The organism is Streptomyces endocoffeicus (assembly GCF_016741935.1).
GTDB lineage: Bacteria > Actinomycetota > Actinomycetes > Streptomycetales > Streptomycetaceae > Streptomyces > Streptomyces endocoffeicus.
In genome coordinates this window covers 343,558-400,120 of sequence record NZ_JAERRG010000003.1, presented here as the reverse complement: position 1 = coordinate 400,120, position 56,563 = coordinate 343,558, and the positions used below count along the sequence as shown (strand labels likewise).

The 56,563-nt window shown below is 71.3% G+C and carries 51 protein-coding genes, 2 pseudogenes and 1 riboswitch (1 of these 54 cut by a window edge); of the genes and pseudogenes, 31 read left to right on the top strand and 22 right to left on the bottom strand.

Annotated features, from left to right (window positions below):
* Positions 1-90: 90 nt before the first annotated feature.
* Together JK364_RS57530 and JK364_RS11910 are read right to left on the bottom strand one after the other, a co-directional pair.
* Positions 91-864 carry an IclR family transcriptional regulator gene (locus JK364_RS57530; RefSeq protein ID WP_201850469.1) on the bottom strand — a complete coding sequence of 258 codons (774 nt, stop codon included), beginning with the start codon at positions 862-864 and terminating at the stop codon, positions 91-93.
* Between the two features lie 65 nt (positions 865-929).
* Complete coding sequence (locus JK364_RS11910) at positions 930-1,571, bottom strand: TetR/AcrR family transcriptional regulator (RefSeq protein ID WP_201850468.1); 642 nt, start codon at positions 1,569-1,571, stop codon at positions 930-932.
* Between the two features lie 250 nt (positions 1,572-1,821).
* Here JK364_RS11910 and JK364_RS11905 point away from each other — a divergent pair, with 250 nt between their 5' ends.
* On the top strand, positions 1,822-2,592 hold the full coding sequence (locus tag JK364_RS11905; RefSeq protein WP_201850466.1) for an NADPH-dependent F420 reductase: 771 nt from the start codon (positions 1,822-1,824) through the stop codon (positions 2,590-2,592).
* A gap of 53 nt (positions 2,593-2,645) precedes the next feature.
* Here JK364_RS11905 and JK364_RS11900 read toward each other — a convergent pair whose 3' ends face one another.
* Entirely contained in the window at positions 2,646-3,437 is a 792-nt protein-coding gene (locus JK364_RS11900; protein WP_201850464.1) for a 2-keto-4-pentenoate hydratase, read from the bottom strand.
* 43 nt (positions 3,438-3,480) lie between these two features.
* A complete protein-coding gene (locus tag JK364_RS11895; protein ID WP_201850461.1) occupies positions 3,481-4,587 on the bottom strand; it encodes a zinc-binding dehydrogenase in 1,107 nt (368 codons plus the stop codon).
* Positions 4,588-4,765: 178 nt separating this feature from the next.
* Here JK364_RS11895 and JK364_RS11890 point away from each other — a divergent pair, with 178 nt between their 5' ends.
* Positions 4,766-6,202 carry an aldehyde dehydrogenase (NADP(+)) gene (locus tag JK364_RS11890; RefSeq protein WP_201850460.1) on the top strand — a complete coding sequence of 479 codons (1,437 nt, stop codon included), beginning with the start codon at positions 4,766-4,768 and terminating at the stop codon, positions 6,200-6,202.
* Between the two features lie 111 nt (positions 6,203-6,313).
* Here the strand turns inward: JK364_RS11890 and JK364_RS11885 are convergent, their stop codons facing one another.
* A complete protein-coding gene (locus JK364_RS11885) occupies positions 6,314-7,537 on the bottom strand; it encodes an alpha-hydroxy acid oxidase (protein ID WP_307841236.1) in 1,224 nt (407 codons plus the stop codon).
* Between the two features lie 253 nt (positions 7,538-7,790).
* On the opposite strand from JK364_RS11885, the gene JK364_RS11880 reads away from it, so the two are divergent.
* The 5 genes from JK364_RS11880 (at position 7,791) to JK364_RS11860 (ending at position 12,693) form a co-directional block, all read left to right on the top strand.
* Complete coding sequence (locus tag JK364_RS11880; RefSeq protein WP_201850459.1) at positions 7,791-8,564, top strand: SDR family oxidoreductase; 774 nt, start codon at positions 7,791-7,793, stop codon at positions 8,562-8,564.
* A gap of 51 nt (positions 8,565-8,615) precedes the next feature.
* Entirely contained in the window at positions 8,616-9,989 is a 1,374-nt protein-coding gene (locus JK364_RS11875; RefSeq protein WP_201850458.1) for an MFS transporter, read from the top strand.
* 58 nt (positions 9,990-10,047) lie between these two features.
* Entirely contained in the window at positions 10,048-10,875 is an 828-nt protein-coding gene (locus tag JK364_RS11870; RefSeq protein WP_201850456.1) for an N-acyl homoserine lactonase family protein, read from the top strand.
* Between the two features lie 78 nt (positions 10,876-10,953).
* Positions 10,954-12,243 carry a hydroxyacid-oxoacid transhydrogenase gene (locus tag JK364_RS11865; protein ID WP_201850454.1) on the top strand — a complete coding sequence of 430 codons (1,290 nt, stop codon included), beginning with the start codon at positions 10,954-10,956 and terminating at the stop codon, positions 12,241-12,243.
* Between the two features lie 9 nt (positions 12,244-12,252).
* A complete protein-coding gene (locus JK364_RS11860) occupies positions 12,253-12,693 on the top strand; it encodes an FmdB family zinc ribbon protein (protein ID WP_201850452.1) in 441 nt (146 codons plus the stop codon).
* Positions 12,694-12,696: 3 nt separating this feature from the next.
* On the opposite strand, the gene JK364_RS11855 is transcribed toward JK364_RS11860, so the two are convergent.
* The 3 genes from JK364_RS11855 to JK364_RS11845 all read right to left on the bottom strand — a co-directional run bounded on the left by JK364_RS11855 (position 12,697) and on the right by JK364_RS11845 (position 16,585).
* The gene (locus tag JK364_RS11855; RefSeq protein WP_201850450.1) at positions 12,697-13,716 is read right to left on the bottom strand and encodes an LLM class flavin-dependent oxidoreductase; all 1,020 of its coding nucleotides are present in this window, start codon (positions 13,714-13,716) and stop codon (positions 12,697-12,699) included.
* Between the two features lie 67 nt (positions 13,717-13,783).
* Positions 13,784-14,920, bottom strand: coding sequence for an LLM class flavin-dependent oxidoreductase (locus tag JK364_RS11850; RefSeq protein ID WP_201850448.1), 1,137 nt, complete (start codon positions 14,918-14,920; stop codon positions 13,784-13,786).
* A 360-nt stretch (positions 14,921-15,280) separates the two neighbouring features.
* Positions 15,281-16,585 carry a flavin monoamine oxidase family protein gene (locus tag JK364_RS11845; protein WP_201850446.1) on the bottom strand — a complete coding sequence of 435 codons (1,305 nt, stop codon included), beginning with the start codon at positions 16,583-16,585 and terminating at the stop codon, positions 15,281-15,283.
* Positions 16,586-16,827: 242 nt separating this feature from the next.
* Between JK364_RS11845 and JK364_RS11840 the strand changes: the two genes are divergently transcribed.
* The 7 genes and pseudogenes from JK364_RS11840 to JK364_RS58030 all read left to right on the top strand — a co-directional run.
* Positions 16,828-17,622, top strand: a complete 795-nt coding sequence (locus JK364_RS11840) for an IclR family transcriptional regulator (protein ID WP_201850444.1) — start codon at positions 16,828-16,830, stop codon at positions 17,620-17,622.
* Positions 17,623-18,101: 479 nt separating this feature from the next.
* A complete protein-coding gene (locus JK364_RS11835) occupies positions 18,102-19,523 on the top strand; it encodes an LLM class flavin-dependent oxidoreductase (protein ID WP_201850442.1) in 1,422 nt (473 codons plus the stop codon).
* Positions 19,524-19,654: 131 nt separating this feature from the next.
* Positions 19,655-20,176: a flavin reductase family protein gene (locus JK364_RS11830; RefSeq protein ID WP_201850440.1), complete on the top strand. Its 522-nt coding sequence runs from the start codon at positions 19,655-19,657 to the stop codon at positions 20,174-20,176.
* Between the two features lie 69 nt (positions 20,177-20,245).
* Positions 20,246-21,067, top strand: a complete 822-nt coding sequence (locus JK364_RS11825; protein ID WP_201850438.1) for an SDR family NAD(P)-dependent oxidoreductase — start codon at positions 20,246-20,248, stop codon at positions 21,065-21,067.
* A 98-nt stretch (positions 21,068-21,165) separates the two neighbouring features.
* Entirely contained in the window at positions 21,166-22,017 is an 852-nt protein-coding gene (locus JK364_RS11820; protein WP_201850436.1) for an oxidoreductase, read from the top strand.
* A gap of 104 nt (positions 22,018-22,121) precedes the next feature.
* Complete coding sequence (locus JK364_RS11815; protein WP_201850434.1) at positions 22,122-22,718, top strand: TetR/AcrR family transcriptional regulator; 597 nt, start codon at positions 22,122-22,124, stop codon at positions 22,716-22,718.
* A 5-nt stretch (positions 22,719-22,723) separates the two neighbouring features.
* A pseudogene (locus JK364_RS58030) lies at positions 22,724-22,819 on the top strand (DUF5133 domain-containing protein); the annotation flags it as partial.
* Between the two features lie 84 nt (positions 22,820-22,903).
* Here the strand turns inward: JK364_RS58030 and JK364_RS11810 are convergent.
* Positions 22,904-24,061, bottom strand: a complete 1,158-nt coding sequence (locus JK364_RS11810; protein ID WP_230991773.1) for an Lrp/AsnC family transcriptional regulator — start codon at positions 24,059-24,061, stop codon at positions 22,904-22,906.
* Between the two features lie 52 nt (positions 24,062-24,113).
* On the opposite strand from JK364_RS11810, the gene JK364_RS11805 reads away from it, so the two are divergent.
* The 3 genes from JK364_RS11805 to JK364_RS11795 all read left to right on the top strand — a co-directional run bounded on the left by JK364_RS11805 (position 24,114) and on the right by JK364_RS11795 (position 28,664).
* Positions 24,114-25,433, top strand: a complete 1,320-nt coding sequence (locus JK364_RS11805; protein ID WP_201850430.1) for a metal-dependent hydrolase family protein — start codon at positions 24,114-24,116, stop codon at positions 25,431-25,433.
* Positions 25,433-27,028 (top strand): AbgT family transporter, encoded by a 1,596-nt coding sequence (locus JK364_RS11800; protein WP_201850428.1) that lies wholly within the window; start codon positions 25,433-25,435, stop codon positions 27,026-27,028. The genes JK364_RS11805 and JK364_RS11800 overlap by 1 nt, the downstream gene beginning before the upstream one ends.
* A 196-nt stretch (positions 27,029-27,224) precedes the next feature.
* Positions 27,225-28,664, top strand: a complete 1,440-nt coding sequence (locus tag JK364_RS11795) for an amidase (RefSeq protein ID WP_201850426.1) — start codon at positions 27,225-27,227, stop codon at positions 28,662-28,664.
* A gap of 19 nt (positions 28,665-28,683) precedes the next feature.
* Here the strand turns inward: JK364_RS11795 and JK364_RS11790 are convergent, their stop codons facing one another.
* Together JK364_RS11790 and JK364_RS11785 are read right to left on the bottom strand one after the other, a co-directional pair.
* Entirely contained in the window at positions 28,684-29,685 is a 1,002-nt protein-coding gene (locus JK364_RS11790) for a threonine ammonia-lyase (RefSeq protein WP_230991772.1), read from the bottom strand.
* A 61-nt stretch (positions 29,686-29,746) separates the two neighbouring features.
* Positions 29,747-30,631 (bottom strand): alpha/beta fold hydrolase, encoded by an 885-nt coding sequence (locus JK364_RS11785; protein ID WP_201850424.1) that lies wholly within the window; start codon positions 30,629-30,631, stop codon positions 29,747-29,749.
* 168 nt (positions 30,632-30,799) lie between these two features.
* Between JK364_RS11785 and JK364_RS11780 the strand changes: the two genes are divergently transcribed.
* Entirely contained in the window at positions 30,800-31,765 is a 966-nt protein-coding gene (locus JK364_RS11780) for a GlxA family transcriptional regulator (RefSeq protein WP_201850422.1), read from the top strand.
* On the opposite strand, the gene JK364_RS11775 is transcribed toward JK364_RS11780, so the two are convergent.
* Positions 31,750-32,433 (bottom strand): helix-turn-helix transcriptional regulator, encoded by a 684-nt coding sequence (locus JK364_RS11775; RefSeq protein ID WP_230991838.1) that lies wholly within the window; start codon positions 32,431-32,433, stop codon positions 31,750-31,752. The genes JK364_RS11780 and JK364_RS11775 overlap by 16 nt on opposite strands.
* Before the next feature lie 119 nt (positions 32,434-32,552).
* Between JK364_RS11775 and JK364_RS11770 the strand changes: the two genes are divergently transcribed.
* Positions 32,553-33,437, top strand: coding sequence for an NAD(P)H-binding protein (locus tag JK364_RS11770; RefSeq protein ID WP_201850418.1), 885 nt, complete (start codon positions 32,553-32,555; stop codon positions 33,435-33,437).
* Between the two features lie 25 nt (positions 33,438-33,462).
* Here JK364_RS11770 and JK364_RS11765 read toward each other — a convergent pair whose 3' ends face one another.
* Entirely contained in the window at positions 33,463-33,861 is a 399-nt protein-coding gene (locus JK364_RS11765; protein ID WP_201850416.1) for a RidA family protein, read from the bottom strand.
* Between the two features lie 235 nt (positions 33,862-34,096).
* Here JK364_RS11765 and JK364_RS11760 point away from each other — a divergent pair, with 235 nt between their 5' ends.
* The 4 genes and pseudogenes from JK364_RS11760 (at position 34,097) to JK364_RS11740 (ending at position 39,482) form a co-directional block, all read left to right on the top strand.
* A complete protein-coding gene (locus tag JK364_RS11760) occupies positions 34,097-35,602 on the top strand; it encodes an MFS transporter (protein ID WP_230991771.1) in 1,506 nt (501 codons plus the stop codon).
* Positions 35,602-36,510: pseudogene (locus JK364_RS11755) on the top strand (ABC transporter ATP-binding protein); the annotation flags it as partial. The gene JK364_RS11760 and the pseudogene JK364_RS11755, both read left to right, overlap by 1 nt.
* Before the next feature lie 726 nt (positions 36,511-37,236).
* Positions 37,237-37,941 (top strand): response regulator transcription factor, encoded by a 705-nt coding sequence (locus JK364_RS11745; RefSeq protein WP_201850414.1) that lies wholly within the window; start codon positions 37,237-37,239, stop codon positions 37,939-37,941.
* A 113-nt stretch (positions 37,942-38,054) separates the two neighbouring features.
* Positions 38,055-39,482, top strand: a complete 1,428-nt coding sequence (locus JK364_RS11740; RefSeq protein WP_201850735.1) for a sensor histidine kinase — start codon at positions 38,055-38,057, stop codon at positions 39,480-39,482.
* 32 nt (positions 39,483-39,514) lie between these two features.
* On the opposite strand, the gene JK364_RS11735 is transcribed toward JK364_RS11740, so the two are convergent.
* Positions 39,515-41,008 carry an FAD-dependent monooxygenase gene (locus JK364_RS11735; protein WP_372461941.1) on the bottom strand — a complete coding sequence of 498 codons (1,494 nt, stop codon included), beginning with the start codon at positions 41,006-41,008 and terminating at the stop codon, positions 39,515-39,517.
* Between the two features lie 129 nt (positions 41,009-41,137).
* On the opposite strand from JK364_RS11735, the gene JK364_RS11730 reads away from it, so the two are divergent.
* The gene (locus JK364_RS11730; RefSeq protein WP_201850412.1) at positions 41,138-41,779 is read left to right on the top strand and encodes a TetR/AcrR family transcriptional regulator; all 642 of its coding nucleotides are present in this window, start codon (positions 41,138-41,140) and stop codon (positions 41,777-41,779) included.
* 100 nt (positions 41,780-41,879) lie between these two features.
* Here the strand turns inward: JK364_RS11730 and JK364_RS11725 are convergent, their stop codons facing one another.
* From JK364_RS11725 to JK364_RS11715, 3 genes are all read right to left on the bottom strand, one after another.
* Positions 41,880-42,641: a CbtA family protein gene (locus JK364_RS11725; protein WP_201850410.1), complete on the bottom strand. Its 762-nt coding sequence runs from the start codon at positions 42,639-42,641 to the stop codon at positions 41,880-41,882.
* Between the two features lie 21 nt (positions 42,642-42,662).
* Positions 42,663-42,884 (bottom strand): CbtB domain-containing protein, encoded by a 222-nt coding sequence (locus JK364_RS11720; protein WP_201850408.1) that lies wholly within the window; start codon positions 42,882-42,884, stop codon positions 42,663-42,665.
* Between the two features lie 58 nt (positions 42,885-42,942).
* Positions 42,943-43,077: riboswitch (cobalamin riboswitch) on the bottom strand.
* 44 nt (positions 43,078-43,121) lie between these two features.
* A complete protein-coding gene (locus tag JK364_RS11715; protein WP_201850406.1) occupies positions 43,122-44,021 on the bottom strand; it encodes a MurR/RpiR family transcriptional regulator in 900 nt (299 codons plus the stop codon).
* A 93-nt stretch (positions 44,022-44,114) separates the two neighbouring features.
* Here JK364_RS11715 and JK364_RS11710 point away from each other — a divergent pair, with 93 nt between their 5' ends.
* Positions 44,115-45,002, top strand: coding sequence for a polysaccharide deacetylase family protein (locus tag JK364_RS11710; RefSeq protein WP_201850404.1), 888 nt, complete (start codon positions 44,115-44,117; stop codon positions 45,000-45,002).
* Positions 45,003-45,032: 30 nt separating this feature from the next.
* Positions 45,033-45,968, top strand: coding sequence for a polysaccharide deacetylase family protein (locus JK364_RS11705; protein ID WP_201850402.1), 936 nt, complete (start codon positions 45,033-45,035; stop codon positions 45,966-45,968).
* A 68-nt stretch (positions 45,969-46,036) separates the two neighbouring features.
* Here JK364_RS11705 and JK364_RS11700 read toward each other — a convergent pair whose 3' ends face one another.
* The 5 genes from JK364_RS11700 to JK364_RS11680 form a co-directional block, all read right to left on the bottom strand.
* The gene (locus JK364_RS11700; protein WP_201850400.1) at positions 46,037-47,323 is read right to left on the bottom strand and encodes an alpha-L-fucosidase; all 1,287 of its coding nucleotides are present in this window, start codon (positions 47,321-47,323) and stop codon (positions 46,037-46,039) included.
* 42 nt (positions 47,324-47,365) lie between these two features.
* Complete coding sequence (locus JK364_RS11695; protein ID WP_201850398.1) at positions 47,366-48,223, bottom strand: carbohydrate ABC transporter permease; 858 nt, start codon at positions 48,221-48,223, stop codon at positions 47,366-47,368.
* A gap of 7 nt (positions 48,224-48,230) precedes the next feature.
* Entirely contained in the window at positions 48,231-49,220 is a 990-nt protein-coding gene (locus JK364_RS11690) for a carbohydrate ABC transporter permease (RefSeq protein ID WP_307841235.1), read from the bottom strand.
* Entirely contained in the window at positions 49,217-50,449 is a 1,233-nt protein-coding gene (locus JK364_RS11685; RefSeq protein WP_201850396.1) for an ABC transporter substrate-binding protein, read from the bottom strand. Before JK364_RS11685 ends, JK364_RS11690 begins: the two co-directional genes overlap by 4 nt.
* A 546-nt stretch (positions 50,450-50,995) precedes the next feature.
* Positions 50,996-51,772: a DeoR/GlpR family DNA-binding transcription regulator gene (locus tag JK364_RS11680; RefSeq protein ID WP_201850394.1), complete on the bottom strand. Its 777-nt coding sequence runs from the start codon at positions 51,770-51,772 to the stop codon at positions 50,996-50,998.
* Positions 51,773-52,086: 314 nt separating this feature from the next.
* Here JK364_RS11680 and JK364_RS11675 point away from each other — a divergent pair, with 314 nt between their 5' ends.
* From JK364_RS11675 to JK364_RS11655, 5 genes are all read left to right on the top strand, one after another.
* Positions 52,087-53,703: an FGGY-family carbohydrate kinase gene (locus tag JK364_RS11675; protein WP_201850392.1), complete on the top strand. Its 1,617-nt coding sequence runs from the start codon at positions 52,087-52,089 to the stop codon at positions 53,701-53,703.
* Entirely contained in the window at positions 53,696-55,183 is a 1,488-nt protein-coding gene (locus JK364_RS11670; protein ID WP_201850390.1) for an FGGY-family carbohydrate kinase, read from the top strand. Before JK364_RS11675 ends, JK364_RS11670 begins: the two co-directional genes overlap by 8 nt.
* On the top strand, positions 55,180-55,794 hold the full coding sequence (locus JK364_RS11665; protein WP_201850388.1) for a histidine phosphatase family protein: 615 nt from the start codon (positions 55,180-55,182) through the stop codon (positions 55,792-55,794). The genes JK364_RS11670 and JK364_RS11665 overlap by 4 nt, the downstream gene beginning before the upstream one ends.
* Before the next feature lie 57 nt (positions 55,795-55,851).
* Positions 55,852-56,169, top strand: coding sequence for a hypothetical protein (locus JK364_RS55255; protein ID WP_230991770.1), 318 nt, complete (start codon positions 55,852-55,854; stop codon positions 56,167-56,169).
* Between the two features lie 66 nt (positions 56,170-56,235).
* A protein-coding gene (locus tag JK364_RS11655; RefSeq protein WP_201850386.1) for a GntR family transcriptional regulator crosses the window boundary here: on the top strand, positions 56,236-56,563 show its beginning. It continues 392 nt past the right edge of the window; 328 of the gene's 720 nt are visible here — the first part of the coding sequence; its start codon is at positions 56,236-56,238; its stop codon lies beyond the right edge, outside the window.

Below are 56,563 nucleotides of genomic sequence, written 5' to 3'. Positions count from 1 at the left end.
AAGCAGGCCCGTACGACGGGAGGATGGCTCGTGCGACGGGAGGATGGCCCGTACGACCGGAGGATGCCCCGTCGCGCGGGCCTCATCCGCCTACGACGGCACGCTCGCCCCCAGGCGTCGCGCCATGGCCTTCGCGCCGCCCTGGACCAGCTCGACGTAGTGCTCCTTTTCCGCGTCGCCCCACCGCGGGGTGGGCACCGAGATGCTCATGGCCGCCACGCAGTTGCCGAGGCGGTCGTGTACCGGGGCGGCGACGCAGGCCGCGTGGTCGTTGGACTCGCAGAACTCCTCGGTCCAGCCGCGCTCACGGGCCGTTTCGATTTCGGACAGCAGCCGCTCGCGTGTGGAGATGCTGTTGGAGGTCATCTGCCGCAGCGCCTCGTCGTTCGGGAACAGCTCATCGAGTTCCCGCGCCGAGAGGGCGCTCAGCAGGGCCTTTCCGCCCGCGGTGCAGGAGGCGGGCAGACGGCTTCCCACCTGGGACACCAGCCGGACCGAGTACTTGCTGTCGATGCGCACGACGAACACCGCGAACCCGCCGTCCCGCACGACGACCTGGACCGTTTCGCCGCATGCCCGTGCCACCTCGCCGGCGCACTCCCGGCCCACGGTGGCGAGGTCGAGCCCGCGTTCGTAGCCGGCGCCGAGACGCAGGGCGCTGAGCCCTATCGCGACGCGTCCGGTCTCCTTGGCGATCGTCACATAGCCGCGGTCGGCCAGCGTGTTGACGAGTTCGTGCGTGGTGGCACGGGGCAGGCCGAGGTGTTGGGTGATCTCCGGAACCCGTAGCCCCTCGTCCTGGTCGATGAGCAGCTCCAGGATGTCCAGACCCCGGCGAAGGGCCGGAGCGGTGAGACGCGCCACGATGGCCTCCCAGCACACGTTTCAGCGGAACACGTTTCCGCGGACGATGTCCAAAATATCAGACACTATGCTCCGGTGTCCGCGTGGGGCGCCGGCTCGGGCAGTGGCTCGGTGTTGCGGCTGCCGAGCCCGTCGAGGGAGATGCGCAGGAGGCGGCGCCACTGACCGGGGTGACTGTCGTCGGTCGCCTGGACGGCCTGGCTCAGGGAGGTGCTGAGCAGGACGAGATCGGCGGTGGTGACGCCGTCGCGCAGAAGTCCGGCGTCCGCGCAGCGGGTGCGCAGTTCGTCGATGAAGGCGTCGCGGTACCGGGCGCATACGCGCGAGGGGGCGCCGGTGGCGGTGTAGCTCTCGACGAGGGCGCGATTGCGGGCCTGGTTGGTGAGGGTCTGTTCGAAGAAGCCGGTCAGGGCCTCCCAGGGGTCCTCGGTCGCGGCCGCCGCCTCATGGGCGGCGGTGAGCCAGGAGGTGAATTCCAGCTCCAGGACGGTGACGAGCAGATCGTCCTTGGCCGGGAAGTGGCGGTAGAGCGTGCCCATGCCGACGCCGCTGCGCCGGGCGATCTCGCGGACATCGACGGCGCAGCCCTGTTCGGCGAAGACCACACCGGCCGCCTCGATGATCGCGGCGCGGTTTCGCTCGGCGTCCGCCCGGCGGGCGCGCCTGGCGGGGGGCTGCGTGGGCGTGGACTGGTCGGCGCTGGTCACGGCATTCAGCGTACAGGCGGCTTTACGGAGCACTCGCTCCGGATGTTGCGGAGCACGTGCTCCGGTTGTGTTACCTTCAACGGGAGCATCCGCTCCGGTTTCGGTGGTTCGCGAGGCCCCGGCCGCCGCGCACCCGTTCTCGCCCGGGCCCGGGCCCGGCTCCGAGACCTGAGCCCTGAGACCCGAAACCCGAAACCCGATACAGAAGCGCCCGCGGACCACAGGTCCGTCAGATGAGGAGACCTCTTTCATGGCAACGCTTGGCTTCATCGGCAGCGGCAACATCGGCACGAAACTGGCCCGGCTCGCGATCGCGGCGGGCATCGACGTCGTCCTGTCCAATTCCCGCGGTCCCGAGACCCTGGCCCAGACGGTCGCCGAGCTCGGGGAGCGCGCCCGCGCCGGGACACCCGAGGAGGCGGCCCGGGCGGGCGAGTGGGTGGTGGTGAGCATCCCGTTGGCGGCCTACCGCCGGCTCCCGGCCGCCGCACTGGCGGGCAAGGTCGTGCTCGACACGATCAACTACTACCCGTTCCGCGACGGGGACTTCGAGGAGCTCGACTCGGGCAAGACCACCACGAGCGAGCTCGTCCAGCGACATCTGACCGGCGCGAAGCTCGTCAAGGCGTTCAACAACATCAACGACGGCCACATCCCGGCGCTCGCCCGTCCCACCGGAGCCGCCGACCGCAGCGCCCTGCCGATCGCCGGTGACGACCCGGAGGCGAGGGCGAGCGCCGCCGCCCTGATCGACCGGCTGGGCTTCGACACCGTCGACGCGGGCCCCCTGGCCGAGAGCTGGCGCTTCGAGCCGGACACCGCCGCCTACGTGGTGCCCTACTTCGCCGACATCGACGCGCTGAACGCCGCCAAGGCCAAGATGGCCGAGGAGATCAGGTCCGGCGGCACGTTCCGGACCCGGCCCCCCGCGGACCCGGGCGCCCCGCTGTCCGTGGACCGGCTGCGTACCCTGCTGGCCGAGACGCCCCGTGTTCTCACCGCGGACCGTGCGCTGCGCTGACGCACCCACACACCGACTGGGGCCGCATACGTCCTGGCCCCAGCCCCTGGTGGTCAGTTGACGTCGAGGGCGATCCGGCCCAGCTCACCGAGGTCGGCCACCAGGTGGTCGCCCGCGCTGATCGCCGTCGGTGCGCACAGGGTGCCGCTCAGGACGATGTCCCCGGCTTCCAGTCGCCTTCCACCGCGCAGCAGATGCCGGGCGAGCCATGCCACCGCCTCGGCGGGGTCGCCCATGACGGCGGCCGCGCTCCCCGGCACCGTGCGGGAGCCGATCGTCAGCGTGGCGGCGATCTTCGACAGGTCCAGGGCCGCCGACGGCGCGACCGCGGGGCCCACCATCGCGCGAGCGGCGTTGGTGTTGTCGGCGACGAGCATGGGGAGCGTTCGCGCGCCGCCGCGCCACCGGCTGTCGACGATCTCGAAGGCCGGTGCCACGGCGGCGGTGGCATCGCGGACGTCCCCAGCGGTCACCCGCGGACCGGGCAGCGCCTCGCCGAGGGTGAAGGCCACCTCCACTTCCGCCAGCGGGGCGAAAAGACCGGCCGTGGAGAGGGGCTCACCGTCCTCGAGCAGCCTGCTCGCGAGCAGGTAGCCGGCGGCGGGCTCATCGGCACCGAAGGTCTCCCGCGCGGGCTGCGCCGTGAGGCCGACCTTGTAGCCGATCGCCCGCTCACCGGCCGCGATCGCCAGGTCGTGGGTGGCGCCCTGGACGGCATAGGCCAACTCGATGCCATCGAGCCGATCGGCCACGGCCGAGTCCACCCCCGTCGATTCGACCGCGGCGGCTCCGCCACTCGCCTGCCACAACCGTCGGCCCAGTTCCGCGACCAGTTCCTTGTTCATCGTTCTCCCCTGCCACCGAGTCCGTTCGCGGGCCGGTCCGCACTCACAGCTTAGGACCGGGAACGATCACCGCACGGCCGGTGGCCCCCCGCGCCAGCGCCTCGTACGCCTCGTTGACCGCCGACAGCTCGTACCGTTCGCCCAGCAGCTTGTCGAGCGGCAGCCGGCCGGTCTTGAAGAGCTCGACGAGCTTGGGGATGTCGACCGGTGTGTTGGCCGAGCCGTAGAGGCTGCCGATCAGCCGCTTCTCCTGCTGCACCAGGGGGTTGACGGGCACGGCCGCGGTGGCGCCCACCTTGCCGAGGCCGACGGCGACGGCGGTCCCGCCGGTGCCCACGACCTCGACCGCCTGGGCGAGTGTCTCGGGCCTGCCGACCGCGTCCAGCGACCAGGCCATCGGACGCGGCGAGATCCTGGTGAGCTCTTCGGCGAGGCTGTGCGTGCGGACGTTGACCGCATGGGTGGCGCCCAGCTCACGTGCCTTCTCCAGCTTGGCGTCCACCGTGTCGACGGCGACGATCGGATCGGCGCCGACGAGGCGCAGCCCCATCACCGCGCTCAGCCCGACGCCACCGGCACCGATGACCACGACGCCCTCTCCGGTGGCGTCCTTCATGACGTTCAGCGCGGCGCCGGCCCCGGTCACCACGGCACATCCGGTGATCGCCGCGATCTCCGGCGGAACGTCCGGATCGATCGTGAGGACCGACCGTTCGGACACGACGCATCGCTCGGCGAAGCAGGAGACCCCCATGAGGTGGTGCAGCTTCTCGCCGTTCAGGTTCAGCCGTGACGTGCCGTCGAGCAGACCGCCGGAGGCCGCCTGCACCCGGCCCAGCGCGCACAGGGCGGGGCGGCCGGTGGTGCAGAACTCGCAGTCACCGCACCGCGGGCGCCACAACGTGATGACGGTGTCGCCGGGGCGGACCCGGGTCACCCCCTCCCCCACCCGCTCCACGACGCCCGTCCCCTCGTGCCCGAGCACCGCGGGCAGGCGGACGTTGAGGTCGCCGTTCATGTAGTGCAGATCGCTGTGGCACACCCCGGCGGCGAGCACACGGAGGGTGACCTCGCCCGGTCCGGGGGCGTCGAGCTCGACGTCCTCGACGGTCAACGGCGCACCGGGCCGGTGCAGTACTGCTGCCTTCATGGAGCCACGCCTCACTCTGTCCACCGTGTACGAAACTTCAGACGTTGTCTTACGGGTTGAGTATGTGAGCCCGTCTCGGCGGCCGTCAAGCGCGTTGACGGAGGGGCCGACGCATGTAACTGTGTCTTGAGAGTGAGATTACGTCTCATATATAAGACATGATGAGGGAGCACGCCTGATGACCGATGCGACCAACGCGCTGGAGCTGGTGCGGAAACTCGATGCCGCCACCGGCGCGTTCGAGCAGTGGAGCCGTCTCGAGCCGGCCGACCGCGCCCCGTTCCTCGAAGCCATCGCGTCCGCGCTCGAGGAGGCCGCACCGAAGCTGGTGGCCATCGCGGACGAGGAGACGTCCCTCGGGGAGACCCGGCTGCGCAACGAGATGGTCCGTACGGTGTTCCAGCTCCGGCTCTTCGCCGAGGCGGTGACGCGGGGCGAGTACCTCGGGGCGACGATCGACCGCGCCGACCCCGCGTGGCCGATGGGCCCGCGGCCCGATCTGCGCCGGGTGCTCGAACCGCTCGGCCCGGTCGTCGTCTTCTCCGCGAGCAACTTCCCGTTCGCGTTCAGCGTGGCGGGCGGTGACACCGCCTCGGCGCTCGCGGCGGGCTGCCCGGTCGTGGTCAAGGCCCACTCCGGCCACCCCAGGCTCTCGGCCGCCACGGCGGAGGTCGTGCAGCGGGCGCTGCGGTCCAGCGGCGCGCCCGAGGGGCTCTTCGACGTGGTCTTCGGAACGGAGGCGGGCCGAAAGGCGATCGTGGATCCGCGGGTGAAGGCGGGCGCGTTCACCGGATCGACCGAGGCGGGCCGGGCGCTCTTCGACCTCGCGGGCGGCCGTCCGGAGCCCATCCCGTTCTTCGGTGAGCTCGGCAGCGTCAACCCGGTCTTCGTGACGGAGGCCGCCGCCGAGCGGCGCGGGGCCACGATCGTCTCCGAGTTCGTCGGGTCGTTCACCCTCGGCGCCGGGCAGTTCTGCACCAAGCCCGGCATCCTGCTGGTCCCGGCGTCGGCCAGGCTGGTGGACGAGCTGCCCGGCGCGGTCCCGGACACGCCGCTCACCTTGCTCAACGAGCGCATCCGGACCTCCTACGCGAGTGTGCTGCGGGAGTTGCGCGACACGGCCGGGGTGCGCGTCCTGGTGAGTGGCGACCACGACGGCGCCGATCCGTCCCCGACGGTGCTGTGCACGACCTCGGCCGACCTGCTCCGCGACCCGGAGACGCTCATCCGGGAGGTGTTCGGGCCGACCGCGCTGGTCGTGGAGTACGCGGAGGAGAGCGAACTGCTCGAGGTGGCGAAGGCCATCGACGGACAGCTCACCGCGTCCATCCAGGGCGAGGACGACGACACCGTCGCCGCGGAGTTGATCAGGCTGCTGGCCGCCAAGGCCGGACGTGTGCTGTGGAACCAGTGGCCCACGGGCGTGTCGGTCACCTACGCCCAGCAGCACGGCGGCCCCTACCCGGCCACCACGGCACCGGCCACGACCTCGGTCGGCACCGAGGCCATCCACCGGTTCCTGCGGCCGGTCGCGTATCAGGGTGTGCCGCAGCACCTGCTGCCGCCCGCACTGCGCGACGCGAACCCGCTGGGCGTTCCCCAGCGGGTCTCCTGAGCCGAGATCGGAGCAGAGGGCCCGCCTCCCCCGGCGGGCCCGCTGCCGTTCCCACACCGCTCACGGCATGCGGCCACTCACCTCATACGGCCGCGCACCTCATACGGCCGCTCACGGCATCCGCACGTGATGCCGCGCGATGGCGTCGCTCGCCTTCAGCCCGAGCAGTTGCAGGCTGCGTGAGTACTCCTCGCGCAGGATCGTGACGGCGCGCTCCACGCCCCGCTCGCCACCGGCCATCAGGCCGTACAGATAGGCGCGGCCGATCATGACCGCGTCCGCCCCGAGTGCCCGCGCGGCGAGGATGTCCTGGCCATGGGTGACGCCGCTGTCGAGGATCACCGTGGCGTCGGGGCCGAGCTCCTCGCGGATCTCGGGCAGCACCGTGAGGGTGGCCGGGGTGCGGTCGAGCTGCCGTCCGCCGTGGTTGGACACGACCACACCGTCCGCGCCCGTCTCGATGGCGCGGCGCGCGGCGCGCGGGCTGAGGACGCCCTTGACCAGCAGCCGATGCGGCCAGTTGGCGCGCAGCCACGCCAGATGGTCGTAGTTCAGCGTCGGTTCGAAGACCACGTCGGCCACCCGTACGGCGTCGATCACATCCGTCTCGCCGGTCATGCTGCGCAGCGACGCGAACGTGATCGGGGCCGTGGTCAGCTTGTTGAGCACCCAGGACGGGTAGCGGGCCATGCCGAACAGCGTCCGCAGGGTGAGCGACGGCGGGATCGTGAGGCCGTTGCGCATGTCCTTGGGGTGGCGGCCCGCCACGGGTGTGTCCACGGTGAGGACCACGGTGGTGAATCCGGCCGCGAGCGCGCGGTCGAGGAGTTCCGCGTTGAGGCGCTCGTCGCGGGTCAGATAGAGCTGGAACCAGTGTTCGCCGCCGGGGGCCGCCGCGGCGACGTCCTCGACGGTCGAGGTGCCCACGGTGGACAGCGTGTACGGCAGGCCGTGGCCGGCGGCCACGCGCGCGACCGCCGCCTCGCCCTCGTGGTGCATCATCCGGGTGTATCCGGTCGGCGCGAAGATCAGCGGCATCGCGATCTCCCGGTCGAACACCCGGGTGGACAGGTCCGGATGGTCGACCGGCGACAGATACTCCGGTACGAGTTCGACCGCCGCGAAGGCCGCCCTGTTCCGCCGCGCGGTCAGCTCCGCGTCGGCCGCGCCGTCCACGTAGTCGAACACCGCGCGCGGTGTCGTACGCACCGCCACCTTACGGAGATCGCGGATGCTCAGCGCGGCCCCGAGCCGCCGCTCGACCGGGTTGAGGGTCGGCCGGCGGACTTGCAGAACCTCGCGGAGCTCGGACCACCGGGGTCGCTGCCGCGCCACACGAGGCCGTTTCGGGGCTGCGGACGGCACTGGGGGCTGGGTGACGGTCACGGTCATGCCTCTCGATGTGCGGGTGTCAATGGCCGTTCGACCAGTGACGAGATATTGGATGGTGTCCGAGAAATCGGAGTCTGACTCTCGACTTCGACATGCGTCAAGCCTTGACGCGGCACTCCCCCATGGGCACCATCTGGTTTGCATATAAGACAGCGTCTAATATTTAAGACGGTGCGAGCCGAAAAGGAAAGGTGCCATGCAACTCGGTCTGGCAGGCAAAACCGCTCTCATCTGCGCATCCACGTCCGGTCTCGGCCGGGCGACCGCCCGGGCCCTGGCGGAAGAAGGGGTCAACGTCGTGATCACCGGCCGGTCGGCCGAGCGCGCCAAGGAGGTGGCGGGCGAGCTGCCGCGCGCGGTCGGCGTGGGCTGTGACCTGGTCGCGGACGGCGGCGCCGAGCGGCTCCTCACGGCCGCCCGCGAGGCCGTCGGCGACCTCGACATCCTCGTACTGAACGGGCCGGGCCCCGCGCCGGGACCGGCCCGCGCCACCGACTCCGCCGGGGTCGCACAGGCCATCGCCACGCTGGTCACCCCCCAGGAGATCCTGGTGCGGGGCACCCTGCCGGCCATGGTCGAGAAGGGCTGGGGCCGCATCCTGAGCATCAGCTCGACGAGCGTCCAGGCGCCCCTGCCGAACCTCTCGCTGTCCAACCTCGGACGCGCGGCGCTCGCCGGATACCTCAAAACCCTCGCCGCCGAGGTGGCCGCACAGGGCGTGACGGTCAACTCCCTGCTCCCCGGGCGCATCGCCACCCCGCGGGCCCGGCAGATCGACGAGGCCGCCGCCCAGCGCACCGGACAGCCGCTGGACGAGATCGAGGCCGCGTCCAAGGCCACGATCCCGGCCGGCCGCTACGGCGAACCCGATGAGTTCGGCGCCGCCGCCGCGTTTCTGTGCAGCGCCCAGGCCGCGTACATCACGGGCACCGCCCTCCGGTGTGACGGCGGCCTGGTGCCAACCCTCTGACCCCACCAGAGGGTTCACCCGACTCCCCAAGACGAGAGCAGCGCACCCGCAATGAGCCATATCCCCGTCGCCGACGCGGCACCCGACACCAGAGTCGAAGGACATCACCAGGCATCCCAGGCGGCCATCCGCAGAACGGCCCTGGCCGGAATGATCGGCACCACCATCGAGTGGTACGACTTCTACATCTACGGCCTCGCTGCGGCGCTGGTCTTCGGCACGGAGTTCTTTCCCGACTTCTCGCCGACGGCCGGCACCCTGGCCGCGTTCGGCACCTTCGCGGTCGGCTTCATCGCCCGCCCGCTCGGCGGAGTGATCTTCGGTCACTTCGGGGACCGCGTAGGGCGCAAGAACGCGCTCATGCTCACGCTGTTCCTGATGGGCGCGGCGACCGTCGTCGTCGGCCTGCTGCCGGGCTACCAGACCATCGGCCTCTGGGCGCCCGTCCTGCTGGTCACGCTGCGCTTCCTCCAGGGGTTCGCCGTCGGTGGCGAGTGGGGCGGCGCGGTGACGATGGTCGTGGAGTCCTCGCCACGCGACCGGCGGGGGTTCTACGGGAGCCTGCCGCAGATGGGGGTGCCGCTGGGGCTGGTGCTGTCGTCGACCGTGTTCGCGGTGGTCTCCACGCTGCCCGATGACGACCTCCTCGCCTGGGGCTGGCGCATCCCCTTCCTGCTCAGCGTCGTGCTGATCGCGGTCGGGCTGTTCCTCCGCTCGCGCATCACCGAGACCCAGACGTTCGCCCAGGTGAAGGCGTCGGGGCAGGCGCGCAAGATGCCGGCCATGGAGGCGTTCCGCCACCACTGGAAGGCGATCGCCCTCACCATCGGCATGTACATCTCGGCCGGTGTCCCCTTCTACATCGTCTCGGTCTTCGTGCTGTCCTACGGCTCCTCGCAGCTCGATCTGTCGCGGGGTGTGCTGCTGACCGGGATGCTCATCGCGGCGGTGGCCGAGGGGCTGGCGGTGCCCTGCTTCGGCGCGCTGTCGGACCGCTGGGGGCGGCGCCCGGTGTTCCTGGGCGCCGCCGGATTCGCGGCCGTGCTCGCCTTCCCGTTCTTCTGGCTGCTGGCCGCCGGGCAGACCGGGCTCACCTGGCTGGCCATGCTGCTCGCGCTCGCCGTGGCACACGCGGGGATGTACGCGCCCACGGCGGCGATGTACGCGGAGCTCTTCCCCGCGGACGTCCGCTACACCGGTACCTCGATCGGCTATCAACTCGGCGGTGTGGTGGCCGGGTTCGTGCCGCTCGTCGCGGGCGCCCTGGTCGGCGCGGCCGACGGCGCCTCCTGGCCGATCGCCTCCATCTGGGCGGGCGCGGCGCTCGTCGGGCTGGTGTGCGCGCTCGTCGTCCGCGAATCCCGGGGGTGCGACCTCCAGCCGGAACACGCCCCCGATCACACCAAGTCCGTCCAGACCCCTTGATCCATGACCGCCGCCCGGCGCCCTCGGGCGGCGGCCGTCCCACCGGAGGTGAAGCACTATGACCGCGAAGACCGCGAAGACCGCGAACAAGGTCCACGTCCTGAGCTGCGGAGCGATGAGCTGCGATCTGACGTGGCTGCTGCTCAAGGCGGGCCGTACGATGCGGACGCGCACCGAGCACGAGCGGCCCCCGGAGTGGTACTCCTGCACCACCCACTGCGTACTGGTGGAGACCCCCGAGGGGACGCTGCTGTGGGACACCAGCTGCCCCCGCGACTGGGAGACCCGCTGGGCCCCGACCGGCCTGCAGGAGTACTTCCCCTACGACCAGGTGAGCGAGGAGGAGTACCTCGACGCACGGCTCGGCCAGCTCGGTGTCCAGCCACAGGACATCGACTATCTGGTCCTGTCCCATCTGCACTTCGACCACGCCGGGAACATCGGCATGTTCACCGGCACCGGCGCGCGGCTGGTGTGCCACGAGAAGGAGAAGGAGTTCGCCTTCGGCTTCGAGGGCGCCTTCAACGGTGCCCACCTCAAGACGGACTACGCGGCGGCCGACTTCGACACCGTCAGCGGCGACACCGAGATCCTGCCCGGTGTCACCCTCATCGAGGCCCCCGGGCACACCCCCGGCACCATGTCGATGAAGGTGGACCTGGAGGAGACCGGGACGATGCTGTTCACCTCGGACGCCGTCTACATGGGTGACTCCTACGGCCCGCCGGCCACCCCCGCCGCCATCGTCAACGACCTGACCGCCTGGTACGCCTCGGTGGAGAAGATCCGCGGCATCGCCGAGCGGTCGGACGCCACCGTCGTCTTCGGCCACGACGCCGAGCAGCTGCGCTCGATGCGGCTCGCCCCCGATGGCTTCTACGCTTGATCGTCCGGACCCGGCCGGCGCTCCGAGCCCGGCTCGCCGCGCCGCCGGGACCTATCCCGATCCCCAGGAGGGACGCGTATGAGCAGCACCGTTCCGGCCCGACCCGAGTCCGTGTTCACCTACGGCGCCCCGGCGCTGAAGTTCGGGCCGGGAGCATCCGACGAGATCGGCTTCGACCTCTCCCAGCACGGGGTCCGCCGGGTCCTCGTGATCACCGACGCCGGGGTGGCCGCCACCGGCGCGCCCCACCGCATCGCCGAACGGATGACCGCGTTCGGCATCGAGGCCCATGTCTTCGACGGCGTGCACGTGGAGCCCACCGATATCAGTCTGCGGGAGGCGGTCGACCACGCGCGGGCGTCGGGCCCGTGGGACGCCTTCGTCGCGGTGGGCGGCGGCTCCAGCATCGACACCGCCAAGGCCGTCAACCTGCTCAGCACCAACCCCGGCACGCTGATGGACTACATCAACGCGCCCGTGGGCAGGGCGCTGGCGCCCGAGCACCCGCTCAAACCGCTGGTCGCGGTCCCCACCACCACCGGAACCGGCTCGGAGTCCACCACCATCTGCGTGCTCGACGTGCTGGAGCTGAAGGTGAAGACCGGCATCAGCCACGCCCGGCTGCGGCCCACGCTCGCGGTCATCGACCCGGACCTGACCTTCACCCTGCCCGCCGGGGTGACCGCCGCCAGCGGTATGGACATCCTGTGCCACGCGCTGGAGAGCTACACGGCCCGCCCGTACGACACCTACCCGCGCAAACACCCCGAGCAGCGGGTGCCGTACTGCGGCGCCAACCCCATCTCCGACGCGTGGTCGGAGCGGGCGCTGCACCTGCTCGCGCGGTCCTTCCGTACCGCGGTCCGCGACGGGGACGATCCCGAGGCGCGCTCCGAGATGGCCCTGGCGGCCACCTTCGCCGGTCTCGGCTTCGGCAACGCGGGTGTGCACATCCCGCACGCCAACGCCTACCCGATCGCCGGGCGGGTGAAGGACTTCCACCCGGCCGGCTACCCCGCACACGAGCCGATGGTGCCGCACGGGATGGCCGTCTCGCTCACCGCGCCGGAGGCGTTCCGCTTCACCTTCAGCGCCCAGCCCGAACGGCATCTGCGGGCGGCGGAACTCCTCGCCCCGGGGATGGAACGGCCCGCCGACGCGGCCGAGTATCTGCCCACCGCGATCCAGCGGTTGATGCGTGACATCGGCATGCCCGACGGCATCGGCGGTGTCGGCTACGACAGGGGCGACATCCCCGCACTGGTGGACGGCGCCATGAAGCAGCAGCGGCTGCTGGCCACCGCCCCGCGCGAGGTCACCGAGGACGACCTCGCCGGGATCTTCGACCGCTCGCTGTCGCTCTGGTGAGGAGGACCGATGGCCATCTATGAACTCGCCTGCGAGGCCGGGCACCGCTTCGAGGTGATCCAGTCGTTCACGGCCCCGCTGCCGAACTGCCCGGAGTGCGGGACCGCGACCCGCAAGATCCCCAGCAGCTTCGCCCTCGGCGGCACCGCCGCCGTGCCACCGCCGCCGGAGCGGATGCCGCAGACCTGGAAGGGGACCTACCGCGGCGACCGCGACTACGTCACCGCCATGCGGCGCACCGCCGAGTCCCGGCAGAAGCTGGAGGAGAGGTACCCCGAACTCGCGGGCGACCGGCGGCCGATCGTCGCCCACGAGGGCAGATACGAGGCGGCGCCGTTGCGCGCCGGGGACCCGTTGCCCGCGCCGTCCGAGGGAGCCGGACATGGCCACGGGCACGCGCATGGCCACGGGCACGGACACTCACACCAGCACGGCCACTCTCACACATAACCGCTACGGGGCCGGTCGCCAGCCCAGTGCCGGGGCCAGCTCGGTGGCGATGTCGGTGAGGATCTGGACGTAGTCCTCGTGGTCGAAGGTGAAGGGCAGCGCGAACGCCACCTCCTCGACCTCCCGGAACGCGGCGTGCGAGGTGAGCCGTTCGGCGATGTCCTCGGAGGTGCCGACGAGATCGGGCGCGAACATCATCCGCGCCGGCCCCTGGGGCGTGGCGGTACGCGGCAGCCGCTGCTGGGCGTACCGCTCGTACTTCGCGCGCTGCTCCGGTGAGGCGGTGTCGGTGGGGACGACGACGAGCCCCTGGGAGACACGGGCACGGTCGCCGTCGGGGTGGTGGGCGCGGAAGGTCCGGATGTGCGAAAGCTGGATCTCGGCGAAGTCCTCCGACTCCTCCGCCTTCACCACACTGCTGGTGAGCAGGTTCATTCCATGCTCACCGGCCCACTGGGCCGACCGCAGGCTGCCGCCGCCGTACCACATGCGGCGGCCGAGCCCCGGGGCGTGCGGCTGGACGCGGTCGGAGAACACCTCGAAGCCCTCGACACCCCTGAAGTCGGTGACCCGTTCGCCGCGTACGCAGTCCAGCAGCCGTCGCACCCGCTCGTGGCCGAACTCCTCGGCGTCGGCGGTGTCGGGGTGGAGCGCGCCCTTGACCTGGTCGTAGTGGTTCGGCGGACCGGCGCTGACCCCCGGGTTGAGGCGGCCCCCGGACAGGATGTCGACCGTCGCCAGGTCCTCGGCCAGCCGCAGCGGATTCTCCCATCCCATGGGGATGACGGCCGTGCCCAGTTCGATGCGGCTGGTGCGCTGCGAAACCGCCGCCAGAACGGCCGTCGGAGAGGAGATGCCGTATTGCAGATGGCGGTGGCGCACCCAGGCGCTGTCGAAACCCAGCCGTTCGCCCAGTTCGATGATCTCGAGCGTCGACTCATGGCCCCGGCGGGGGTCGGCCTCGTCGAACAGCCCAATGGTCAAGAAGCCCAGCTTGCGCAGGGGTTTCGAGGTCAGCGGCACAGGATTCCTCCAGCGTCCGCGGCGTACTCCGCCGCACACCATTGCCGTTCCATTGTCGCGGAGCGTTTCACCCGGACAGGGCGGCCGGGGTGGTGGCGGCGCGGTGGGCGAGTTCCTGGCGTACGAGGGGGATCAGGTGGCGGCCGTAGTCGATGGCGTCGTCGAGCGGGTCGTAGCCACGGATGAGCAGGGTGGTGGCGCCGATGTCCACATAGTCCAGCAGCGCCCGGGCGACCGTCTCCGGGGTGCCGACGAGGGCGGTGGTGTTGCCGCCCGCGCCGGTCGCGGTGGCGGTGGGGGTCCACAGCGCCCGGTCGTGGCGGTCGGCCCTGGCGGCGGCCGCGAGGAGCCGCTGTGATCCGGCGTTCTGGGGTGCGCGCTCGCCGTTCCGCTGGTGGAAGAACGGGCGTCCGGTCCCGGTCCTGATGGTGTCCAGGACGCGGTGGGCCCGTTCCCAGGCCAGCTCCTCGGTGGCCGCCAGGATCGGGCGGAAGGACACGCTGATCCCGGGCGCCTCGGCACGTCCGGCGGCCGCCGCGGCGGCGCGTACGGAGGCGATCTGCTCGGCGGTCTCCGCGAGCGGTTCGCCCCACAGCGCGAAGGTGTCGGCGTGTTTGCCACCCACCCGGTAGGCGGCCTCGGAGGAGCCGCCGAAGTACAGCGGGATGCCGGTGGCCCGGTGCGGCAGGACCTGGGAGGAGTAGTCCTCCAACCGGTAGTGGCGGCCCTCGTGGCTGAACGGCTCGGCGGAGGACCAGGCACGCCGCAGGATGCCCAGGTACTCGTCGGTGCGCTCGTAGCGCTCCTCCTTGCCCAGGAAGTCGCCGTCCTTGCGCTGCTCCGCGTCGTTGCCACCGGTGATGGTGTGCACGGCCACGCGTCCGCCGGTGAACTGGTCGAGGGTGGCGAAGCCCCGCGCGGCGAGGGTCGGGGCGACGAAACCGGGGCGGTGGGCGATGAGCAGGCCGATCCGCTCGGTGCGGGCCGCCACATGTGCGGCCACCTGGGTTCCGTCGGGCCGACGGGAGCTGTAGCCGATGAGGATCCGGTCGAAGCCCGCGTCCTCGTGGGCGCGGGCGAAGCGGGTGGTGTACTCCGGGTCGATCGCCGGACCGGTGGCGGGCCGGGTCTCGGAGACCTCCTGGGTCTCGATCATGCCGATGAACTCGACCGACGACGCGAGCGATGGAGCGGATGCGGGCATGGGTCAATTGCCTTTCGGGGCAGGCGAGTTGTACGCGCAGGGAGCGGCGGACACACGCGCACACGGAACGCACGGTGCCGAGGGAGAGAGGTATTCCGGGCCGGGCCGGTGGCAGGAGGTGATCAGCTACGGGTGCCGGGCCTCCGGGGGCGGTGCGACCGCCCGGTCAGCGACAGAGGGCGCTGGAGGTGCGCAGATAGTCCACGTAGCGGCAGAGCACGCCCGGATGCGTTGAATGCATATCCCATATGGTCGTGACCACGAGAGCCGCTGTCAATGGACACCTTTTGGTGTCTCATCCTGCGGAGCTGGACCCGCGTGAGCGGGTGCGCCGCCTTTACTCCGCCTGATGACGGTGGTTCAGGTCGCGGTCCGCCGGAGGTCCACCTGGACCTGGCGGGCCACTCGGGTGCCGCTTTCGATGGCGCCGTCGATGAAACCGGCCCAGATGTTCGCGTAGTCGCTGCTGGCGAAGTGCAGGACTCCGGTGTTCTCCTGCTGGGCGCGGTGGTAGCGGGTGAGCTGGTGGGGCTGCTGGATCAGCCAGGTCTCCTGGGAGTAGGGGTCGGCCATCCAGTCGTGGCCGCCGGCCTCGAGCACCTCGAGGTCGTCGCGCCAGACCTTGAGTGCCGCGTCGATGGCCTGTGGGTCGTTGACGTCGATCCGGGTCGAGTCCGGGCCGAAGGCGACCAGCACGGCGTCGTCCTCCCCGATGAACTCGGTGCGTACGACGGCGAGGGGGTGGGCTTGGGAGGAGTAGGCGAAGAAGGGCTTGATGGGGCCGCGGACCCGGATCCATGCCTTGGCGCCACGGGAGGCGGTCCCCTCCAGGCTGGGGCGGAGCTTGCCGTCCGGCAGCGCGGGGGTGATGTCGAGCTGGTGCAGGACGTTCCGCGGCACGGTGATCACCACACGCCGGGCGGTGATGGTGTCTCCGTCTCCGTAGGTGATCTCGGCGCCGTGGGCGTCGTGGGTGAGGGAACGCACCGGTGCGGACAGGCGGATGTCGGCTTCCGCGTCGGCGGCGATGGCCTCCACCAGGCTCCGGGTGCCACCGGTGAGCCGGAAGATCGCGGATGCCTCGTGCATGAGGTGCCAGGACCCGGCGGTGGCGGCGGTCCAGCGCAGGGCGCTGGTGTAGGCGCACTGGTCGAGCGGGGCGTTGAAGTGGCCGACCCACGCGGCCTCGTTGGCGTTCCGCTCGTCGATGGACAGCTCGAGGTCGTCGAGCATCTCCTGGAGGTTGAACTGGTCGACGTCGGCCAGCCGTGGGACGGTCAGCGGCGCGTTCGGGCGGGGGATCCACTTCATGGTGTCTTCCAGCAGCCGGGTCATGCCCGGGTCGATGAGCCGCATGAAGTCGTCCAGGGTCCCCCGGCGCACCTGGTCCCCGGCGAGCCAGTAGGTCTCCTCCGAGCGGGGGCCACGGGTGATCTCCAGGCCATAGCGGGTGATCTCCGCCCAGACGTGCGGCTGGACCCAGTGCACCCAGGTGCCGCCCATCTCCAGGTCCCGCCCCAGCCGGTGATCGGTCCAGGTCCGGCCGCCGATCCGGTCGCGGGCCTCGAGGACGACGACCCGCGCTCCCTTCCGGCCGAGTTCGCGAGCGGTGATCAGGCCGGCGACTCCGGCCCCGATGACGACGACGTCTGCCTGCCCGGGCAAGTGAGTCCTCCTTCTTAGAGTCCCGACTCCGAGGCGCGTCCACGAAGTGAACGCGACGTTCAGCTCAGCGCGTACGGATAGTGGGCCGCATGCGCCACCCCGCTGTCAAGACCTCGCGCGGCCGCGGCTCCCGGCTCCCCCCGGTGACGGCGTTCACTCCCCGAACAGCCCGACGGTACGGTGGAGGGAAAGGTCGCACGCGGAGCGACTCCGCATGACGATCCGCACGACGAAAGGGCCCCATGAGCGACGCGTCCGGACCGGCGGACATGACCAACAAGTCCGTGACCAAAGGCGTCCGGCTGCTCCGCGAGTTGGCGGCCCAGCCCCGGTCCGGAGCCACCGTCACCACCCTCGCCAAGGCGGCGGGGATCTCGCGGCCCACCGCCTTCCGCCTGCTGTACAGCCTGGAGCAGAGCGGGCTCGTCGACCGCGTCGACAACAACTACATCCTGGGCTGGGAGCTGGCCCGGCTCGGCCGCTACGCGGACCCCCACGCGGGCCTCGCCGCCCGCGCCCAGCCCCTGCTGCAGGAACTGGCGGACCGGTTCAATGAGTCGGTGACCCTGTCGGTGCCGGACCTCAGGGGCGGGGTCGAGCTGATCGCCGAGGCCGCGGGCTCCCATGTGGTCAGCATCGTGCCGCGGAACATGGTCGGCGAGCACTACCCCCTGCACGCCAGCTCCACCGGCAAGGTCCTGCTCGCCGAGATGCCCGTGGAGCAGGTGCTCGCGCTCCTGCCGGAGCGGCTGGAGCCCTACGCCTCGCGCACCATCACCGATCGCGCGACCCTGCTCAAGGATCTGGAGCAGGTCCGCGAGCAGGGCTTCGGCGTCATCGACAACGAACTCGAGGAAGAGCTGCTGTCCCTGGCGCGCCCGATCCGCGACTCGTCCGGGACCCTGGTGGCGATCCTGGCCCTCGACGGGCCCCGGTACCGGTTCGGCCGGGACCGGATCCCCGAGGCCCTCGAGGAGATGCGATCCGTCGTCGACCGCCTGACCGAGGCGTTCTGGCAGGACCCGCCGTCCGCCTAGGGGTCTCCGACGGATCGTGACGCCCGCGGCGGGCCGCTCCTCTCCCCGCCCCTTCCCGCCCCTTCCCGCGGCATCGATATGCGGCTCCGCCGCGTGGTGGGGCTCCGCCCCAGACCTCGGGGTCCAGGGGCTTCGCCCCTGGTAGCGGGAAGGGGCGGGGAGGGGAAAGCATCGGGTCCGCCGGACACCCCGTAGATCCGGACGCCCCGCCCCCGGGGCCGGCGGCCCCGGCATGCCCTCCCGGGCTCCCGGACTCCCGGACTCCCGGGCCCCCGTAGACGATTTATCGACTCCGCCCCGCCGTGGGCACATGCCGCGTCGGGCCCACCTGTTGACACCGGCCCTCGCGAGACTCCAGCATGCTGAATATGGACGCCGCGTTCGCATACTGAACGTCGGAGGCTCCTACTCTCCCCACCTCAGGTGCTCTGCGGAACTCCCACCGCAGGAAGGCCCCGCCTCTCGCCCTGGAGCGCAGCATGAGCAGTCAGCCGCTGAAGTTCTTCGCCTTCGACGTCGCCGCTCCCGCCCATCTGACCGCGGGTTCCTGGCGTCACCCGGAGGACGAGGGCCGGCGCTACACCGACGTGGACTACTGGACCGACACGGCTCGGATGCTGGAGGACGCCTGCTTCGACGGCATCTTCTTCGCCGACACCGTCGGATATCACGATGTCTACGGCGGGTCCCCCGACGCCGCGATGCGCGACGCCGCCCAGTTCCCGATCAACGACCCGGCTCTGATCGTCTCGGCGATGGCTTCGGTCACCCGCCACCTGGGCTTCGGCGTCACCGCGTCCCTGACGTACGAGCAGCCGTACGCGCTGGCCCGCAAGTTCAGCACGCTGGACCATCTGACGGCGGGCCGGGTCGGCTGGAACATCGTCACCTCCTACAGCGAATCGGCCGCGCGCAACCTCGGGCTCGGTACGCAGATCCCGCACGACAAGCGCTACGACATGGCCGACGAGTACCTGGAGGTCTGCTACAAGCTGTGGGAGAGCTCCTGGCAGGACGACGCGGTCATCCGCGACGCGGAGGCCGGCGCCTATCTCGATCCGCGGCGCATCCACCCCATCGGCCACAAGGGCACCTACTTCGAGGTCCCCGGCGTCCACCTGTGCCAGCCGTCGCCGCAGCGGACCCCCATGCTCTTCCAGGCCGGCGCCTCCTCGCGCGGCCTGCTCTTCGCCGCGCGGAACGCCGAAGCGGTCTTCGTGAACACGATGACGCCCGAGCTCACCCGGCACAGCGTCGACCGGATCCGGACCGCGGTCGCACAGGCGGGCCGCGACCCCAGGAGCGTGAAGATCCTCGCCCTGATCACCGTGATCGTCGCGCCCACCGACGCACAGGCGCGGGAGAAGTACGAGCGGCACCTGGCGAACGTGAGCTACGAGGGCGCGCTGGCCCGGTACGCGGGCTGGACCGGGATCGACCTGAGCACGCTCGACCCGGACATGCCGCTCCAGTACGCGGACGTGGACGGCTCGCGCTCGATCGTGGAGATGTTCTCCAAGGCGGACCCCACCCGGACCTGGACCTCCCGGCAGATCGCCGAGTTCATCGGCATCGGCGGCACCGGCGCGGTCATCGTCGGCTCCCCGCGGACCGTCGCCGCCGAGCTGCGCACCTGGCGGGACGAGGCGGACCTCGACGGATTCAACCTCAGCTACGCGACCAAGCCCGGCGGCTGGGAGGACTTCATCGAGCTGGCGCTCCCGGAGCTGCGGCGGCAAGGCCTGGCCCGCGACGCCTACGACGAGCGGGCCACCACCCTCCGCGAGAGCTTCTACGGCGCGGGCCGGCGCCGCACCCTGCCCGACCACCCGGCCTCCACGATCCGCGCCGCGCGGTGGGAGGACGGCCAACTGCCGGGCGCCGTGGGCGCACTGGCCTGACCCGTCAACGCATTGGGCTGACCGTCGGCGCACCGGCGGCCGTTCTCATCCGTTCCACCACGCGGCCGTTCTCACCCGTTCCACCACGCGGCCGTTCTCATCCGTTCCACCACATCGAAGGGAGCGTCACCATGACCACCGCCCCGCCCACCACCTCCGGTCTCCGGATCGACCAGCTGGACTTCCGGCACGTCATGTCCCATCTGCCCACCGGTGTGGTGGCGGTGACGGGCGTCGAGCCGGCCTCGGCGCAGCCCGTCGGCCTGATCGTCGGCACCTTCGCATCGCTCTCCCTCGAACCTCCGCTGGTCGCCTTCAGCATCGCCCGCACCTCCGGCAGCTGGCCCAAGGTCCGCCTCGGCGGCCGGTTCAGCGCCAGCGTCCTCGCCGAGGGACAGGACGCGGTGTGCCGGTCGCTGTCCCGCAAGAGCGGCGACAAGTTCGCCGATGTGCCCTGGCACCCCTCCCCCGACGGCGCCCCGCGCGTCAACGGCGCCGTCGCCTGGATCGACTGCGAACCGGAGCAGGAGCTCGACGGCGGCGACCACCTCATCGTCATCGCCCGCGTACTGCGCATGTCCACCGGGCCCGGGGAGCCCCTGGTCTTCCACAAGGGCAGGCTCGGCAGCTACCGGGACACGGTCGCCGCCTGAGCCGCCGGGTGCGCGGCGCGTACGATCGAGCACTCTTGGTTGATGTCGCGACAGGAGGCTTGAACGGGCATGGCAGAGCAGCGAGTTGTCATCGTGACAGGCGGGGGCACGGGCATCGGGGCCGCCGGCGCCCGTCTCTTACGCGAGGCGGGCCACCACGTGGTCATATCCGGGCGGCGGCCCGAACCACTGCGGCGTATCGCGGAGGAGACAGGGGCGCTGGCCCATCCGTCCGATGTCGGCGACCCCGAGGCCGCCACCGGTCTCGTCCAGGCGGCGTTGGATTCCTATGGCCGGCTCGACGGGCTCGTGCTCAACGCGGGCATCGGGCGCAGCGGAGCCGTGGGGGACCTGTCGCTCGAGGACTGGGACGAGGTGATGCGCATCAACGTCACCGGCCCGCTGCTGCTCCTGCGTGCGGCCATCCCCCACCTGCTGCGGACGCGCGGCGCGGTGGTCGCGGTCGCCTCGGTGGCCGCCCTGCGAAACGGTAGCGGCAACGCCGCCTACGCGACGTCCAAGGCGGCCCTGCTGCAACTCTGCCGCTCCCTGGCCGTGGACTACGGGCGCCAGGGGCTGCGGGCCAACATCGTGTGCCCGAGCTGGGTGCGCACCGAGATGGCCGACCGGCGCATGGCGCGCTTCGCCACGGAGGCGGGGCTGGAGGACGGCAGCGTGGAGGGCGCCTACGAGGAGGCGACCCGGCTCCTGCCCATGGGCCGCCCGGGCGACCCGCGCGAGGTCGCGGAAGCGATCAGCTGGTTGCTCTCCCCCGCCGCGTCCTACGTCAACGGCGCGACGCTCACCGTCGACGGTGGCACCACGGCGCTTGATCCCGGCACCCTCGCCTTCGACTTCCGCGTCCAGCCACGCGGCGAAGGCGAGCGGTAACGGCGCGACGAAAAAAATCGACGTGGTGTAGGTTTTTGAGAGGAGAGGCCGGAGCCTATGCGCGGCGCGGCTGCCGCGGCCAAGGGATGTGAGCAGAGATGAAGACCTTCCTGATCACCGGTGTGAGCAGCGGGCTCGGCCGGGCGTTCGCCGAGGGAGCGCTCGACGCGGGGCACACGGTGGTCGGCACCGTGCGCCGGGAAGCCGACCGGGAGGCGTTCGAGGCCCGGGCGCCGGGACGGGCGCACGCCCGTCGGCTGGATGTCACCGATGACGTGGCCGTACGCGCCGTGGTCGACGAGGTCGAGGCGGCCGTCGGTCCGCTCGATGTGGTCATCGCCAACGCCGGGTACGGCCTGGAGGGGATCTTCGAGGAGACACCGATGTCGGCGGTCCGGGCGCAGTTCGAGACCAATGTGTTCGGGGCCGCGGCGACGCTGCAGGCCGTCCTCCCCCATATGCGCAAGCGCCGTGCGGGCCATCTGATGGCGGTGACCTCCATGGGCGGTCTGATGGCGGTGCCCGGGATGTCGGCGTACTGCGGCAGCAAGTTCGCGCTGGAGGGCATGCTCGAGAGCATCCGTAAGGAGGTCACCGCGTTCGGCATCCATGTCACGGCCATCGAGCCCGGCTCGTTCCGTACGGACTGGGCCGGCCGGTCGATGACGCGCGCGGAACGCACCATCACCGACTACGACGCGCTGTTCACGCCGATCCGCGAGGCGCGGATGGCGGCCAGCGGCAACCAGCTCGGCGACCCGCGGAAGGCCGCCGAGGCGCTGCTGCACATCCTCGACGTCCCCGAGCCCCCCGGCCATCTGGTGCTGGGCTCGGACGCGCTGCGCCTGGTCGCGGCGGCCCGGCAGGCGGTGGACGACGACATCCGCGGCTGGGAGAAGCTGTCGCGGACGACGGACTTCCCCGACGGGGCGCAGATCGCCGGCAGCTGACCTCCGTGGCACACGCGTGAACCCGGCGCCGGACAAGGGCCACGCCCCAGCCCCTTGTCCGGCGGAAGTACAGTGCTCGGAAGAGCCGATCAGGGGAGATCACCGTGGGAAGGCGCAGTGCCGCCCCGAGAAAGGGAGACCTGCGCGAGCAGGCCCTCCTGGACGCCGCCGAGGCGCTGCTCGAGCACACCGGCCTCGAGGAGCTCACGGTCGAGGCGATCGCCAAAGGCGCCGGGATCTCACGGGGCTCCCTCTACTTCTACTTCGGCAACAAGCACGAGGTCCTCGCCGCCCTCGTCGAGCGCACCCTGCGCACCATCCGGGCCGAGGCCGACAGCACGGCGCAGGACGCGGCCTCCTCACCCGTCGAGGTGATGGAACGGGCCGTCCACGGGGTGGAGCGGGTCTGGCGCGAGCACGGCACCGTCATGCGGGCGGCCGTGGACTACTCCGCGCTGCACCCCGTGATCGGAACCGCCTGGAACGACACGGTCGACGCCTTCGCCCGCACCATGACCCAGGTGCTGACGCGGGCGGGGATCCCCGACGAGGGCGGTCCCGACGGAGCCGCCGCGCTAGCCCACGCACTGTGCTGGCTGACGGAACGGACCTTCTACCGCGCCGCCTGCTCCCCCGGGAAGGACTACTCCGCCGCGACCGCGACCACCGTCGCCATCTGGCGTCGCGTCATGAGCAACTGACGCGCACCGGCACCCGGGACATCGACGCCGCCCTGATCGCCGCCCGCCACCAGCTCCCCGGCGCCCACCCCGAGGACGACTCCCTCGTCCCCAGCGCCTGAGGCAGGACACCCCCCGCGCCCCGGACATCGACGGCCATGGACGGCCATGGACGGCCATGGACGGCCATGGACGGCCATGGACGGCTATCGACGTTCGGGGACCGGGGCCGGGCTCGGGTCGGACGGGCGCGGGGGGTGCGGGTGCAGCAGCGGGACGACGCCCACGGAGCGGCCGTCCTCGTCCAGCAGCCGGCCCATGTGTTTGACCGTGCGCAGGACCAGCGAACGGTCGTCGATGGTCAGCCGGGGCAGCCGCCGGGAGAGGTGTGCCTCGAAGGCGTGCACATCGCCCAGGCCGCGCAGCCAGACATCGACCACCAGATTGTGCGGGCCCGCCATGATCGCGCACGCGCGGACCTCGCGGAAGCCGGACAGCACACGGCTCGTCTCCTCCAGGTGCTGGGCCGGTACGGACGCGAAGTAGACCGCGGACTGCGGCCATCCGAACGGCGAGCGGGCGAGGTCGCAGCGCAGGCTCATCCGTGACGGGAGCAGCGACTGGAGTCTGCGGCGCACCGTGGTGAGGCCCACATCGGTGGCCGCCGCCAGCTTGCGCATCGACATGCGGCCGTCGGCGCTGAGCAGTTCGAGGAGCCGCGCGTCCAGGGCGTCCCAGCCCGCGGCGGTGTCGTTCTCCGGCCGGGCCGACGGGGGCAGGGCCGCGTCGATCCGCGCGCACTGGTCGCTGTCCAGGCTGCGGAGCCGCCATCGGCTGCCCTCCGTGGGCATGCCCGTGGAGATGTGCGCCCGGGTCGCCCGCACCCGGGGTGTCCCCTGGAACAGCCGGGTGGTGAGGCGGAGCAGCTCGTTGAGGTCCCGGACCTGCACTTCGGCGATCACATCGCGGCCGCCCGCCGTGAGTTTGACGTTGACCACCGCGTGATCCGCCGCCAGCGCCATGGCCACGTTCGCCGCGGCACCGGGGTCCGTGTCGACCTCGATGACTCCGGTCGCCACGACCAGGGAGTTGGCCAGCCGCGGATGCGCGGTCACCCAGGCGAGTCCCGCGTCCTCCAGGCGCTGCCAGCGCCGCGCCGCCGTCACCGGGTCGACGCCGAGCACCTCACCGACGAGCGTCCAGGGGGCCCGGGGGTGGATCTGCAGGGCGTGCACGATGCCGCGGTCGAGTTCGTCCAGCTCCGGTGAGGCACATTCCTGCGCCGTCCGAGGGGGCGCGTTCCTGCGGGTTTCCCGGGGTTCGCGGCGCAAAGCTGCATCGCGGCGCGGGTCATTCTTCCGCATTCCACACTCCATTCGCCTGCCCCTGAGATTCCGAGGAGTGATTCCGCCCGCCATGACGGATGCCACGACGCACGAGACCGCCAGGACCGCCAGGACCACCAGGACCGCTCTGCGCGTCCACCATGCCCGGCTCATCGACGGCACGGGCGCCTCCCCCGTGGACGACGCCGTCGTCACCGTCGACGCCGAGGGGACCATCACCTACGCCGGACCCACCGCGACGGAGCCTCCGGAGCCCGAGGCCACGTCCCCGGTCCGGGACATCGACGCGGGTGGCCGGACCGTGCTGCCCGGCTTCTTCGACTGCCATGTCCACCTCGCGTACGCACACCGGGCCCACCCCGGACGCCGTGGCGAACTCGATCCGGTGCTGGTCACGTACGATACGGCCACGCGGTTGCGCGAAACCCTCGACGCGGGTGTCACCACCGCCCGTGACCTGGGCGGACTGTCCGCGGGATACCGCACCGCGGTGGAGACCGGCCGGATCGTGGGCCCGCGGCTGCACACGGCCGTACGGATCATCGGCCACACCGGCGGCCACGCCGACTTCCGGCTGCTCGACGGCACCGATCTCACCGGCGGCGAGATGGCCACTCTCGCGGACACCGTGGACGAGGCCCGGCTCGCCGTGCGCGAGGTACTGCGCGCGGGCGCCGACGTGATCAAGATCTGCGCCACCGGCGGTATGGCCAGCCCCTACGACCAGCCCGAGGACGAAGGCCTTCGGGAGGAGGAGATCCGTGCCGTCGTGGACGAGGCGCGGCGGCACGGCGGCACCCCGGTGGCCGCCCACGCCCAGGGCACCGCGGGCATCCTCAACGCCATCCGCGGCGGGGTCACCAGCATCGAACACGGCTACGGGCTGGACGAGCGGGCGCTGGAGCTGGCGGGCGAGCGTGGTGTCTTCGTCGTACCGACGCTGTCCGCCGCGTTCACGAGCATCGACAGGGACACGATGCCGGAGTACCAGTACCAGAAGAAGACCCGCTGGGCCGGTGTCACCAAGGAGAACATCTCCCGGGCCATCGAGCGGGGCGCCCGTATCGCACTCGGCACGGACGCGGCGATCGCCCCGCACGGGGTGAACCTCACAGAGCTCGGCCACCTGGTGGACCTCGGCATGGACCCCATGGCGGCCATCGTCGCCGGCACCCGCACCTCCGCCGAACTCCTGGGCCTGGCCGGCCGGCTCGGCACCCTCGTCCCCGGGCGCACCGCCGACCTGATCCTGTGCGACGGCGATCCGCTCGCGGACATCCGTCTGCTCGGCGACCCCGCCAACATCGTCTGCGTCGTTCAGGACGGTGTGATCCGCAAGGACCCGCTGTCCCTGGCCGCCACCGTCACCCCAGCCGTAAGGCGGCCATGATGTCCTCATTGCACAGCCTCCCCGTCCCGGACGGTCAGACCCCGGACGCGAAGGGCCCGAAGTCCCCGAAGGGCCAACGGCCCAGGGGCCTCGACCGGCTGCTCGACCTGGTCGAGCGGGCGGGCAACGCCCTCCCCAACCCCGTCATCCTGTTCGCCGCGCTCTTCGCCCTGCTGGCCGTCGTCTCCACCGCACTGGACCTCGCCGGTGTCTCCGCCGCGGTGCCGGGCACGGACGAGAGCAAGCCCATCACCGGCCTGCTCACCGGCGAAGGGCTGCGCTGGCTGCTGGAGAACCTGGTCCTCAACTTCGCCACCTTCCCGCCCATCGGTACGGTGCTGACGCTGTTCATGGCCGTCGGGCTGGCGGAGCGGACCGGTCTGCTGAACACCCTGATGCGGGCCACGCTGGCCCGCGCCCCCAAGGCCGTACTGCCGTACGCGCTGGCGCTCTTCGCCTGCCAGGCCCATGTGATGACCGACGTGGCCGCGCTCGTCTTCCCGCCGCTGGCGGCCATGGTCTTCAAGAGCGCGGGCCGCCACCCGGTGGCGGGTCTCATCGGTGCCTTCGCCTGCGTCAGCGCGGGTTACGCCGCGGGGTTCACCGTCGGCTCGCTCGACGCCACGTACGTCGGCATCACCCAGCAGGCGGCCTCGGCGCTCCCCGTCGGCGACGGACTGCACATCCATCTGCTCATCAATTACTTCTTCACCGCGGCCAGCAGTGTCGTGCTCGGACTGCTCGGCGGTTTCCTCATCAGCCGTGTGCTCGAACCGCGCCTCGGGCCCTACCGGGCGGCCGAGGGCGAGCCCGAGCCGGAGGATCTGACGCTCACCCCCGCCCAGCGCCGCGGCCTGCGCCGCACCACGCTCGTCGTCGCCGTATATCTGGCGGCGATCCTCGCCCTGTGGCTGCCCTCGGGAGCTCCGCTGCGCGGCGAGGGCGGGGCCCTGCTGCCGTCCCCGGTCCTCACCGGCATGGTCCCGATCGTGTTCTGCGGCTTCCTCCTGGCCGGGATCACCTACGCCATGGCGGCCCGGACCGTCACGAGCGCCGAGGAGCTGATCACGGCCGTCTCCGACTCGTTGAAGGCCATGTCCGGCTATCTCGTCATGATGTTCGTGGCGGCCCAGGTCATCGCGCTCTTCAACTGGTCCAACGTCGGCATCCTGCTCGCCGTGAAGGCCGCCGCGTCCCTCAACTCCATCGGGCTCACCGGATTCTGGGTCATCGTGGCGTTCGTCCTGCTGACCGCCTGCCTCAACCTCTTCATCGTCTCCGGCTCCGCCCTGTGGTCCCTGGCCGGGCCCATCTTCGTCCCCGCGTTCATGCTGCTCGGGATGAGCCCCGCGCTCAGCCAGGCGGCCTTCCGCATCGGGGACTCCGCCACCGGCATCCTCACGCCGATGAACCCGTACCTCTTCCTGATCCTCGCCATGCTCCGCCAGTACGAACCCGAGGCCCGCCTCGGCACCCTCATCGCCCGGCTCTCGGTCTTCGCCGTGCCGTTCCTGGTGGTGTGGCTGGCGATCCTGGGCGTCTTCTACGGGTTCGGTCTGCCGCTGGGGCCCGGTGCGCACATCGGCTTGAGGTGACGGGGCGACCCGGTCGGCCGAGTCCTCGCGCATCGGGGCGTGGCGGCACGGCTCGGTGCGGAGCATGGCGCCTCCGTCGTCGGTCGAGGCTGGGACGTTATGGCCGTCTCGCGTCGACCGCCATCGATCCGGACCGCTCAGCGGACCGGTGAACGTTTCCGGTGCCAGACACACAGACAGAACGGGAGAGAACCACATGACCACCCTGGCCACGATGGACGCACTGGCCCAGGCGGACCTGGTCCGGCGGGGCGAGGTGTCCCCCCGGGAACTCGTCGAGGCCGCCATCGAGCGCATCGAGGAAACCGATCCTCAGCTCAACGCGATCACGCACCGGCGGTATGAGCGGGCGCTCGCGGAGGCGGACCGGGTGCCCCGGGACACCCCGTTCGCCGGAGTGCCCACGCTGACGAAGTCCCTCAGCGACAGCGAGGGCGACCCGGCCAACTTCGGATCCGCGTGGGTGGCCGGGCACGGCCGGGTCGCGCGGGAGGACGCCGTGGTCAACCGGCGGCTCAAGGCGGCGGGTTTCATCGTCGTCGGCCAGACCTCGGCGCCGGAGTTCGGCCTGCTCTCGGTGAGCGAGAGCCGGGTCCACGGGGTGACGCGGAACCCGTGGCGTACGGATGTCACCCCGGGTGGTTCATCAGGTGGCGCGTCGGCCTCGGTCGCCGCGGGCATGGTGCCCATGGCCCAGGGCGGAGACGGCGGCGGCTCGATCCGGATGCCGGCCGCGTTCTGCCACCTGGTGGGCCTGAAGCCCAGCGCGGGGCGCGTCAGCGCGGGTCCGGGCAGGCCCAGCAGGTGGGGGCACAGCGTCCCGGCCGTGGTCACCCGGACCGTGCGGGACACGGCGGCGGTGCTGGACGCGGTGAGCGGTGGCGCGCCCGGGGACCTGGGTGGCCCCGCGCCCCTGCCTCCGGGCGGTCTGACCGCGATGGCCGGCCGTGATCCGGGGCGGCTCAGGGTCGGTGTCCTCGCCCATGCTCCCGACCACACGCCTCAGGTCGTGGGCGCGGTGCGGGAGGCCGTTCTCGACACGGCCCGGATACTCGAGCGGCTCGGGCACGAGGTCGAGGAGGCACACCCCGCCCCCATGCTGGATCCCCGGTGCCTCACGGCGTTCTTCGACGCGCTGAGTGTCACCGCGGCACAGAGCGTCGAGGCGCTGGCCAGGGAGCTCGGCGAGGAGCCCGGCCCCGGCGACCTCGACCCCGTCACCTGGTTCTGGGTGCGGCGCGGGCGGGAGATCACGGGTCTTGAGCTCGCCGACGCCCTCGTCTGGCAGAGCGGGCTCCGGGCCGCCATGGCCCGCTGGTGGCAGGAGTTCGACCTGCTGCTGAGCCCGGTGTTCGCCACCCCGCCCAAGCCGGTGGGGTGGCCGTGGCGGGAGCCCGACGGCCTCCAGAGGTCGGTGGACGTGCTCGCCTTCACCGCGCCGTTCAACACCACGGGCCAGCCCGCGATCGCGGTGCCGGCGGCGCTGACCGAGTCCGGCACACCTATCGGTATCCAGCTGGCCGCGGCGTACGGACGGGAGGATCTGCTGGTGTGCGTGGCGGCGCAGCTGGAAGCGGAACGCCCCTGGGCGGCACATCGCCCACCGGTCTTCCCCGCCGGGGCGATGTCGGCGTAGTGCTCCTCGGTGAACGGTTTCAGTCCGCCAGGGCCCTGCGGTAGACGGCCGGATCGACGTTGCCGCCCGAGGCCACGAGCGCCACGACCTTGCCCCGGACGTCCACCTTCCCGGACACCACCGCCGCCAGGGCCGCGGCGGCGCCCGGCTCGACCACGATCTTGAGGAGGCGGTGGGCCGTGGCCATGGCGGCCAGGGCCTCCTCGTCGGTCGCGGTCAGGCCGGTCACGTCGTGGCGGCGGAGGACGGCCAGGGGGCGGGCACCGGCCACCGGGCCGGAGATGGCGTCCATGAGGCCGCCGGGCGGGTGGGGGTTGGCGCATACGCGGCCGGTCGCGAGGGACCGGGCCATCTTGTCGAAGCCCGCCGGTTCGACGATGTGGTTCGCGAGGCCGGGGAACGCGTCGCCGAGCGCGGTGATCACACCGGCGGCCAGCCCGCCGCCGCTGCAGTTCACCAGGACCGTGTCCGGGGTCAGGCCCAGTTCGCGCGCCTGCTCGGCGATCTCCAGGCCGACGGTGCCCTGCCCGGCCATGACGCGGGGGTCGTCGAACGGCGGGATCAGCGTCATCCCGCGCTCCTCGAGGATCTTCCGGGCGACCTCTTCCCGGTCCTCGGCCCGCGGGTCGTACAGCACCGTCTCGGCGCCCCACCAGCGGCAGTTGTCGACCTTGATACGGGGGGCGGTGTTCGGCATGACGATGACCGCGGGGCACCCGGCGAGCCGCGCCGCGGCGGCCACGCCCTGCCCGTGGTTACCGGCGGAGTAGGCCACGATCCCGGCGCGGCGGGCGTCCTCGTCCAGGGTGAGCAGCGCGTTGAGCGCCCCGCGCACCTTGAACGAGCCGGTCAGCTGGAGACATTCGGCCTTGACCAGGACGCGGGCGCCGACGAGGTCGTCCAGCATCGGGGAGTTGAGCAGCGGCGTCCGGACCACATGGCCGGTCAGGCGCCGCGCGGCCTCGTGGATGGCGTCGATACCGAAGCCGGGCACGGTGCCATCGGCGTGGATGTCTGACAACGGTGGGTGTCCTCTCGATAAGGGTCCTTGACCCGTGGATAGCCGAGCGGCACGGCCGCGGTCAACGTGGCGCATCCGCCGCGACCGGTCCGCCCGAGCCCCTCGGGACGGCGGGCCGAGGGGCTGGGCCGCTCTGGAGCCGGGCGACGAACGCGCTGATGTGGGAGGCGATCTGGTCGGGCACCTCCAGTGGCGACAGGTGGCCGGTGCCGCCGAGTTCGGCGAGGGTGGCCGTGGGGATCAGCGGCAGCAGGTGGTCGCGCAGGACATGCGGCGGGTCCACCTTGTCGTCGCTCCCGGCCAGCACCAGTACGGGAACGTCGATCGCGCCGACCCGGTCCGCGAAGTCCTCGACCAGCGCCTCGCGCGGCCACGCCATACGCGCCGCCTCGCCCGCCCGGGAGCTGTCCTCGTGCACCTGGCGGCGCGCCTCCGCGGACAGCTCGCCGCTGGTCAGGACGAGATCGATGCTGCGGTCGATGGTCTCGTCGTTGTCGTAGGCATGCGCCAGCGCCTCCTGGAACTCCCGCGTCACACCGACCGGAGCCGGCGGAGCGGGTGCGACGAGCACCACGCCCTTCAGTCCGGCAGGGCGGCGGGAGGCCAGCACCTGGGCCACCTTTCCGCCCATCGAGTGGCCCACCACGACGCATGCGCCGTAGCCCAGTTCCTCGATGACGCGCTCGGCGTCGTCGGCGAGTCGCTCCATGCCGTAGGGGCCGGGTACCTCGGTGGACTCGCCCCAGCCGCGGTGGTCGTACGAGACGAAAGCCTGGGTGGGGCTGAGGCGCTCGATGACCGGCCGCCAGGTGCGGTGGGAGCCGCCCCAGTAGTGGAGGAAGACCAGGGCCGGTCCGTCGCCCTCGCGGACGTGGCCGTAGACCCGGCCGTCCTTGACGTCGAAGTACCGGCCGATGGGGGTTTTCGTGGTGGTCACGCTGCTCATGGCTTGATCGTCGTCCAGCGCTTCTCGATCGACCACACGCTCGTATGCCACCCTTCGCAACTTTCGGGACACGGTCACCGGTGGCCACCGGTGACCACCGCGGGTCTCCGCGGGTCTCCGCCCGGCTGTCCGGCGTGGCGGGAAAGTTACGGCCGTAATATTGGGGCCATGGTCCCTCATCGCATCGCGGTCCTGGTGCTGCCCCGGGTCCTCCCCATCGACCTCGGCATCCCGACGCAGATCTTCAACGCACGGCCCAACACGCCGTACGAACTCACGGTGTGCGGCGGAGCCCGTGGCAGCGTCATGACCAGCACCGGGTTCACGGTCGGGGACACCGCCGGGCTGTCGGCCCTGGCGCAGGCGGACACGATCATCGTGCCCGGCTACTGGGAGTATCAGCGGCCACCGGCGCCCGAGGTGACGGCGGCCCTGAAGCTCGCCTTCAGCCGGGGCGCCCGTATCGCCTCCATCTGCACCGGCGCCTTCGCCCTCGCCGCGGCGGGGCTGCTCGACGGCCGTACGGTGACCACGCACTGGGCCAGCGCCGACGAACTCGAAACGCTCTACCCCCGGATCCGGGTGGACCGCGATGTCCTCTACATCGACGACGATCCGCTGCTGACCTCCGCGGGTGTGACCGCGGGCATCGATCTGTGTCTCCACATCGTCCGCAAGGACCTCGGCGCCGCCGTCGCCAACGACATCGCCCGCGAGCTGGTGGCCGCACCGCACCGCGACGGCGGCCAGGCGCAGTACATCGCCCAGTCCCTGCCCGAGCCCACCGCGCGCACCCTCGCCGACACCCGCGACTGGGCCCTGAACCACCTCGACGAACCCCTCACACTGGAGGTTCTCGCCCGCCACGCCCGCGTCTCCACCCGCACCCTGGTCCGCATGTGGCGCCAGGAAACCGGCATCACCCCGCATCAGTGGCTGCTCACCGCGCGCGTCAACCACGCCCGCGAACTCCTCGAAGTCACCGACCTCGGCATCGAGCGGATCGCCGCCCAGAGCGGCCTCGGTACCAGCACCAACCTCCGTGCCCGCTTCCGCGACGCCCTCGGCACCACGCCCTCCGCCTACCGGCGGACCTTCGGTTCGGATGTCCCGGAACGTCACGCCACACCGTGAGTGGCGCGGCCGAAGTCGGTGGTCAGCCAGTGCTCGATGGACTCATCGGGGAACGTGTGCGGCCGGAAGGTGCCCGCCACCCGTGAGATGTCGGTGATCCGGTCGAGGCGGAAGGTGCGCCAGTCGTCCCGGTCGACATCGAACGCCACGAGGTACCAGTGTCCGGCGCGCAGGAAGTGGCGGTACGGCTCGACCAGCCGGGTGGAGGGGCGGCCGTGCTGGTCGGTGTAGTGGAAGCGGAGTCTGCCGTCCTCGGCCACCGCATCGGCGATCACACCGACGATCGCCGCCGAGACCGCGGCGCCGGGCTGCTGCAGCACCTCGGTGGCCAGGTCGGTGGCGGCCGCGCGGCGTCGCAGCGGGCGGGGCAGCACTTGGTCCAGCTTGAGCAGCGCGCTTGACGCGACCGCCTCCTCGGGGAGGAACGCGCGGATCAGACGCAGCCCGGCCACCAGCGCGGTGATCTCGTCGGCGGTGAACAGCAGCGGCGGAATCCTGGTCCCGGGGCTCAGCCGGTAGGCACTGCCCGGTCCCGGGCGGGCCTCGACGGTGTACCCGAGACGGCGCAGCCGCTGGGCGTCGCGGCGCACGGTGCGGACGCTCGCGCCGAGCCGTCCGGCCAGCTCGGTGGCCGTCCACTCGCCCCCTGACTGCAGCAGCGTCAGCATGGTCAAGGTCCTGATCGTGGGATCGAGCTCCATTCCCTCAGCCTTCCAGGAGAGGAGGACAGCTTCGGGCCGCCTTGGTTCCTAGGGTGCGGTCGAGCCATCGATGAGAGGAAGCAACCATGCGGATCGCCGTCACCACCCCGACCGGAAACGTCGGCCGCCACGTCGTCGCCGCACTCGTCCGCGCCGGCGTCCGGCCGCGCGTCCTGCCGCGCGACCCCGGGCGGCTGGCACCCGATCTCCGGGACGAGGTGGACGCGGTGCCGGTCGACCAGTACGACGCCGACGCGGTGGTGGCCGCCACCCGCGACGTCGACGCGCTGTTCTGGGTCAACCCGACCAGTGGCCACGGGGATCCCCTCACCGAGTACGCCCGCGCCACCAGCGGCGTGGTCCGCGCCGTCACCGAGAACCGGATCGGCCGCGTCGTGTTCCAGAGCAGCGTCGGCGCCGAGAAGCGTCATGGTGCCGGTGAGATCGACGGCCTGGCACAGACCGAGATCGCCTTGGACGGCACGGGCGCCGACGTCACCCATCTGCGCTGCGGCTACTTCTTCAGCAACCTCGAATTCGAGCTCGAGGCCCTGCGCGCCGGCACCCTCCAGGTGATCCTGCCGCTCGACCAGCCCATGGCGTGGGTGGCGCCACGCGACATCGCCGAGGTCGCCGCCGCCCGTCTGCTGTCCCCCGCCTGGTCCGGCCGGGTCGTACAGGCGGTTCACGGGCCCGCCGACCTCACCTGGCGACAGGTCGGCGACATCCTCACCGCCGCCACCGGTCGCCGGATCGGCGTCGAGCGGATCACCGACGACGCCATGCGCGCGCGACTGGGCCGGGCGGGGATGACCGAGAGCCTGGTCGAGGCCGTGCTCGGCATGTCGACCGGCCTACGCGAAGACTTCGCGCCCGAGCAGCCCCGCACCCTCCGGACCACCACCCCGACCACCCTCGCCGCCTGGGCCTACGACCAGCTGCGACACCGGATCGCCGACGACGTCTCGTAGGCGATCCACGTGTGGTCCTCGATGGTCACCCGGCCACCACCGCGAATGCCTCGATCTCCATCAGGAGCTCCGGCCGCACCAGCGAGACGACCTGCACCGCCGAGGCGGCGGGCAGCCGGTCGTCGGGTATGCAGGCGGCGCGGGCTTCGCGGATGGCCGGCATATGGGCCATGTCCGTGACGAAGTACGTCAGCTTGATCACATCGTCGAAGGTGGCACCGGCGGCGGCGAGGCAGCGCCGCAGATTCTCGAAGACCTGGCGGGCCTGGGCCGCCGGGTCGCCCTCGCCGACGATGTCGCCCGCCTCGTCCAGGGCGATCTGGCCGGAGATGGCCACGAAGTGCCCGGTGCCCTGGACGACATGGGAGTACTGGGCGGCGGGCGCGACCCCGTCCGGAGCGGGGATCCTGATCAGCTCACTCATGGGTGCAGCGTAATCAGGTGCGGCCCGGGCGGCCGCTTTCTGTGAGTTTCTGTGAATCACCGGCCGGTCGGCTGCCGCGACCTGCCGGATTCCCCCGGGCCCGGCTTCCGGTTCACATCACACACCCAGACTCGTGCAGAGCTGTCCCAGAACAGCGGATCACTGTGATGCGACGCGCCACGACGATGTCGGGCGACCGCGACCAGGTCCAGAGGGACAGAAGGAAGAGCGCTTCATGCCGAACGGCAGCATTGGCAGCGCCGGCACGAGCACCGGTACCGGCACGAGCACCGGCACCGACGCGGGACCGCTCAGCGGCGAACAGCACAAGCACACGAGGTGGAACAGACGGCTCATCGGCCAGGTGGCCATCCTGATTCTGGTGAACACCATGGTGGACACCGTCGTCACCGCACCGCTCCTCGTCCTACCCGAGATGCTCGACCACTTCGGCACCGATCAGTCGGCGTGGATCGACGCCAGCTCGCTGCTGGCGGGAGCGATGTGGGCGCCACTGCTCGGAAAGAGCGCCGATATCCACGGCAAGCGCGGAGTGCTGGTGGCGACGTTGCTCACCGCCCTGGCGGGTGCCCTGGTGTGCCTCGTCGCTCCCAACCTCTGGGTGTTCATCTTCGGCCGCCTGCTCCAGGGCGCGGCCGTGGGAGCCGTGTTCCTCACGGTCGCCCTCATCCGCGACATGTGCGCACCGGACATGGCGATGGTCGTCACGGGCATCGTGACCTCCGGCTCCGCGCTCCTCAGCATCGTCATGCCCGCCCTCTTCGAGTTGACGGCCACGGCGTTCGGCTGGCGGAGCGTGTTCGTCGCGTCGGCGGTCTTCGCGGCCATCGCGGCGGTCCTGGTGCACCGCCTCGTTCCCCAGTCCACGCTCAGGACACCGGGCAAGGCCGACATCGCCGGGGCCGTTCTCCTCGGTGGCGGGCTGGCGGCGGTGCTCAGCTATGTGAGCCTCGGGTCGGAGTTCGGCTGGTTCACCGTGGGCCCGCTCGCCCTCCTCATCGCTGGCGCCGCGGCACTGGCCCGGTGGTTCCTGGTGGCGAGCCGGATTCCCGAACCCGTGATCGACATCAGGAACCTCGGCAGGCCGCTGGTGCTCACGCTGCTCGTTGTCGTCTTCGGAACCGGCGCGTACCAGAGCATGCTCACGCTCTTCGGCCTCATCGCCAAGGTCTCGGCGGATCAGGACCTCGGGTACGGACTCGCCGCCCCGGGGGCGCTGGGCCTGCTGTACGGCATACCGGCGATCGGCATCGTGCTCGGCGGCACCCTGGCCGGGGTGCTCAGCACCCGCGTCGGACCGGCCGTGGCACTGGCGGGCGGAGTCGCGATCGGAACGGTGGGGACCATCGGGATGTTCCTCGGGGACTCCGTGCTCGCTCTCGCGGTCGTCTGCTCCTTCCTGCTGAGCCTCACCGCGGGAACGCTCGTGACCGCCGGCTTCAACATGGCGGCGACGCTCGCACCCCCGGAACGGCAGGGTGTGGTGTCCAGCATGGTCATGGTGATGGTGGCGACCGGGGCGGTGATCCTGAAGTTCATGGGTTCGGCCGTGCTCAAGTCCACCAACACGGTCGTGGCCGGAGACACGGTGAACTCGGCCCTGGGTGTGCACAGTTACATCGCCATGGCGGCCATCGCGTTCGTGGCCGCCGCCGTGGTGGTCGTCCTCCTCCTGCGCACGCAGCGGTACCGCGCACCCGCCTCGGCCCTGGAGTCATGATGATCGAAGTAAGCGGACTGACCAAGCGCTACGGCAAGGTGGTGGCCGTCGACGGCCTGACGTTCGCCGTCCGCCCGGGGGAGGTGACCGGGTTTCTCGGTCCCAACGGCGCGGGCAAGTCGACCACGCTGCGGATGATCCTGGGCCTGGACGCCGCGAGTTCGGGAACCGCCACCGTTGGCGGGCGCCCGTATTCCGCGCAGCCCGCGCCGTTGGAGGCCGTCGGCGCACTGCTGGACGCGGGCGCGGTGCTGCCCAGCCGCACGGCCTACCACCATCTGCTGGCTCTCGCGGCCTGCAATGGGATCCCCCGTGGCCGAGTGGCGAAGGTGCTGGCGGAGGTGGGTCTGGAGGGCGTGGCTCGCCGCAGGGCCGGGACGTTCTCGCTCGGCATGCGGCAGCGCCTCGGCATCGCGGCGGCGCTGCTGGGCGACCCCCCGGTGCTCGTTTTCGACGAGCCGCTCAACGGTCTCGACCCGGAGGGGATCGTCTGGATCCGCGGGCTGATGCGGCGGATGGCCGCCGAGGGGCGCGCGGTGCTGATGTCCAGCCATCTGATGAGCGAGATGGAGCTCACCGCCGACCACCTCATCGTCATCGGCCGCGGACGGCTGATCGCGGACACCGCCATGGCCACGTTCATCGACGCGCACTCGGGCCGTGAGGTCCTGGTGCGCAGCCCGCAGACGGAATCGCTGCGCCGGCTGCTGTCCTCGGCGGCGGAGGTGCGTGCGGACGGCGCGGACGGCCTGGTGGTGACCGGGGTGGACGCGGCCGAGATCGGCGCGCTGGCCGCGGCCGGTGCGGTGGAGCTGCATGAGCTCACGCCCCGGCAGCCGTCGCTGGAGCAAGCCTTCATGGACCTGACCCGCGATGCCCTGGAGTACCACACGGCGAAGGACTCGCTCAACGGCACATCCGCCGGGGGCGATTACGCGACCATGACCGCCGCCGACCGGGCCGCCTTCGACCCGCTCGCCACCAGCCTGCGGGGCTATCTGGTGGCGCAGATCGCCCTCGGGCTGCTGGGCGGCATGGCGATCACCTCCGAGTACGGGGCCCGCACGATCGTCAGCACGCTGACCGCCGTACCGCACCGGGCCCGGGTGCTGGCCGCCAAAGCCGCGGTCCTGGTCGGGGTCGCGCTGCCGGTCGGGCTGCTGGTGTCCGTCAGCGGCTTTCTCGTCGGGCAGGCGGCGCTGGCGGGCGCGGACGCCCCGCACCTCGGCCTGTCCGATCCTCAGGCACTGCGCGGCATTCTGGGCGGCGGGCTCTATCTGACGCTCGCCGCGCTGTTCGGCCTCGCGATCGGCGCGGTGATCCGCAGTACGACGGCGACGGTGACGACCCTGTTCGGCGCGATGCTGATCGTGCAGGCGTTCGCGCCGGCGTTGCCGAGGGCGGTCGGCGACTGGGTGGCGACGTACTGGCCGCCCATCGCGGGTGGCCAGATCATCACCGGCTACCGCGATCGGGCACTGCTGGCTCCCTGGTCCGGGCTCGCCGTCATGGCAGGGTGTGTCGCGGCCCTGCTGACCGCGGCGTTCATCGTCTTCCGCCGACGCGACGCCTAGGGCCCTTCTGACGGGCCGGAAGACCAGGGGACGACGGACGATCGGGTGGGGACGGGACGGATGACGGCATCGGAACGGCTGCTGGTGGTGGAGGACGAGCCGACGCTGCGCGAGTTGCTCTCCGCGAGTCTGCGGCTGGCGGGCTTCGCCGTGGTCGCGGTCGCGACCGGCGAAGAGGCGCTGGCCGCGGTGCGGGAGCGGCGTCCCGACCTGATCGTGCTGGATGTGATGCTGCCCGACATCGATGGCTTCGAGGTCGTCCACCGGCTGCGCGGGCAGCAGCCGCTCGCCGCGGCGGGCCATCCCCCGGTGCTGTTCCTCACCGCCCGCGATGCCCCCGAGGACCGGATCAGCGGGCTCAGGGCGGGCGGTGACGACTACGTCACCAAGCCGTTCAACCTGGAGGAGCTGATCCTGCGCATCCGGGCCATTCTGCGCCGCGTGAGCGGCCGCCAGTCCGACGGCCGGCTGCTCGTCGGCGATCTGGAGCTGGACCCCGACAGCCATCAGGTGGTCCGGGGCGGGCAGCCGGTCCGGCTGTCCCCGACCGAGTTCGGCCTGCTGCGCGTGCTGATGGAGAACGCCGGACAGGTGCTGTCGAAGTCCCAACTCCTGGAGCTGGTCTGGCAGTACGACTTCGGGGGCGACGACAGCATCGTCGCCTCGTACATCAGCTATCTGCGGCGCAAGGTGGACCTGGGCGAACCGAAGTTGATCCATACGGTGCGCGGCACCGGGTATGTGCTGCGGAGGCCACCGCGGTGAGCGAGAACCCCGAGCGCGGTCGGCTCTCGCTCCGTGGCCGGCTCTCGCTACGCGGCCGACTCTCCCTCCGTGGCCGACTCTCGCTGCGCGGCCGGCTGCTGGCGATCGCCCTGATGCTGCTCGTGGTCGCCCTGCTGGGCAGCAACGCTCTGGCCGTCGTCCTGCTCCAGCGCGACCTGGTGCATCAGCTGGACAACCGGCTCCGCACCGCCGCCACGGTCACCGCGCGCCTCACCGACCCGTCCGACATGGCGGGCGACCGGACATCGCGGGTGCGCGACACCGTGGAGCAGCAGCTGACCGGCGATGTCTATCTGGCCTCCCTCGGCCCGGACGGCCGCGTCCGGCAGGTCATCCGGCCCGCGGCGCACAGCGCTCCCGCCCTGCCCCCGCTCGACTCGGTGGCGGTCGGCGAGCGCGGCCGCCGGCCCTTCGAGGCCCCGGCCGCCGACGCCGGTGCGGCATGGCGGGCGATCGCCGTACCGCTCAACGCGCCGGGAGAGCAGCACAAGCGGGCCGAGGACACCCACAGCGTCGTCATCGCGGCCTCCCTCACCCCGGTCGACGCGACGATCAGACAGCTCGGCACCCGGATGCTGCTCATCGACTCCCTGGTGCTGGCGCTGCTCGGCGGGGCCGGGTGGTTCGCCGTACGCGCCGGGCTGCGCCCGCTGCGCCGGGTCGAGACCACCGCGGCGGCGATCGCGGACGGCGACCTGTCCAGCCGCGTCCCGGAGCTGGCCGCCTCCCGTACCGAACTCGGCCGTCTGGCCGCGGCGCTCAACGGCATGCTGGACCGGGTCGAGGAGAGCGACGCGGCGCGGGCGGCCGCCGCCGAGCGGATGCGCCGCTTCATCGCGGACGCCAGCCATGAGCTGCGCACCCCGCTCTTCGGCATCAAGGGGTTCACCGAGCTGTACCGGATGGGCGGCATGCCCGAGCGCGCCGATGTCGACGCCGCGATGGGCCGTATCGAGCGGGAAGCGGCACGGCTGGTCCGGCTGGTCGAGGACCTGCTGCTGCTCGCCCGCCTCGACGAGTACGCCGCCGCCGCGGACCTCCCGCTCCATCCCACCCCGATGGACCTGCGCACCCTGGCCGTCGACGCCCTGCACGACCTGCGCGCGCTCGATCCACGGCGCCCCGTCACCCTCACCGGCCCCGGCGGCGGGCCGCCGGGGGGCGCGCCGGTGCTCGGCGACGAGGCGAGACTGCGCCAGGTGACCTCCAACCTCGTCGGCAACGCGGTGGCGCATACCCCGCCCGGCACCCCGGTCCGGATCGGCGTCGGCACCCAGGACGGTCTGGCGGTGCTGGAGTTGCACGACGAGGGTCCGGGGATGTCCGAGGAGCAGGCCGCCCGCGCCTTCGACCGCTTCTACCGCGCGGATGACGCCCGCGGCCGCACCAAGAGCGGAGGCGCGGGGCTCGGCCTCGCGATCGTCCACTCCCTGGTGACGGCCCACCACGGCCGGGTGGAGGTGCTCACGGCCCCGGACGAGGGCGCCACCTTCCGCGTCCTGCTCCCCCTGGACGACTGAGCGCCGCCCGCACAGCGCCTGACGCGCCCGGCTCAGCGCACCTTCGTCAAGCCGCCCCCGATGGTGGCGAGCAGGGTCTCGTCGCAGGCGGCCGAGGTGTCCGCCGCCCAGCACACATAGCCGTCGGGGCGGATGAGCAGGGCGGCGGCGCCCAGGTCGTCGGCGCAGGTGGCCCGGACGAGGTCGACGCGCGGCGGGAGCCGGAGGCCGTCCGGGACGGCTCCGGCCAGATCGAGCAGAACGGCGTGGCCCGAGCCGAACAGCGCCGACAGCCGGGTGGCACCGGCCTCGGTGACCAGGTCGGCGTCCGGCACGCGCTGCCCGGTGAGGGGATGTTCGCCGGGCAGTTCGTAGCGCAGCGAGAGGCCGGACATCAGCCCCGCGAGGTGGCGGTTGGCATCGGGCAGGCGCAGCAGGTCGATGAAGATGTCGCGCAGGGCGGTCACGTCCTCGCTCGGGTTCGTGTCCGCCAGGACCCGCTGGGCCGACGTGTGGTGCAGGACCCGGGCCGCGGCCGGGTGCCGTTCGGCGTGGTAGCTGTCCAGGAGGCCGCCCGGCGCCCGGTCCTGGATGACCGCGGCCAGTTTCCAGCCGAGGTTGATCGCGTCCTGCATACCGAGGTTGAGCCCCTGGCCGCCCATCGGCGAATGGATGTGGGCGGCGTCGCCCGCGAACAGCACGCGGCCCACGCGGTACTGCTCCAGCTGTCGCGTGGCGTCGCCGAAGCGCGAGGAGTTGTCCACGGCCCCGAGGGTGGTCTCCTCGCCGTATATCTCCCGCAGCGCGGTGGCGATCTCCTCATGGGTGACGGGGGCGTCGCGGGCGGTGTCCGTCTGGTCCGCGTGTCCGAAGGTGAAGCGGTACAGGTCGCCGCCGACCGGGACCAGCATGGCCCAGTAGCCGCCCACCTGACGGGTCATGGTGCTGATGTGCCCCATCCGCTTCGGCACCAGCGAGGACACCGTGGTCAGCCGGATGTCGGTCAGCACCGCCTGATGGGTCCCGGCCCGGCCGGGAAACGGCAGCTCCAGCAGTTTCCGCACCGTGCTGTGGCCGCCGTCGCACGCCACCAGATAGCGTGCCCGCGCCGCCAGGCCGTCCGCCGTCACGACCACGCCGTCCTCGTCCGACTCGACCTTCGAGACGGCGGTCCCGCGCAGAACCCGCGCGCCGGCGGCGGTCGCCCGCTCCTCGAGCACCTCCTCGATCTTCCACTGGGGGATGGCGATCGGGCCGTTGTGCCTGGTCCGCCAGGGGGTGCAGTCCAAGGGCACGGGCAGCAGCGCGAAGTGCCCGCCCACCGGGTCACGCGGGGTGGCCCGCCGCAGCATCGGCTCCAACAGCCCGCGCGACTCCAGCAGTTCGGCCGTACGGGGCTGGATCGCGCCGCCCTTCACCTGCTCGATGCGCTGGTGCAGCTTCTCCAGCACCAGGGTCTCGGCCCCGGCCAGCGCCAGCTCGTACGCCAGCATCAGCCCGGTCGGGCCGGCGCCCACGATGACGACGTCGGCCGCGCTCTCCGTCATCGCCATCGTCTCCGTCTTCTCCGTCTTCTCCGTCGACACGGTCACTCCTCCTCGATTTCTCGCCTCGGTCTATATGTATACCAGGTGCAGAAATCTCCTGAGGGCAATTGCTCTGCTACGGTGGACGCCGTGGACAGCAAGCCAGGGCTACGGGAGCGGAAGAAGCAGCGGACCCACACGGCGATCTCCGAGGCGGCGATCACGCTCTTCCTCGAACACGGCTTCAACCAGGTCTCGGTGGCCCAGGTGGCCGAGGCGGCCGAGGTGTCCAAGCGCACGCTCTTCGCCTACTTCCCGGCGAAGGAAGACCTCGTGGTGCACCGCCTCGCCGACCACGAGTCCGAAAGCGCCCGCGTCGTACGGGCCCGTCCGCCCCGCACCGCCCCGCTGACCGCGCTGCGCGAGCACTTCCTCAAGGGCCTGCGCGAACGCGACCCGATCACCGGGCTCAACGACCATCCCCAGATCCTCAAGCTCACCCGGATGATCCTCGACACCCCCTCGCTGGTGGCCCGGATGGCGCGGTTCAAGGACGGCGCCGAACGCGCGCTCGCGCAGGCGCTGCGGGAGACGGCGGACACCCCGGAACTCACCGCGCGGCTGGCCGCCGTCCAGATCGTCGCCGTCCAGTGGTCACTGGCGCAGGACAACACCGCACGCGTGACGTACGGGGAACCGGCCGACGAGCGCTACGCGGGTGCGGTGGCCGACGCGGAGCTCGCGTTCGCGCTGCTGGAGAACGGACTGCGGCACCTGTCCCCGCGGAAGTGACTCCAGGCGCCCCGGCCCGAGTGCCCGGGTGTCCGGGTGTCCTCACAACGCACGAGGGCCCCCGGATTTCTCCGCGGGGCCCTCGTGCGTCTCGGCGTGGTCAGTTCGGGGCGGCCGCCATCGCCCGGCTCTCTTCGGCCTTCGCGGGCTTGGGGTTCAGCATCCGCTCGGCGAGTTCGCCGAAGAGGAGACCGAAGCCACCCCACAGGATCACCTGCATGGCGAGGGCGGACAGCCGGAACCGCCACAGGACGGTGGCCGGGAAGTCCGCCGGGACCTCGTTGATGACAGGCAGGAAGGCGAACGCCAGTCCGATGACGACGGCGAAGGCGGCCACCGCGGCGACGGTGGCGTACCAGGTGCCCAGCTTCGGGGCGAGCCGCTTGCCGAGGATGGTGGCGGCGATCGCGAGCAGCACGCTGAGCACCATCATCAGGAAGTACAGGATCGTCCGCTTGCTGATGGTGTCGCCGTTGCCGACGGCGGGCGGGTTGGCCGGGTACTTCAGGAACGGCACGACGTAGACCGCGAGCAGCGCGCAGCCGGACAGCAGCAGCGCGGTGGCCCTCGGGGTGAAGCGGCCGACGCGGCCGAGGGCGACGCAGTAGGCGAGGGCGGCGATGCCGCCGAACGCGATCCCGTAGATCAGCACACCGGTGGCCAGGCCCGCGGTGGACTGCAGACTACGGGAGACGATCTCGACCTCGTGCTCATGCCCGGGGGCGTGGGCCTCCTCGAAGCCGATCGCGCGGTCGACGCTCGGCTCACCGAGGAAATAGGCGGCGATCAGGGCGAGCACACCGGCACCAAGACCGGCGAGCATGCCCCGCACCAGCAGGTTTCTTACCGTTGCGGAGTTCATGGGGGTGCGGCGTCCCTCGCGTCAGTGGCAGGGGAAGCCGAGCAGATGGCGGGCGTCATGCACCCACTCGTGGACGCCCTCGCCGGAGACGACCGCGGTGGCGCCCTGCTCGGCGCCGACGAAGTACAGCAGAACCAGCATCAGGATGCCGAAGAAGACGGCCCAGGGAGCTATCGCCTTCAGCGGCAGCGTGGCGGGGAGGGCGGGAGTGGTGGCTGTCGGCTGAGCGACATGCTGCGCCATGGCAGTGGCCTCCTACTAGGGAGTTCGCGTCCCATCTCGGTGGTGCACAGGACGATGGCTGCGGGTCTGACTCACGGAACGTCCCCTTCGGATACGTCTCGTTCACAGTGGCGCGACCGTGCCGGATTCCCACCGGCTTCCGTCAGACCATCGTCGATATCGCACCGACGGTACCGCGTGTCGGATGCCTGGCCAAGACCGCCCACCTGGTGAGACGTCGACAGGACGCGCACGGCCTCACTCATCGCGGCCGTAATGGGGGCTGTTGAGCGGCAGGAAGTGGCCGCGCAGACGGGTCAGCAGTTCGGAGGTCTCCAGCGCGCGCTCGCCCAACTGGGAGGCCACGGCCAGGGCCAGGGCATCGACCACGGCCAGTGAGCCGAGTGTCTCGCGGGTGGCTCCGGAGGCGGAGAGGGTGGCGAGGAGGGTGACGGCCACGCGGTCGCCGAGCGCCGGTCCGAGGGCGTCGGTGATCAGGACGACCGGGGCGCCCACCTCCTCGGCGTGGTCGATGATGACCTCGATCTCCTTGAAGAGCCGGGCCGGGGCGAAGATCACCACGACGTCGTCCGCCGAGAGCGGCACCAGCGCGTCCGGCAGTCCGAAGCCCATGTCCGCCGTGTGACGGGCCTTGAGCCCCAGCCGGTTGAGCCTCAGCGCGAGGTACTCGGCGATGATGCCGGACGGCCCGGCGCCGAAGGCCATGACCTCCTTGGCGGGCAGCAGCCGCTCCACGGCCGCGGCGAAGGCGTCGGCGCGCAGGCTGCGCCGGGTCTCGTGGATGACCTCGGCGGCATCCTCGAAGACCCGGTCCAGCAACTCCTCGGTGGATCCGGCCATGTGCTCGACGCGGCTGCGCAGCCGCGCGGAGGGCCGCATCAAGGTGGCGAGCGACCGGGCCACGGCGTGCTTGAGACCGGTGAAGCCGCTGTAGCCGAGGGCCTTGGCGGTGCGGACCACGGTGGCGTCGCTGGTGCCGGTGAGCACGCCGAGTTCGCCGGCGGAGGAGAAGCCCACCTCCTGCGGATGCTCTCTGAGGAACGCCGCGACCTTCTGCTCGGCGGGAGCGAGCCGCGGCCAGGCGGCCGCCACCCGCTGCTGGAGCGGCGCACCCTCCGGGATCTCCGCCAGTTCCATGGGCTGCCCTCTCTTGACGTGCGTCCGTAGCGCATCCTACTTTCCTCCCGTCGCATTCACGACAAGTTCGTAGCAGACACTACGGAGCGTTCCATGACCACTTCCGCTGCCCCGACGCCCGGTTACCGGCCCCGGCCGGGGGCCGTCGACCGCCCCCGCTGGCCGGGCGGCGCCCGCTGTGCCGTGATGCTGAGCTTCGACGTGGACGGCCCGGCGCTGCTGGCCAACCTCGGCGACGCCCCCGACATCTGGCGCTCCCCCCGGCTGTTCTCGCTCGGCGCCTACGGCCCGCACCGGGGCACCCCCCGGATCCTGGACCTGCTCGAGGACTTCCGGATCCCCGCCACCTTCTTCGTCCCCGGCTGGACCGCCGAGAGCTGGCCCGAACTGCTGAAGACGATCGCGGACCGCGGCCATGAGCTGGGCCACCACGGCTATCTGCACGAGCTGTACTACTCGAAGACCATCGCCGAGCAGCGTGCGCTGATCGAGCGCAGCCAGGAGATCTTCCAGCGGGTGGCCGGCACCACGGCCGTGGGATTCCGCACCCCCTCCGGTGACTTCCGCGCCGACAGCCCCCAACTGCTGTGCGATCTCGGCTTCTCCTACTCCAGCTCCATGCGCGGCGACGACCGCCCGTACCGCTGGCGGATCGACGGGCGCGACACGGACCTCATCGAGATCCCCGCGCAGTGGGAGCTGGACGACTTCCCCCAGTTCGCCTACAACGACGTCCCGGCGGAGCCGCGCGGCCAGGACCGGATCGCCGGCACCGAGCTCACCCTGGACAACTGGCGGCGGGAGTTCGACGGCTACTACCGCTACGGGCTGTGCTACGTGGTGATGATGCACCCGGAAGTCATGGGCAAGCCGAGCCGGGTGCTGCTGCTGCGCCGGCTGATCGAGCACATCCGCTCCCATGACGATGTGTGGTTCGCCACCGGGAGCCAGATCGCCCAGTGGTGGCGGACACACCACTGAGACGCGGGGACGAGACGGAAGGAGAACGCGGTGCGGAGCGAGCAGGCGCGGCCCCGGCTGGAGGAGAACCCGCCCTGGCCGGACGGCGCCCGGTGCGCGGTCGTGGTGACGGTGAACCTCGACGCCGAACTGTTCTGGCTGCGGCTGGACGAGTCCTGCCACGAGCGGCCCAAGACCCTGTCCATGGGCGAGTACGGCCCGAAGCGCGGCGCTCCCCGGATGCTCGACGCCCTCGAGGCGGCCGAAGTGCGCGCCAGCTGGATGATCCCGGCGACGGTGGCCGAGCGCTATCCCGGGACGGTGCGGGACGTGGCCGCCCGCGGCCATGAGATCGCCTCCCGCGGCGACGGCCTGGAGGACTACGCGACCCTCGACGCCGAGGGGCAGCGCCGCGCCATCGAGCGTTCCGCGCGGGTGCTGGAGGACATCTCCGGGCGGCGGCCCACCGGCTTCCGGCCGCCCTCCGCGGAGATCGGCGACGACACCGCCGGTGTGCTCGGCGAACTGGGCTTCACCTGGACCTCCCTGGCCCGGGGCGACGACCGGCCGACCCTGCTGCACCCGGCCACCGGCCCCGGCGCCGCCCCGCTGGTGGACGTTCCGGCCCACTGGGAGCTCAATGACTTCCCCCGCTTCATGTTCAACTACGGACCGGCCTACCCCGCCGGTCAGGTGCGGATCGCCGGATACGGGCAGACCCTGGACGACTGGTGCGCCGAGTTCGACGCGTACCACAGCTATGGGCTGTGCTGTGTGATCACCCTGGAGCCGTCCTGCATCGGCAAGCCGGGCCGGATCGGGGTGCTGGAGGAGTTCCTGGCGTATATGCGGCGGCGCCGGGACGTGTGGTTCGCCACCGGCGCCGACGTGGCGCGGTGGTGGCGCTCCCTGGACCGCCCGAACGACCCCGGGTCCTCGGAGGAGGTACGTCACCGCACCGACCCGCGGCGCGCCACGGCCATCTGACGGCGTACCGGGGCGCGGGCCGCTTCTGGGCTCACCGGAGGTGAGGGGGTCCGCGCCCCGGTCAAGGGTCAGGTGTTCTGGCGCAGGAACAGTTCCACGACCGGGACCGCCACATCGGGGCGGACGACCGGCAGGGTCAGGGTCAGGGTGCCGGGCGGCTGGCCGCCGAGGCCGGTGTTCTGCGCCTTGATCGACGGGTCGATCTCGCGGTACTTGATCTCGGACGCGTCGTGCAGGAGCTGCGCGTACTCGACCTTGCCCGCCAGATCCGGCAGGTGGACATGGCCGAAGGGCCAGGTGAAGAGGTGCAGATAGAGGCGGTTGCCGCGCTGGGTGTAGCGGGTGTCGACCGGGGCGCGGTGGGGGGAGGGGCCGGCGCCGTGGATGGAGCGCTGGTGGCGGGACATCCACGCACCGATCCCCGCCAGCGTGGCGAGGGCGGTGGCGTCGAAGTCACCGCGTCCGGTGGGGCCGACGTTCAGCAGCATGTTGCCGTTCTTCGCGACGCCGTCGACGAGCATCCGGACCAGCAGGTCGACCGGTTTCACATTGAGGTTGTCGCGGTCGTAGCCCCAGCTGCCGTTGAGGGTCTGGCACGCCTCCCACACCACCGGCCGCCCGTCGACCTCCATGGGCCGGTCGGGCTGGTACTGCTCGGGTGTGACGAGGTCGCCGGGGATGGCGAGCCGGTCGTTGACGATGATCTCGGGCTGCAGCCTGCGGGTGAGCGCGAGGAGTTCCTCCGAGCCCCACTCCTCCTTGCCCTTGCCGTTCCACACGTCGTGGTGGTCGTCGTCCTTGTACGAGAAGTCGTAGAAGAGGTAGTCGATGGTGCCGTAGCCGGTCAGCAGCTCCTCGACCTGACCGTGCAGATAGGCGCGGTAACGGGCCATGTCGCGGCCCTCGTTGAGCCGCTTGATCTCCTCCGGCGGGTCATCACGGCGCGGGTGGAGGCCGTCGATGACGAAGTCCGGGTGGTGCCAGTCGATGAGCGAGTGGTAGAAGCCCACGCGCAGCCCCTCGGCGCGCACGGCCTCGACGAACTCGGCGACGAGGTCCTTGCCGATCGGGGTGTTCATCGAGGTGTAGTCGGTGAGCTTGGAGTCCCACAGGCAGAAGCCGTCGTGGTGCTTGGTGGTGAGCACCACGTACTTCATTCCGGCGCGCTTGGCGGACCGCGCCCACTCGCGGGGGTCGAAGAGGTCCGGTTCGAAGTGGCGGAAGTAGCGGTCGTAGTCCTCGTCCGTGATGCGTTCGCGGTTCTTCACCCACTCGTGGCGGGCGGGCAGGGCGTACAGGCCCCAGTGGATGAACATGCCGAAGCGGTCTTCGGTGAACCAGGCGGGGATGGCCATCGAGGGGGATTCCTTTCCCGGAGAGGAGGCGGCGCACAGGGGTCAGCGGCCGCCCAGGCCGCTGGTGACGATGCCGCGCACGAGGTGCTTCTGGAGGAGGACGAGGATGATCACGGTCGGCAGCATCGATATCACCGAGGCCGCCATGACGAGGCTCCACTCATTGCCCTGCTGGCCGAAGAACGCCTGGAGGCCGAGCGGGATGGTGGCGCGCGCGTTGACATCGTTGACGATCACGAGGGGCCACAGGAAGGAGTTCCAGTAGCTGATGAAGGTGAAGACGGCGAGCACGGCGAGGGTGGGCCGGGCCAGGGGCACCATCACGCTGAGGAAGGTGCGCACGGTCCCGGCGCCGTCGACCCGGGCCGCGTCGTCCAGCTCCTGGGGAACGGTCAGGAAGAACTGGCGCAGCAGGAACGCGCCGAGCGCGGTGAACGCCCACGGGATGATGAGCGCCTGGAAGGTGTCCACCCATCCGAGGTTCTGCATCATCACGTACATCGGGATGACGAGGACGTCCTGCGGGATCATCAGGGTCGCGAGGAACAGCGGGAACACCACGTTCCGGCCACGCCAGCGCAGCCGGGAGAAGGCGTATCCGCTGAGTGCCGCGACCGTCACGTTGATGGCGGTGCCGACGGCGGCGACGAGGACACCGTTGAGGATGAAGCGGGCGAACGGCAGATAGCTGAAGACGTCGGTGTAGTTCTGCCACCGGAGCGCGGAGCCCCAGAGGGCCGGCGGGGTGGTGAAGGTCTCCGACTCGGGCTTGAGGCTCGTGGCGACCATGTAGATGAGCGGTGCCATGAAGGCCAGGGCGATGAGGCACAGGATCAGATAGCCGATCGCCTGCCGCGCCCGCGGTGCCGCTCCCGTCGTCCGCGTACCGCCGCTGCTCATACCGCCGCTACTCATAGTGCACCCACCGCTTCTGGCCGAGGAACTGGACCGCCGTGATGCCGAGGATGATCACGAACAGCACCCAGGCGCCCGCCGAGGCGAGCCCGAGCTGCTGGTTCTGGAAGCCGGTGTTGTAGATGTACTGGACGAGGGTCTCCGTCTCCGTCCCCGGGCCGCCCTTGGTGAGCAGGAACGGCTGGGTGAACACCTGGAACGAGGTGATGAGCGTCATCATGGTGGCGAAGAAGATCGACGGCGAGATGGCCGGGAACTTCACATGCCAGAAGGTCCGCCACGCGCTCGCGCCGTCGAGCTGGGCGGCCTCGATCTGGCTGTCCGGCACCGCGTCGAGCGCGGCGGAGAAGATGAGCATGTTGTAGCCGAAGCCCGCCCAGACGCTCATCGCCACGACCGCGAACATCGCCCAGGTGTCGTCGGCGAGGAAGTTGGGGGCGTGCTCGCCGAGGGTGGACTGGAGCGTGGCGTCGATGAGGCCGTCGGGCTGGTACAGCATCCGCCAGACGACGACGTTCGCCACCAGCGGGGTGATGGTCGGGATGAAGAACAGCACCCGGAAGATGTGCCGGTGTCTGATCCGCGGTGTCAGCCAGGCCGCGAGCCCGAGGGAGACCACGAGGTTCAGCGGCACATAGAGGATCACGTACTCGGCCGTGTTGCGCACCACGACCCAGAAGACCGGATCGTCGAAGAGCCGGCGGTAGTTCTCCAGCCCGGTCCAGGTGTGGTCGCCGATCATGGGCCAGTTCATGAAGCTCACGACGAGGGACGCGACGATCGGGACCACGGTGAAGAGCGCCAGCCCGATCGAGTGCGGCGCGGCGAACGCCGCGCCCCACCATGAGCGGCGCCCGACCTCGGCCGGGCGCCGCGCCTCGGGCTCCTCGTCCACCGCGATGGCGGTGCCCGGGGCGGCCACCGGCACCGTCACCACCTCCTCCTCGGCCGGGGCGGCCTGCTCCGTTGTCACGTCCGTCACTGCCCGAGCTGACCCGCGATGGACTTCATCGTCTCGGCGCCCGACTGCTGTCCGTTGACGGCTTGGATTCCGTACTGGGAGAAGAGCTGCTGGAGCTGGTCGCTCTGTTTGTTGCCGGGCAGTGGTGTCGATGCCTTCTGGGCCGTCTTGAGGACGCTCTCGACGCCGTCGATGTGCGCGTTTTCGTACCACGTCTGCTGGGCGGCGGTGCGGCCGGGGAAGGCCCGCCCCTGCCGCGCCAGGGAGGTGAGCACCTTCTGGCTCGTCATCGTCTTGATGGCCTTGAACGCCTGGTCGGGGTAGGCGCACTGTTTGGAGATGCCGAATCCGGACCCCGCCGAGAAAGTGGCCGGACCGGAGGTGTGGCCGGTGGGTATGGTCGTGACCCCGATCGGGAATTTCACCTTGCCCTTCTTGTCGAGCAGTGACCAGGGGCCGTCGAGATACATGCCGACTCTCTTGGACACGAAGTTGTTGGAGGGGGCGTCGGTGTCCGCGCTGGCCTGGGTGGCGGTGCCGTTCTTGACGAGCGAGGAGAGCCAGTCGAGCCCCTTGGCGAATGCGGGGTTCGACGGATCGAGAGTTCCGTCGGCCTTGATGACCCGGCCGCCGTTGTAGCCGAGGATTATCGATTCGAGGTTCATGTCCGAGACGCTCGAGGCGAACATCGTCTTTCCCGCCGCCTTGAACTTCGCCGCGGCCGCGTTGAAGTCGGCGAGCGTCCAGCCGGGCTTCGGCTCCTGGGCACCGACCTGCCGGAACAGGTCCTTGTTGTAGAAGAGCAGCATGGGCCCGGTGTCATACGGCAGGGCGTACAGCTTTCCGTCGACCCTCATTCCGTTCAGGGCGGTGGTGTCGAACTCGGAAAGATCGAGCCCGCCCTTCTTGGCGTAGGAGTCGATCGGCCGCAGGACATCGGTGTAATTCGCCGCGCGGAGACTCTGGATGCTCACGACGCACGGCGCGCTCCCGGTACTGAGCTGGGTGCGGAGCTTGGTGAAGTAGTCGTTGAAGGGTGCGCCCTGGATCGTGACCTTCGGGCCGCCCTCGGCGCTGACCGAATTCGCCACCTGCTGCCAGGCCGCCTTGTCGGACGAGCCCGCGATCCACATCGACCAGACAAGTTTGTCCTTCGACTGGTTGGACGTGCTGGAACTGGAGGAACATCCCACCAGCATTCCCCAGGCGGCGGCCGCCGCGGTGACACCGACGAGGAGTCGTCTTTTCATAGCGGAGTCCACTTCATGTGCGTGCTCGGATGGCCGTACACGGGCAGCACGGAACGCGGGCATGGAATGCGCATGCGGATGCGGTTGCGGCTGCTGTGGGAAAGCCCCGACCACGGCGAGTGGGGTGGGGCGAGAAGATATGGCGGGTGTGGTGAACGTCAGATACCGAGTAAGCCGGGCGCCGTGTGTACGGCGGCCGCTCCATGGTGCGCTCGACGCGTAGGGAAACTGAAGTACCTGACCGTCACTGTCGTGATCCGACCCATGGCGACTCCTTTGGCCGGCCCTTTTTACCAGGACGCATCGGCATCAGAACATCCGATGTATTGGGGTGTCAAGGTGTCGTACGGGCCGGATCACCCGGCAAATCTTCCGCCGGGCGGCGTCAGAGCTTGGACGTCTCCGGCAAGTCCCCATGTGTCTCGTCCGACGCCACAGCGGACGTATCGGGGCGCGGGAGGGTGCGGGCGGACAGCGCAGCAGGGTGGCCACCGGACGTTCCCCGACGGGCGCCGTGTGAAGTCGACGTGATGTTCACGTGTGACATCACCGAGGGACGATACGCACATCGACGCCGCGCTCACGCAGCCCGCGCACCTCTCCGGCCGGTGCCGCGTCGTCCACCACGACCAGGTCGAAGTCGGTGAGCGGAGCCAGGGCGTACAGCCCCTGGTTGGCGAACTTCGTATGGTCGACGAGGAGTACCCGGCGCGCCGCGGCGGCCATCATCGCCTGCTTGACCTGCACCGTCTCCGGTGACATGTGATAGCAGCGGCCCGAGGTGACGGCGGTGGTGGACATGAACAGCACATCGGCGCGGAAGGCGGACATGCTCTGCGCGGTGTGCGGTCCCATGAACGCGTCGTACGCCGGGAAGTAGGTGCCGCCGAGCGCCACCAGCGCCGCCCCGGGCTCCTTGGCCAGAGCCGTGATGACGGGCAGCGAGTTGGTGATCACCGTGACCGGTGTGTGGTGGGGCAGGTGCTGGACCAGGCCCAGACAGGTGGTGGAGTCGTCGATCACCACGATCTGGCCGGGAGCCAGCTCCTCGGCCGCCGCCCGCGCCAGCCGCTGTTTGGTCTGCGCCATGGTCGTCATGCGCTCGCCGACACTGCCGTGGAACTGCGTGGACGGCAGACAGCTCGCGCCGCCGCGCACCTTGCGCAGCCAGCCCTGCGCCTGGAGGGCGTCCAGGTCGCGGTGGATGGTCATCACACTGACGGCGAACTCGGCCGCCAGGTCCGAGGTCCGGACGAAGCCCTTGGTCGTGACCAGTTCACGCAGTCGGCGCCGCCGCTCCTCCTGCCCATCCGTACGGGTCATGGCCTGCGGCTCCTTATCCCTTCCGCACCACCCCGGCGGACCGACATGAGACGAAGTGATGTGAAACTCACGCGAAGGTAACACGCGCGCGGGGCGGCGCCTCCCCCGTGTGCGGGGCCGGTGGCCCAGGACATCGCACGGTGCCGCGGGCCGGTCGCGGGATAATCCCGCGCCCCGATTGACGTGGCTTCCCGGCGGCGATTCTCTGGGTTTGCCGGCGCGGAATTCCGCCGACGGCATCGGTTCCCCGGAGCGGTGGCGACCCATTGGTGCGCCGCTGCTCCAGCCGTGGTGAAGGGGCAGGTATTTCGGTCATGACGGTTCTCACTGTCGACGTCGGCACGTCGGTCATCAAGTCCGTCGTGTTCGACACCGAGGGAAGGGAAGTGGCGGTCTCCCGCATCGGTACGGAGGTGCTGCGACCGCACCCCGGGTGGGCCGAGCAGGACATGGACGCCGTGTGGCGCGGGGTCGCCGCCACCGTGCGCGGCGCCCTGGCCCAGCTGGGCCCCGGACACGACGCGGTGCGGCTGATCGCGTTCACGGCCCAGGGGGACGGCTGCTGGCCGGTCGACGGCGACGGCCGCCCCACCGGCCCGGCGATCCTCTGGTCCGACGGGCGCGCCGGTGATCTGCTCGCGGGCTGGCAGGCCGATGGCGTCCTGGCCGAGGCGTACCGCCGCAACGGCTCCCTCACCTGCGCGGGCATGCCGAACGCGGTGCTCACCTGGCTCGCCGAGCACGACCCGGCGCGCCTGGAGCGCTCGCACACCGCGCTGACCGCGGCGGGCTGGCTGTTCCTGAGGCTCACCGGTGTCACGGCGATCGACGCCTCCGACGCGTCGGCCCCCTTCCTCGACCACGCCACGGGCGCGTACGACCCGGCGATCGTGGACCTGTTCGGCCTGGCGTGGGCCCGTCGGCTGCTGCCGCGCGTCCTCGGACCCGACGAGTGCGTCGCCGAGCTCACCCACCGGGCGGCGGACGAACTGGGCCTCCCCACCGGCCTTCCCGTGGTGATGGCCCCCTACGACATCGCCGCCACCGCCCGCGGCGCCGGGGTCGTCGACCCCGGACAGGCCTGCGCCATCCTCGGCACCACCCTGTGCACCGAGGTGGTGCGCCGATGCGTGGACACCTCGGGCGAGCCGTGCGGCATCACCATCGCCTTCGGCCGCCACGACCGCCTGCTGCGCGCCCTCCCCACCCTGTCGGGCACCGAGGTGCTGGACTGGGCGTGCCGGACGCTGGCCGTCGAGAGCCCCGCCGCGCTCGGCGACCTCGCCGCCGCGTCCGAACCCGGCGCCGCCGGGCTGGGTTTCCTCCCCTATCTCTCACCCGCCGGGGAGCGCGCGCCGTTCCTCGACGGACGGGCCCGCGGCACCTTCTGGGGCCTGTCGCTGGACCACACCCGCGCCGACCTGGCCCGTGCGGTCTTCGAGGGGCTGTCCCTCGTCGTACGGGACTGCCTGCGATCCTCCGGAACCGAGGTGTACGAGCTGCGGATGTGCGGCGGAGGCGCGGGCAGCGACCGCTGGTGTCAGCTCATCGCCGACGCCACCGGCGTCCCGACGGCGCGCGGCACCGACACCGAGCTGGGCGCGAAGGGCGCCTTCCTCACCGGTCTGGTGCTCACCGGCGCCGAGCGGAGCATGGCGGAGGCCGCCGCCAAGTACGTCTGCATGGGGGCCAGTTGGGCACCGGACCCGGACCGGGCCGCGCTCTACGACGAGCTGTCCGCGGCACACCTGGCCTGGCGGGACGCGGCCCGGTCCCTGGGCTGGTCGCCATCCCGGGAATCCGGCTCGCCGTCATCCCGGGGACCCGGCCCGTCGTCATCCCGGGGACCCGGCCCGTCGCCGGCCCGACCGTCCGCCGACACCCCCGCTCAGCGCCCCCACGACCCCCGTCCGGAAACCTCGCATGTCTGACGCCCTCTCCCCCGACGCCGTCCATCTCGGTCTGGACCTCGGTACGCAGAGCGTGCGCGCGGTCGCCGTGGACGGCACCGGGAAGCTGCTCGCCGCGGCCTCCCGCCCCCTGACCGGCCACCGTGCCGGCGTACGCCACGAACAGGACCCCGAGCAGTGGTGGTCCGCCGCCGGTGCCGCCTGCCGCGAGGCCCTGAGCGGCATCGACGACGGGCGGGTGCGGGGTGTGGCGGTGGACGCCACCTCCGGGACCGTCCTCCTCGCCGACCCGTCCGGAACGCCCCTCACCCCGGCCCTGATGTACGACGACGGGCGCGCCGCGGGCCACGCCGACCGCGTCAACACCGTCGGCGCGGCGGTCTGGGAGAGGCTCGGCTACCGCACCATGCAGCCGTCCTGGGCGCTGCCCAAACTCCTGTGGCTGCTCCAGCACACCGATGTCCCGCCGGGGGCCCGGCTGCTGCACCAGGCCGACCTGATCACCTGGCGGCTGGCCGGACAACAGACCCCCGGCGACGCCAGCCACGCCCTGAAGACCGGTTACGACCTGCTCGCCGACCGCTGGCCCGCCGAGGAGCTGGCCGCCCTCGGCGTCCCCGACGGCCTGCTGCCGGAGGTCGTACGGCCCGGCACGGTGATCGGCACGGTCTGCGCGCGGGCCGCCGCCGTCACCGGGATCCCCGTCGGCACACCCATGGTCGCGGGGATGACCGACGGCTGCGCGGCCCAGATCGGGGCGGGCGCGCTCGGCCCGGGGGCCTGGAACTCGGTGCTGGGCACCACCCTGGTCCTCAAGGGCGCCAGTCCCCGTCCGGTGCGCGACCCCGCCGGGGTGGTCTACTGCCACCGCGGGCCCGGCGGCGGCTGGCTGCCCGGCGGTGCCTCCAGCAGCGGCGCGGGCGTGCTGTCCCGCCGCTTCCCCGGGGCCGACCTCGACGCCCTCACCGAGGCGGCCGCCGCGACCGGTTCCACCGCGGTCGTCTACCCGCTCGTCGGCGAGCGGGGCGAGCGCTTTCCGTTCCGCGCGCCCGACGCGCGCCCCTTCGTCCTGGGCGAACCCTCCGGCGCGGCGGAGGAGTTCCATGCCTGTCTGCTCGGCGTGGCCTGTGTGGAGCGGCTCTGCCTCGACCACCTGGATCACATCGGCGCTTCCGTGGCCGGCCCGCTGAGTCTGACCGGCGGCGGCGCCCGCAACCGCTACTGGTCGCGGCTGCGCGCCGACCTCCTCGGCCGGAGCGTGACCCTGCCCGAGCAGGCCGAGAGCGGCGTCGGCATGGCGGTGCTCGCCGCCACCGCCTCGGGCGTCACGCTGGAGCGGGCCGCCGCCTCCATGGTGCGCGACGGAGTCGGACTGCATCCCGATCCCGCTCGCACCGCACGGCTGCTCCCGGTCTACCTCGGCTTCGTCGACGAACTGGTCCGCCGGGGCTGGCTGGAGCCGGAGGTGGCCGCCCACGCCCGCAGAAAGGCCGATCAGTGACCGACTTCGTCCTCGTACGGCACGGGGAGACCGTGTGGCACGCGGAGAACCGCTACGCCGGACGCACCGATGTGCCACTGACCGAACACGGGCACAAGCAGGCCGCCGAGCTCGGCGCCTGGGCCACCGGACAGCGGCTGGACGCGGTGCTCAGCTCACCGCTGTCCCGCGCCCGGCTCACCGCCGAGCCCGCCGCCGCCGCGCTCGGCCTCACCCCGCGCGTCGACGAGCGGCTGTACGAGGTGGACTTCGGGCGCGGCGAGGGGCTGACCCGGGCGGAGATGCGGGAGCGGTTCCCGGCGGAGCTGGGCGCGTTCCTGGCCGATCCGGTCGCCCACCACCTGCCCGGCGGTGAGGACCCCGCCGTGGCCGCCGACCGCGCGATCGCCTGTCTGACGGACATCGCCCATGAGGTGCCGGAGGGACGGGTCCTGGTCGTCGCCCACTCCACCCTCGTCCGCCTGGCCCTGTGCCGGTTGCTCGGCATTCCGCTCGCCCGCTACCGCCAGGTGTTTCCGCGGCTGGAGAACGGCGCCCTGACCGAACTGCGCCTATGGGACGGCCGGGCATCGCTGCTGCGGCTCAACGCCCCGGCCCTGACCACCGACTGACCCCTTCCTCCGGAGTGCCACCGTGCCCACCACCGTCCTCGCCGCCGGCGACCACTCGTGCTGCCCCGACCGCTCACCGAGGAGCTGCGGAACGCCGTCCCCGGCCACGGCGCACTCGACATCCGCGAGCTGCGGCTGCCCTGGCCGCACACGCCGTTCGGCAAGGTGGCCGAGGTCGACGAGGCGTCCGGCACCGAAGAGGAGCTCATCGAGGCGCTGCGCGGACCGCCCGGATCGTGGCGGCGGAAGTGGCCCGCTTTCTGCGCGGCGAACCGCTCGCCCACCGCGCCAGCCCCCAGGCGCCGCCCCCGCACCGGTGACACCACTCGCCGATCAGGGCCCGCGATGGCCGGGCCCGGCTCGGCTCGCCCCTGAACGGCGTCCCTCACCTGGGTAAACTGTTGCTGCCCCGATACGCCCCGATCAGCAGCAGGAGGCCGGATGCCGCCGCAGGACACCTCCGCGACCGGGGCACCGCGGGAAGGGCAGGGACGGGATGTGCCGCCCGCCCGTCAGGCGCTCTCGGACAGCGTCTACGAGAACATCAAGGCCATGGTCATGGACCATGAGATCACCCCCGGCGCACGCGTCAGCATCGAGGCCCTGGCCCGCTCCCTCAGCGTCTCCCCGACCCCCATCCGGGAGGCGCTGGCCAGGCTGGAGGCGGACGGCCTGGTGGTGAAGAGGCCGCTGTCGGGATACCGCACCACCGAGCTGCTGACCCGGCAGGGGCTCGAGGAGCTCTTCGAGATGCGGCAGCTGCTGGAGC

Excerpts from the sequence above, each read along its gene's own strand:
- JK364_RS11805 (WP_201850430.1), top strand. The coding sequence starts at position 24,114 with ATGACGGATGCCACGACGCACGAGACCGCCAGGACCGCCAGGACCACC.
- JK364_RS11875 (WP_201850458.1), top strand. The coding sequence starts at position 8,616 with ATGAGCCATATCCCCGTCGCCGACGCGGCACCCGACACCAGAGTCGAA.
- JK364_RS11700 (WP_201850400.1), bottom strand. The coding sequence starts at position 47,323 with ATGGCCATCCCCGCCTGGTTCACCGAAGACCGCTTCGGCATGTTCATC.
- JK364_RS11825 (WP_201850438.1), top strand. The coding sequence starts at position 20,246 with ATGGCAGAGCAGCGAGTTGTCATCGTGACAGGCGGGGGCACGGGCATC.
- JK364_RS11725 (WP_201850410.1), bottom strand. The coding sequence starts at position 42,641 with ATGAACTCCGCAACGGTAAGAAACCTGCTGGTGCGGGGCATGCTCGCC.
- JK364_RS11745 (WP_201850414.1), top strand. The coding sequence starts at position 37,237 with ATGACGGCATCGGAACGGCTGCTGGTGGTGGAGGACGAGCCGACGCTG.
- JK364_RS11820 (WP_201850436.1), top strand. The coding sequence starts at position 21,166 with ATGAAGACCTTCCTGATCACCGGTGTGAGCAGCGGGCTCGGCCGGGCG.
- JK364_RS11880 (WP_201850459.1), top strand. The coding sequence starts at position 7,791 with ATGCAACTCGGTCTGGCAGGCAAAACCGCTCTCATCTGCGCATCCACG.
- JK364_RS11785 (WP_201850424.1), bottom strand. The coding sequence starts at position 30,631 with ATGAGCAGCGTGACCACCACGAAAACCCCCATCGGCCGGTACTTCGAC.
- JK364_RS11710 (WP_201850404.1), top strand. The coding sequence starts at position 44,115 with ATGACCACTTCCGCTGCCCCGACGCCCGGTTACCGGCCCCGGCCGGGG.
- JK364_RS11775 (WP_230991838.1), bottom strand. The coding sequence starts at position 32,433 with ATGCTGACGCTGCTGCAGTCAGGGGGCGAGTGGACGGCCACCGAGCTG.
- JK364_RS11740 (WP_201850735.1), top strand. The coding sequence starts at position 38,055 with ATGCTGCTCGTGGTCGCCCTGCTGGGCAGCAACGCTCTGGCCGTCGTC.
- JK364_RS11850 (WP_201850448.1), bottom strand. The coding sequence starts at position 14,920 with ATGCCCGCATCCGCTCCATCGCTCGCGTCGTCGGTCGAGTTCATCGGC.
- JK364_RS11840 (WP_201850444.1), top strand. The coding sequence starts at position 16,828 with ATGAGCGACGCGTCCGGACCGGCGGACATGACCAACAAGTCCGTGACC.
- JK364_RS11890 (WP_201850460.1), top strand. The coding sequence starts at position 4,766 with ATGACCGATGCGACCAACGCGCTGGAGCTGGTGCGGAAACTCGATGCC.
- JK364_RS11810 (WP_230991773.1), bottom strand. The coding sequence starts at position 24,061 with ATGCGGAAGAATGACCCGCGCCGCGATGCAGCTTTGCGCCGCGAACCC.
- JK364_RS11830 (WP_201850440.1), top strand. The coding sequence starts at position 19,655 with ATGACCACCGCCCCGCCCACCACCTCCGGTCTCCGGATCGACCAGCTG.
- JK364_RS11780 (WP_201850422.1), top strand. The coding sequence starts at position 30,800 with ATGGTCCCTCATCGCATCGCGGTCCTGGTGCTGCCCCGGGTCCTCCCC.
- JK364_RS11675 (WP_201850392.1), top strand. The coding sequence starts at position 52,087 with ATGACGGTTCTCACTGTCGACGTCGGCACGTCGGTCATCAAGTCCGTC.
- JK364_RS11900 (WP_201850464.1), bottom strand. The coding sequence starts at position 3,437 with ATGAACAAGGAACTGGTCGCGGAACTGGGCCGACGGTTGTGGCAGGCG.
- JK364_RS11795 (WP_201850426.1), top strand. The coding sequence starts at position 27,225 with ATGACCACCCTGGCCACGATGGACGCACTGGCCCAGGCGGACCTGGTC.
- JK364_RS11685 (WP_201850396.1), bottom strand. The coding sequence starts at position 50,449 with ATGAAAAGACGACTCCTCGTCGGTGTCACCGCGGCGGCCGCCGCCTGG.
- JK364_RS11760 (WP_230991771.1), top strand. The coding sequence starts at position 34,097 with ATGCCGAACGGCAGCATTGGCAGCGCCGGCACGAGCACCGGTACCGGC.
- JK364_RS11695 (WP_201850398.1), bottom strand. The coding sequence starts at position 48,223 with ATGAGCAGCGGCGGTACGCGGACGACGGGAGCGGCACCGCGGGCGCGG.
- JK364_RS11720 (WP_201850408.1), bottom strand. The coding sequence starts at position 42,884 with ATGGCGCAGCATGTCGCTCAGCCGACAGCCACCACTCCCGCCCTCCCC.
- JK364_RS11800 (WP_201850428.1), top strand. The coding sequence starts at position 25,433 with ATGTCCTCATTGCACAGCCTCCCCGTCCCGGACGGTCAGACCCCGGAC.
- JK364_RS11860 (WP_201850452.1), top strand. The coding sequence starts at position 12,253 with ATGGCCATCTATGAACTCGCCTGCGAGGCCGGGCACCGCTTCGAGGTG.
- JK364_RS11670 (WP_201850390.1), top strand. The coding sequence starts at position 53,696 with ATGTCTGACGCCCTCTCCCCCGACGCCGTCCATCTCGGTCTGGACCTC.
- JK364_RS11715 (WP_201850406.1), bottom strand. The coding sequence starts at position 44,021 with ATGGAACTGGCGGAGATCCCGGAGGGTGCGCCGCTCCAGCAGCGGGTG.
- JK364_RS11770 (WP_201850418.1), top strand. The coding sequence starts at position 32,553 with ATGCGGATCGCCGTCACCACCCCGACCGGAAACGTCGGCCGCCACGTC.
- JK364_RS11895 (WP_201850461.1), bottom strand. The coding sequence starts at position 4,587 with ATGAAGGCAGCAGTACTGCACCGGCCCGGTGCGCCGTTGACCGTCGAG.
- JK364_RS11680 (WP_201850394.1), bottom strand. The coding sequence starts at position 51,772 with ATGACCCGTACGGATGGGCAGGAGGAGCGGCGGCGCCGACTGCGTGAA.
- JK364_RS11835 (WP_201850442.1), top strand. The coding sequence starts at position 18,102 with ATGAGCAGTCAGCCGCTGAAGTTCTTCGCCTTCGACGTCGCCGCTCCC.
- JK364_RS11735 (WP_372461941.1), bottom strand. The coding sequence starts at position 41,008 with ATGACGGAGAGCGCGGCCGACGTCGTCATCGTGGGCGCCGGCCCGACC.
- JK364_RS11765 (WP_201850416.1), bottom strand. The coding sequence starts at position 33,861 with ATGAGTGAGCTGATCAGGATCCCCGCTCCGGACGGGGTCGCGCCCGCC.
- JK364_RS11870 (WP_201850456.1), top strand. The coding sequence starts at position 10,048 with ATGACCGCGAAGACCGCGAAGACCGCGAACAAGGTCCACGTCCTGAGC.
- JK364_RS11905 (WP_201850466.1), top strand. The coding sequence starts at position 1,822 with ATGGCAACGCTTGGCTTCATCGGCAGCGGCAACATCGGCACGAAACTG.
- JK364_RS11865 (WP_201850454.1), top strand. The coding sequence starts at position 10,954 with ATGAGCAGCACCGTTCCGGCCCGACCCGAGTCCGTGTTCACCTACGGC.